The organism is Polaromonas sp. 39-63-25 (assembly GCF_002278925.1).
Taxonomy (GTDB): Bacteria; Pseudomonadota; Gammaproteobacteria; order Burkholderiales; family Burkholderiaceae_C; genus Polaromonas.
On record NZ_NCJH01000007.1, the window covers coordinates 225,565 to 279,799 of the forward strand.

Here is a 54,235-nt window from a genome sequence, read left to right on the forward strand (position 1 = left end):
ACGAGCGCGCAATCCGCACACTGATGGACTGGAACATCGAGGTTGACGAAGCCATGTTCCTCGGCGGACTGGCCAAGGGCGAGTTTTTGCGCGAGTTCGAGCCCGACTTTTTCTTCGACGACCAGACCGGCCATGTCGATTCAGCCTCGCAGCATGTGCCTTCCGGCCATGTGGTCAGCGGCGTGTCCAACCAGCTGTCGTGAGACCGCATTGCCAAAGGTTTGTCATTGCGGACTTGATCCGCAATCCATGCCTGCAGACTGACAGGCCGGTAGTTCATGCGGCATGGATCCCGGGTCACGCCCGGGATGACAGATAAAGCCTAACGCCCCACAAACTTCGCCGGCCGCTTTTCCACAAACGAACGCACACCTTCAGCCGCGTCTTCGCTGCGCGACAGGCCTTGCTGCACCGCGATGAAGTCCTGCATGGCCAGCACCGGGCCGTGTTCCACCGCCTTGAGTGCATTTTTTCGCGTGGCCACCACCGCCAGCGGCGCTTGGGCGGCAATGGCCTCGGCAATCTGCAATGCCTCGTCCAGGACCTGACCGGCGGGCACCACCTTCTGCACGAAGTTCAGCCGCAGAGCTTCGGCACTGCCAAACTCGTCGCCGGTCAACAGGTGCAGCAGCGCATTGCCCAGGCCGGCACGTTCGGCCATGCGCAGCGTGGCGCCGCCGGTGGCCATGATGCCGCGCTTGACCTCGAGCTGTGAAAACCGGCAGTCGTCTGCGGCCACCACAATGTCGGCCGCCAGCATCAGCTCGATGCCCAGGGTGTAGGTGATGCCCTGCACAGCGACCACCATGGGTTTGCTGCGGCGCCGGTACCCTTCCATGCCCAGGTCCAGCGGATCGACCAGGCCCAGCGGCACGGCTTTTTCGCCGCGCTGCATCAGCGGCGCAATCGTCGGCAGGTCCAGCCCGGCGGTGAAGTGATCGCCCAGCGCATGCAGCACGCCCACGCGCAAGGCGGGGTCGTCATCGAGGCGGGTGTATGCCTGGCCCAGCTCGCGAAACATCTTCGGCGTGAAGCCGTTGCGCTTGGCCGGGCGGTTGATGGCGATCAGCAGCAAGGGGCCGCGCACGGCGCAATCTATGCTGCCTTCGGGGGAAGGGGGCGTGGAGGTGTTCATGCCGGCATCCTAGCGAATTCCCGCGCTACGGCCATTCACTCGTGCGACAGGCGGCACTACACTGGCTTCCATTTCCGCACCCAAGGATGACTCCCATGCCCCTGACGCCCCTGGTCCCCGCCGTGCACGGCAAGTTAGCCGCCTTCAAGGATTTCTGCCGCAAGGCCTGGGCGCTGACACGGCCCTACTTCGAATCCGAGGACAAATGGAAGGCGCGCGGGCTGCTGGTCGCCATCGTGCTGCTCAACCTCGGCGCGGTGTACATGCTGGTGCTGATCAATGAGTGGAACCGGGTGTTCTACGACGCGCTGCAGGACAAGAACCAGCCGGTGTTCTGGGAGCAGCTCGGGCGCTTCACCTACCTGGCCTTTGCCTTCATCATCATCGCGGTCTATCGCTTTTACCTGACGCAGCTGCTGGAGATACGCTGGCGCGCCTGGATGACGGCCCACTACCTGCAGCGCTGGCTGGCCGACCATGCCTTCTACCGGATGGAGCTGGCCCGTTATGCGAGTCATGGCGCGAATGGCAATGGCGGCAATGGCACGGCCGCACCGGACAACCCCGACCAGCGCATCCAGGAAGACCTGAACCTGTTCACCACCTACACCATCTCCCTGAGCATGGGCCTGCTCAACGCCGTGGTGACGCTGCTGAGTTTTGTCGGCATCCTGTGGAGCCTGTCGGGGCCGTTTGGCTTCACGCTGGGCGGCACCAGCTTCAACATTCCCGGCTTCATGGTCTGGATGGCGGTGCTGTACTGCGCCGCCGGCAGCATCATCACGCACTACATCGGCCGGCCGCAGATCCGGCTCAACTTCCTGCAGCAGCGTTACGAGGCCGACTTCCGCCACCACCTGGTGCGGGTGCGCGAATACAGCGAATCGATTGCGCTCGACAAGGGCGAGGCGGTCGAGCGCGTGCACCTGGAAGGCCGTTTTTCCACCGTGCTGGGCAACTACCTGACCTTGATCAAGAAACAGAAAAACCTGATCTGGTTCACCAATTTCTTCGGCCAGGCCGCCGTGGTGTTTCCCTTTGTGGTGGCCGCCCCGCGCTTTTTCAGCGGTGCCATCCAGCTCGGCCAGTTGATGCAGATCTCGTCGGCCTTCGGCCGTGTGCAGGACTCGCTGAGCTGGTTTGTCGACAACTACAGCAGCCTGGCCGCCTGGCGCGCCACAACCGACCGTCTCACCAGTTTTGAAGAGAGTTTTACGGCCCTGGCCCAGGCGCGGCAAGCGCAGACAGCTATGAATTCAGTAGCAACCGACGAATCCGCCACCAGCCTGGACACGCAGGACCTGACCTTGGCGCTGCCCACCGGAGCGGTGTTGCTGGAAGGTGTTTCGCTGCATGCCGAAGCCGGCGAGAACGTGTTGATCAAGGGCCCGTCGGGCAGCGGCAAATCGACGCTGTTTCGCGCGCTGGCCGGCATCTGGCCCTTCAGCCGCGGCTCTACCCGTCTGCCGGCCAACACCATGTTCATTCCTCAGCGCCCCTACTTCCCGAACGGCAGCCTGCGCGACGCGCTGGCCTACCCGCAGCCGGCCGCGAGCTACAGCGACGCACAACTGCGGCAGGCGCTGGAAGACGCGCTGCTGCCGAAGTTGATGCACCGGCTGGACGATGAAGACGCCTGGAGCCAGAAACTCTCTGGCGGGGAGCAGCAGCGCCTGGCGATTGCCCGCGTGCTGCTGAAAAAGCCGGCCTGGCTGTTTGCCGACGAAGCCACCAGCGCGCTCGACGAGGACGCCGAAAAAACACTGTATGAACGGCTGCTGGCCCAAACCAGGCAAGCGGGAGGCGCTATTGTTTCCATAGCGCACCGCCCCACGGTCGCCGCGTTTCACGGCAAGCGCTGGGAACTGGAGAAACAACCCGAAGGCGCGACAGCGCTGTACCAGCTCAAGGAGACATCCGCATGATCGCCGCCACACCGCCAGCCCCCTACTACGCCGTGATCTTCACCTCCCTGCGCACCGAAGTGGACGCAGGCTACGGCGCCATGGCCGAACACATGGTCGAACTGGCCGCGCAGCAGCCGGGTTTTCTGGGCGTGGAATCGGCGCGGGAAGGTGTCGGCATCACCGTCAGTTACTGGGAGAGCCTGGAGGCCATACGGGCCTGGAAGACCAACGCCGAGCATTTGGTGGCGCAAAAGACGGGGCGCAGTGACTGGTACCGCCGGTACAAGACGCGCATCGCCCGCGTTGAACGCGACTACGGCTTCGACAGCGCGGCCGCATAGGCCGCATAACCCCGCAGGCGCAGCTCGCAGGCCGGGCACTGGCCGCAGCCATAACCCCAGGCATGGCGGTGCTCCCGGTCGCCGAGGTAGCAGGTGTGGGTGTGTTCGATGATGAGTTGCACCAGCGCCTGGCCGCCCAGCGCCTCGGCCAGCGCCCAGGTGGCCGCCTTGTCGATCCACATCAGCGGCGTCTCGATCAGGAAACGTTTGTCCATGCCCAGCGACAAGGCGAGTTGCATGGCTTTCATGGTGTCGTCGCGGCAGTCGGGGTAGCCTGAAAAATCGGTCTCGCAGACCCCGGTGACCAGTACCTGCAGGTCGCGCCGATAGGCCAGCGCCGCCGCCAGTGTCAGGAACAGCAGGTTGCGCCCCGGCACAAAGGTGTTGGGCAGGCCCGAACTCTCCATCTTGAAAGCCGTGTCGCGTGTCAGTGAGGTCTCGCTGACCTGCCCCAGCACGGCAAGGTCGAGAAAATGATCCTCGCCAAGCCTGGACGCCCACTGCGGAAACTGCGCCCTGATCTCGCGCAGCACCACCAGGCGCGCCTGCAGCTCCACGCTATGGCGCTGGCCGTAGTCGAAACCCACGGTTTCCACACGCTCGTATTTCGACAGCGCCTGTGCCAGGCAGGTGGTGGAGTCCTGCCCACCGGAGAACAGGACGAGGGCGGTGGTGTGCATGGGGAAAAGTCGGTGCGTTGTGCGGGAGCGGCTATTGTGCCGCGCCGCCTAAAACCGGTAATTCGCCGACACGCTCAACACGTGATTGCGGCCGGCGGCCGGTTCGAAATAGCGGCCATTGCCTTCATTGACGATGACGGAGCCCGCGTAGCGGCGGTCGGTCAGGTTGTCGATGCGGGCCGCAGCCGACAGGGTCCAGCGCTGGATCTCGGCCACATAGCCGACATGGGCGCTCAGCGTGACAAAAGACGCCGCTGCATCGCTGTTGACATCGTTGACGGCCACGCTGCCGAGGTAACGCGCGTCAATACCGGCACGCCAGCCGGTGGACGGCCGCCAGCCAAACTCGCCGGCCAGTGCGTGGCGAGCGGTGCCGGGGAGACGGTTGCCTGCCGCCACCACGCCTCCTGGACAGAGGCTGGCGTTGACCGGGCAGGCAAAGGCGTCGCGGTAGCTGGCGTCCAGCAAGGTGTAGGACAGCTGCGCCAGCCAGTCGCGTGCGGGCACGATGCTGCCTGCCAGCTCCAGCCCGCGCCGGCGCGTGGCACCGGCGTTGCGGAAGGTGCTGCGGCCGCCGACATTGGACTGCGTAACGATCTCGTCCTGCGTCGCCGTATGAAAGACAGCCGCCGTGGCCTCGATGCGTGGCGTTGCTCCGGCGGCGCTGCGCCACTTGGCGCCGGCTTCGAGGTTGTCGCTGCGTGACGGGCGCAGCGCAAAGTTCAGCCCGGTGCCGGCCGGCCGGTAAGCCAGCTCGTTGAAGGTCGGCGTTTCGAAACCGCGGCCGGCGGCCACGTACACACGCCACTGCGCCGACGGCGCATACGTGATACCGGCCGCCGGCAGCGTGGCGCTATAGCGCACGCTGCCGCTGTCGTCGCCATTGGTCCCGACGATGTAGCGGTCGGCGGAACTGAAACGCACCAGGCTGTGGCGCACCCCGGCATTCACGGTCCAGTGCGCAGCGGGCTTCCAGGTGGCTTGCAGGTAGGGGTCCAGGCTGGTGACGCGGTTGTCTTCCTCGCGCCGCACGGCGCCCTGCACGCCTGGTGTTGTTCCCTGGAAGTTCTGCCAGCCGCGCCGCGTTTCCTTCATCGCGTCATACGCCAGGCCGCCGACGATCTCCAGCGGGCGCTGCGCCAACAGGGTGCGGCTGGTCCAGCGCAGGTCCAGCCCGCCGTAGTCGCGCGCCAGGCCGATCACGCCGCCGGGGTGCAACGGATTGGCCTGCACGCCCGTGGGGATGGCCTGGAACTGCGTGGTGGCGCGCTCGCCGCCGTACACCATCAGCCGCAGCTGGTGGTCAGCATCGACCCGCTGCTCGTAGACCGCGCCGAGCTGGCTCTGGCGCACGGTCTTGCGGGTGTTGAAGGTGGTCGCCGAGGCATCGGCACTGTGTGGCGCGACATCGAACTGCGCGCGGCTCAGGCCCAGCGGGTCCTGCGCCTGCACCGACACCGTGTTGGCCAGCAGGGTCAGCTTGCGATCGCTGTCCAGCGCCCAGTCCAGCCGCAGGTTGGCCCCCTCGCGTTCGGCGGCGCTGTGCGCACGATAACCCCCGGTGCTCAGGCGGCTGGCGCTCAGAACGTACCCCAGGACCCCGGCGGCACCGCCGGCCTTGACGTCGAAACGCCGAAGGCCATGGGACCCCGTCGCCGCGCTGCTGCTCACCACCGGGCGGCCCTGGCCTTCTTCGGTGAAGACCTGCAAAACACCGCCCGACGAGTTACCGTACAGCGCCGAAAACGGGCCGCGCAATACTTCCAGGCGTCCGACCGAGGCCAGATCGATGTGCGAGAGCTGGCCCTGGCCGTCGGGCATGGTCGCGGGAATGCCGTCCACATACAGGCGCACGCCGCGCACGCCAAAGGTCGAACGTGCGCCAAAGCCGCGCACCGACAGCTGCAGGTCCTGCGCCTGGTTCTGCCGGTCACGCGCCAGCAGGCCGGGCACCAGCGCCAGGCTTTCCGACAGGTTGAGCTGTGCCCGCCCATCGGTGCGGATGCGCTCGCCATCGACCACATCCACCGAGGCCGGCACGTCGAAGGGCGGCAGTTCGGTGCGGGTGGCGGTGACGCTGATGGGTGCCAGTGTCTGCGCGTTGGACGGGACGGCGCCGGCCAGGGCCAGGCAGGCCAAAACAGGGGACAGGTGGGAGCGGACAGGTTTCACAACAGGACAGTGCGTTTGATGCGCTGATTCTGCCTGCCGGTGAGCCCGGCCGGCATACCTCACCCGTATAGCCCTGCTAAGTAGGGATCAAACCCCGAGAAAGCCAAACCCCAGTTCCGGCCGCTGGCCGTCGATCAGCTCGGCAATGGCCTTGCCCGACCCGGCGCCGTGGGTCCAGCCCAGCGTGCCGTGGCCGGCGTTCACCCAGAGCTTGCCGACCTTTGTCCTGCCGATGCAGGGAATGTTGGTCGGGGTGGCGGGGCGCAGGCCTGTCCAGAAGTTGGGCTGGCCGCCCTGTGCCTCATTGCGGGTGTCGCACACGCCCGGCAACACCTGCTCGATGCGGTCAGCCAGCATCTGGCAACGCGCCCGGGCCAGCGGCGTGTCCAGCGACAGGTCGTAACCCGCCACCTCGATGGTGCCGGCGACACGCAGGGTGTCGCCAAGACGGCTGATGGCGCACTTGACCTCGTCGTCGATGGTGCTGACCCAGGGCGCGAGTTCGGGCTTGAGCAGCTTGAAGGTGGCGCTGTAGCCCTTGCCGGGATAGATGGACAGATCCACGCCCGCCGTGCGCAGCAAGGGTGCCGACCAGGAACCGCAGGCCACGACGAAGGCATCGGCCTGCCAGGCCAGCAACTCCCCGGTGCTGCGTTTCCTGAGCTGGACCGCGCTGATCTCGCCAGCGGTTTTCTCCAGCTGCACAATGTCGTGTTCATAGACAAACCGCACGCCGGACGCTTCGCAGCGTTGCGCCAGCTCCTGGGTGAACACCCGCGCGTCCCCGCTTTCGTCGCTGGCGGTGTAGGTGCCGCCCACGATGGGATCGGCAAACGAGCGGTAGGCCGGTTCGATCTCGAACAGCTCGCTGCGGTTGACCACCCGGCGGTCCACGCCGAAACCCCGCATCAGCGCGGCGGCCTGCGCTGCCGCGTCAAATGACTTCTGGTCGGTGTAGTAATGCGCGATGCCGCGCTCCAGCCGGTTGTAGCTTATGCCGGTGCCCTGCACAATGTCCTTGAGGGCCACGTGGCTGTAGACGCCCAGCGCCACGATCTGCTCGACGTTGCGGCGAAAGGCCGCGTCGGTGCACTGGCTTAAAAACTGCAGGCCCCAGCGCCACTGGCGCCAGTCCAGCCGGGGCCGGAACAACAGCGGTGCGTCCTTGCGAAACATCCATTTCAGCAGCTTGGCCGGCGCCTCCGGGTTGGCCCAGGGCTCGCAGTAGCTGACGGAGATCTGCGCCGCATTGGCAAAACTGGTTTCCATGGCAGCGCCGCTCTGGCGTTCGACCACCGTCACCTCGTGCCCGCGTTGGGCCAGATGCCAGGCCGTGCTGACACCGATGATTCCCGCGCCCAAAACAATGATTTTCATGGGCTAGGGCCTGTTCACACTATTTATACAAGTGCGAACGTGGTTAAAACAGCGCCAATCTAGGCGCGCGACGACGCTCAGCCTGGGCGGCTGGGCTAGGAGTACAACGACGAGTGGTGCTGTTTTAACCATGTTCCCTTCGGGTTGCGGCCAAAAAGGCCATGCGCAGCGTTGCAAAGCCTGGCCGGGCGTCAGCCCGGCTGCGTTTTGCGCCTCGCGCATGACTTTTTTGACTCGCAACGCACCTTGCATAAATAGTGTGAGCAGGCCCAAGTCTGGATGAGCTTGCCGCAAATTAACAGCCTCGTTAAACTCTTTGGCAAATCATTAGGAAGGCTAATAAGCCTATGTACGATCCCCTTGCCCTCGAATGCCTGGCCGCCATTGTTGAAGAAGGCGGTTTCGAGCGCGCCGCCCAGCGCCTGAACGTCACGCAATCGGCCATCTCGCAGCGCCTGCGGGTGCTGGAGGGCCAGGTCGGCGCCATCCTGATCGTGCGCAGCCGGCCGCTGAAGGCCACCTCGGCCGGCAAGCTGCTGCTCAAACACACCCGGCAGCTGCGCCTGATACGCGCCGACCTGGAACGCGACCTCAAGGAGCTGGCGCCGGGCTTGTCGGGCGGCGTGCGCGAGGAAGAGCGCATCTCGATTGCGGTCAATGCGGACAGCATTGCCAGCTGGGCGCTCGACGCCCTGACCGGCCTGGTCAGGCAGGGTCTGCCGGTCGAGATCATCGTCGACGACCAGGATTTCACGCACGACTGGCTGCGCCAGGGCCATGTGCTGGGTTGCGTCACCACCCTGAAGCAGGCCCTGCGCGGCTGCAAGGTGGCCCAGCTCGGTGCCATGAACTATGTCGCCGTGGCCGAGCCGGCTTATGCAAAAAACCATCTGCCCGGCGGGCTGGACGCTTCGAATTTCCGCGCCCTCACCTATGTGGCTTTCAACCGCAAGGACGACATGCAAAGCGAGTTTGTCGCCCGGGCTGTCGGCCTCAAGCGGGTTTCGCTGAGCCAGCTGTTTGTTCCCAGCTCCGAGGGGCAACTGCGTGCCGCCCTGGCAGGATGGGGTGTCAGCGTGTTGCCGGAGCTTCTCGTACGCGGCTTGATCGACGACGGCGAGCTGGTCAATGTCGCGCCCCAGCACACGCTGCCGGTGCAGCTGTTCTGGCACTGCTGGAACCTGGAGTCGGCCGTGCTGGACTCGATTTCCGCCGCGCTGGCGTCCGAAGCCGACAAGCTGCTGCACTGAGAAGCCGAGCCCGGCCGTCTTTGCGCGAAAATGGCGGTTTGTCATCCCACCAAGACCCGCCATGAACATCGAAAAAGACACCGCCGTCACCCTGCGCTTCAAGGTCTCCGAAATCGGGGGCAAGCTGATTGAAGAAAGCAAGGAGCCCATGGTTTACCTGCACGGAGGTTATGGCAACACCTTGCCCAGGATCGAGGAAGCGCTGGAAGGAAAAACGCGCGGCTACCAAACCACGCTGGAACTGCAGCCCGAAGACGCCTTTGGCCTGCGTGATGAGGCGCTGCTGCGCACCATTCCCAAAAGCCAGTTCCCGCCCGGCGTGAAAGTCGGCGGCCAGCTCGAAGGCCGCGACAACGACGGCAAGGTGCATGCCTTCACCGTGACAAAAATCAAGGGCGACACGGTCCTGATGGACGGCAACCACCCGCTGGCCGGCAAGGCCCTGCGTTTCAGCCTGACGGTGACCGACGTGCGCAAGGCCACTGAAGAAGAAATTGCCCACCGCCATGTGCACGGCGAGCACGGGCACCATCACTGAACGAAACGGCCAGGCAGCCCGTCAGGCCTGTGGCCTCAAGCCTTCCTGAGGTAACACGCCTTGAGCATGAAGCTGCCGGCGTCCATCTTGCAATCCACCTCATGGTCGCCGCCGACCAGGCGGATGCTCTTGACCTTGGTGCCCATCTTGAGGGTGATGGACGACCCCTTGACCTTGAGGTCCTTGATCAGCACCACGGCATCGCCGTCGGCCAGCACCTTGCCGTTGCTGTCCCTGACCACGGCGCTTGTGTCGTCGTCGGCAGCCGCGCTTTCGACCATCGGCCATTCGTAGCCGCAATCGGCGCACACAAGGTTGTCGCCATCAGGGTAGGTATTTTCCTGGCCGCACTGGGGGCAGGCTGGTGTATTGGGCATGTTCACTCCACCGTCACGCTTTTGGGAAGATTGCGCGGCTTGTGGTGATCACATCACGTCGCTGCGCGACACGAGAGCTCCCCCAAACCAAAAACCTGGCGGCCGCGCCGGGCGGCATTTCATGCCGCCCCAAACCCATCATTCTACGGTGACGCTCTTCGCAAGATTGTGCGGCGGTGGTGATCACATCACATCGCTACGCGACATGAGCGCTCCCCCAAAACCCCGCAGTGCGCCTGCGCGCACCGCGACTGTCATTCGACAGTCACGCTCTTTGCGAGATTGCGGGGTTTGTCCACGTCCGTGCCGCGGGCCACGGCGGTGTGATACGCCAGCAACTGCAGCGGCACCACATGCAGCAGCGGGCTCAGGGCGCCGTAGTGCTCCGGCATGCGGATGACGTGGATGCCGTCGCTGCTCTCGATTTTGGTGTCGGCGTCGGCCAGCACGTAGAGCACGCCGCCGCGGGCGCGCACTTCCTGCATGTTGCTCTTGAGTTTTTCCAGCAAGGTGTCGTTGGGCGCGACGGTGACCACCGGCATGGCGCTGGTGACGAGCGCCAGCGGGCCGTGCTTGAGTTCACCGGCCGGGTAGGCCTCGGCGTGGATGTAGCTGATTTCCTTGAGCTTGAGCGCACCTTCGAGCGCAATCGGGTAATGCAGGCCGCGCCCCAGGAACAGGGCGTTTTCCATCTTTGCAAAATCTTCGGCCCAGCTGATGACCTGCGGCTCGAGCGCCAGCACGGCTTGCAGGGCGGCCGGCAAGTGGCGCATGGCCTTGAGGTGGCCCTCTTCCTCCTGCTCACTCAACCGGCCTTTGCTCTGGGCCAGTGCCAGCGTGAGAAGGAACAGCCCTGCCAACTGGGTCGTGAAGGCTTTTGTCGATGCCACACCGATTTCGACGCCGGCGCGCGTGATGTAGGCCAGCTTGCACTCGCGCACCATGGCGGAGGTGGACACATTGCAGATGGTCAGTGTCTGCGTCATGCCCAATGATTGCGCGTGGCGCAACGCGGCCAGCGTGTCGGCGGTTTCGCCGCTTTGCGTGATGGTGACCACCAGCGTCCTGGGGTTGGGCACCGAGGTGCGGTAACGGTATTCGCTGGCCACTTCCACCTGCGTCGGTATCCGGGCGATGGACTCCAGCCAGTACTTGGCCGCGCAGCCGCTGTAGTAGCTGGTGCCGCAGGCCAGGATGAGTACGGAGTCGATGTCCTTGAATACGCGGTAGGCGTCGTCGCCGAAGAGTTCGGGAACGATGCCCTCGACGCCTTCGAGCGTGTCGGCGATGGCGCGCGGCTGCTCGAAAATTTCCTTTTGCATGTAGTGGCGGTAAGGGCCGAGCTCGGCCGCGCCGCTGTGCGCCTGCACGGTTTTGACTTCGCGCTGGACGGCCTTGTGGTCACGGTTGATGACCCAGTATTTGCCCAGCTGGATGTCGACCATGTCGCCTTCTTCCAGGTAGAGGATCTGGTCGGTCACGCCGGCCAGGGCCATCGCGTCGCTGGCCAGAAAGGTCTCGCTGCCGTCCTTGCCGACCCCCAGGATCAGCGGCGAGCCCGAACGGGCGCCCACCACACGGTGCGGCTCGTCCTTGCAAAAAGCGGCAATCGCATAGGCGCCATGCAGGCGAGCGGTGGTGGCCTGCAGGGCCTCGAACAGATCACCGTCGTAGAGGCTGTCCATCAGGTGCACGATCACTTCGGTGTCGGTCTGGCTGGCAAACACATAACCCCTGGCCTGCAGCTCTGCACGCAATTCGTCGTGGTTTTCGATGATGCCGTTGTGCACCAGCGCCACCCGGCCCGGCTTTTGCGCAGCGTCCCCGCTGCCATGGCTGAAGTGGGGGTGGGCGTTGTGCACGGCTGGCGCGCCATGCGTGGCCCAGCGCGTGTGGGCAATGCCGGTGCCGCTTTCGAGCTTGTCAGCGCTCACCTGCTCCATCAACTCGGCCACGCGGGATGTGCTGCGCGCCCTCTTCAGGCCGTCGGCATAGACCGCCACACCGCAGGAGTCATATCCCCGGTACTCCAGCCTTTGCAGGCCCTGTACAAGGATGGGAACAATATTTCTTGTCGAAACCGACGCCACAATGCCGCACATAAACCGCTCCTGAAAAAACAATAGGCGGATGCTATGCCTTTTTAATTTTCCATGATCGTCAAAATTCAAATAATAATGAAATTAAATTTCATAAGAATACATTTATGGAATAATATTCCTTAATCATTAGATATATGGAATAAAAATGAATATTTCCATCGACGGGATTGACGTCAAACTGCTTGAAGCCTTGCAGGACGATGCCTCGCAGAGCAACCAGGCCCTGGCCGCACGCGCCCATATCTCACCGCCCACCTGCCTGCGGCGTATCAAGCGGCTGCGTGACGCCGGCCTGATCGAACGCGAAGTCGCCATCCTCCACGCCGACAAGCTGGCCGGCACCCTGGGCCACGGCCTGACGGCGCTGGTGGAAATCACCCTGGACCGGCAGGGCGCCGAGCAGCAGGAAGTATTTGAAGCCCGGGTGGTGCTCGACGGCGCCGTCCAGCAGTGTTACCGCGTCTCGCCGGGTCCGGACTTCGTCCTGGTGGTGCATGTGCGTGACATGCCGGCTTACCTGGCGCTCGCGCAGCGCCTGTTCACCAGCGACATCAATGTGCGCAATGTGAAGGCCTTTTTCAGCATCAAACGCTCGAAGTTTGAGCCAAAACTGCTTCTAGCCCAATAGATACGTGCGTAAGCAGCTATGAATTAAATAGCATACTTACAGGACCCTGCGGGCCGGTAGCCATCGCCACGTCCGCCAGATCGGCCTGCTCCGCCTAGGCGCCGGGCTTGTTTTTGACCGGCCGCTGCCAGTTGGCAATGTTGACCTGCTTGCCGCGCGCCACGCTCAGGGCGCCGGGCGGCGTGTCCTTGGTGATCGTCGAGCCGCCGCCGACGGTGCCGCCTGCGCCTATCGTGACGGGGGCCACCAGCACGCAGTTGCTGCCGATGTGCACGTCGGCTTCGATCACGGTGCGGTGTTTGTTGGCGCCGTCGTAGTTCGCGGTGATGCTGCCGGCGCCGTAGTTGACGCGTTCCCCCACCGTGGCGTCACCGAGGTAGGCCAGGTGGTTGGCCTTGGCGCCTTTGGCCAGCGTGGAGTTTTTCACTTCGACAAAATTGCCGATGTGCACCTCGGCGCCCAGCTGCGCGCCGGGGCGCAGGCGGGCAAACGGGCCAATCAGCGCGCCCGCGCCGACCTGCACGCCGAGCTTTTCACCGTCGATGTGGGTGAAGGGATGGATCACCGCGCCGGCGGCAATCGTGGCGTTGGCAATGCAGCAGTTGGCGCCAATGCGGACGTCGTCACCAAGGCTCACCCGGCCTTCGAACACGCAGTTGACATCGATTTCCACGTCCTGCCCGCAGGCCAGCGAGCCACGCACGTCAAACCGCGCCGGGTCGCTGATGCGCACGCCCTGCTCCATCAGGGCCGTGGCCTGGCGCAGCTGGTAAACACGCTCGAGTTCCGCCAGTTGCACCGGGCTGTTGACACCGGCGACCTGCGCAGCGTCCGTGATCTGGTGCGCGACCACGGCCACGCCATCGGCAACGGCAAACTTCACGATGTCGGTCAGGTAATACTCGTTCTGCGCGTTTTTGTTGTCCAGCCGGGCCAGCCAGCTGCGCAGCAGACGCGTGGGCACGGCCATGATGCCGCTGTAGATTTCGCGGATCTCGCGCTGGGCATCCGTTGCATCCTTGTGTTCGACAATGGCGCGCACCTGGGCGGAGGGTTCTGCACCGGCACGGACGATACGCCCGTAACCGGTCGGGTCAGCCATGCTGAGCGTGAGCAGGGCCAGGCGCTGGCCGTCGCACTGCGCCAGCAGAGCCTGCAGGGTGGCGGCCTGGGTCAGGGGCACGTCGCCCGACAGCACCAGCGTGACACCGTCGTCCGCCAGCAGTGGCAGCGCCTGCTGCACCGCGTGGCCGGTGCCCAGCTGGGGCTCCTGGCGCGCAAACTGCAGTTTGGGCATGGCATTCACGGCGGCGACGGCCTGCGCCATTCTGTTGCATGCGGACTCCACTTCGGCAGCACCGTGGCCGGTGATGACCACCGCCTGCCGGGCCGATAACCGCGTTGCGCAGTCAATCACATGCGCCAGCAAGGCACGGCCGCCCAATCGGTGCAACACTTTGGGCAATGCGCTTTTCATCCGCGTGCCTTTGCCCGCGGCCATGATGACGACATCAACTGGAACTGGAGTGGCCATGAAGTTTCCTGTGAATTGGGGGTCTCGAAAGTGGCGTCCGGCCAGGCCGGAACTGAAACGCAGCACCCAGATTATCGGGGTGCTGCTGCTGAGCGGGACACTGCTGGCCTGCAGTGCGGTCAAATTCGCCTACAACCAGGCGACCGAGCTGGCGTACTGGCAGCTCAACAGCTACTTCGAATTCGACGACACCCAAAAGCCCCTGGTCCGGGAAGAACTGGCACGCCTGCATCAATGGCACCGGCAAACACAGCTGCCAGCCTATGTCGAAACACTGGAGAAATGGAAGGCCTGGCTGCCCGCCGAGATCGACGAGGCGCGGGCCTGCGGCATCTTTGAGGAGGTGAAAACCCGCCTGCAAGCCATTTCGGACCGCGCCGCGCCTGCCATGGGCGGCGTGGTGGGTAGGCTGGGGCCGGAGCAGCTGGAGGCCCTGAAGCGGAAATTCTCGAAACTCAATACGGAGTACCGCGACGATTTTCTGGAGGGCAGCCCCGAAGACCTGATCAACCGGCGGCAGAAGAAAGCGGTCAGCCGTGCCGAGATGCTGTACGGTACGCTGGACGACAGGCAACTGGCGGTGCTGCGCAGCCGCATTTCGCAGTCGGTGTTTGACGCGCGGCTTTCGCTGGCCGAATACCAGCGCCGCCAGCGGGACGCCTTGCAGAGCCTGGGGCCGCTGATTGCCGGCCGCGCCACGTCCGAGCAAGCCAAGCCGCTCATGCAGGCCTACTTTGACCGAGCCGTCAATTCGCCGGACCCCGCTTACCGCAGCTACCAAGAGCGGCTGACACGCGACAGCTGCAAAACCTTTGCGGCCCTGCACAACAGCACCACGGCGGCACAACGCGCGAGGGCGGTGCAAACCCTGCAGGGCTACGCGCAGGACTTCGGCATTCTGGTCGCCGGGCGCTGACGCCCAGGCGCCCGTCAGGGCCGCCGCCCTTCGTCGCCCTTATTGGCCCCGGACTTGGCGTGCGACAGGCCTTCTTGCTCAGCCTGCTTCAGCGCTTCGGCTTCGGCGGCGTCCGCAGGACGCGCGGCCTGTGCGTCGGCCGCCACATCGGCGTCTTCCAGGTAGGTCTGGATGCTTTTCTGGTAATCACGTGTGCCCTCGTAGCTGCCTTCGCCGATGGGCGGCACCTGCCGCTGCTCCCTTGACGCTGGCTTCGCGGACGTGTCGGGCCGGGGCAATATGGATTTTTCGCTTGTCATGATAGATCCTTGATGGCAGGGCAGCGACCGTCACCGCTGCGGGGGGTTGCTGTTGGCCAAGGCTGCAGAAGAGGACTCACCCGCCTGCCTGAGCCGACGTGGCTGAAATTCACCGGAACCACTGCTTTGCTGCTGCTGCCGGTTCGCGGGGTACTGCGGCTGTTGCTGCAGACGGCGTGGCGGGGAAATGCTTTTGCTATTCAAGGCAAACTCCTGAAGCAGAACGTCCCTGTGTCACAGCAACACATCGACGACACCTTGGGGTTTAGCGTAAAAAGACGGGTGGGCGAGACCTGTCATCAAGCCCATCCGCTTGCTGTCAGACCCGGCCTACAAGGACACTAGATCAGGGGCACTTTGCGCATCGGCAGGTCGTAATAGTCTGCAATCCGGTGCAATGCCTTGGGGTTGAGCAGAGACAGCTGCCCGCCCTTGAGCTCATGCAGCCCCAGCTGGTGCAGGCGCCGCAAGGTCTTGTTGGTGTGCACCAGCGACAGGCCCAGCGCATCGGCGATGTGCTGCTGGTTGATGGGGAAAGCCATGGCCCTGTCCTGCACCAGCCCCAACTGCTCGGCCCGCCGGTAGAGATGGATCAGCAGCATCGCCACCCGCTCCGTGGCATTGCGCCGGCCCGTCGTCAACAGGCCTTCATCGACCATGCCTTCTTCGCGTGCCGACAGCCAGGTCACGTCATACCCCAGGCTGGGGAATTGCCGGAAAAGGTCCCACAGGCCGTCCCGCGGAAACACGCACAGGGCGGCGTCGGTCAGCGCCTCCACACCGTGCGAGGCCCCGTCGGCAAACTCCTGCTGCAGGCCGATGAAGTCGCCGGGCAGCAGGAAATTGAGAATCTGCCGCCGCCCGTCACTCAGGGTTTTGTAGCGGAAGGCCCAGCCGGCATACAGGGTGAACAGCTTGCCGTTGGGGTTCTGCTCCGAAATGATGGCGCTGCCGGCCGGGGCAAAGGCCGCGCCGCTGCGGAATGACTCAATAAAAGCCAGTTCCTCCGCGGAGTTCGGCTGGAACGCCTGCATCCTGCGCAACCCGCAGTCTGCACAACGCCGGGGACACAGGCTGGAACTGGAGAGCGGCGTGATGATCACCGGAAAATTTTAATACCGAAACCCTGTGTCTTTTGACGTTGTCGCGTCGCGGCACGCTGGCTACATTACACGCCACCCATGAACAAAGTAGCAGAATTGCATGAAGTGCTGTACCTCAGCACCCTCGCCCCGGGCGCGCCTCTCAAGGTCATTTCCGACATCGCCTCCAAGGCACGCAGGGCCAACCAGGCCGCAGGCATCACCGGCCTGCTGGTGTTTGACGGCATGCAGTTTTGCCAGCACATCGAGGGGCCCCGCGAGGCGGTGCTGGCGCTGACCGAACGCATCCGCCAGGATCCGCGGCATGTCGATGTCGACATCCTGCACCACGGCCCGCTCGCACAGCGCCGCTTCAGGCATTTTGGCCTCGCTTACACCGCTGTCGAGGACGTGGATGTACTGGCCCGGCTACGGGACGCCGGCGCCGAAGCAGCGCTGGCACATTTTCTGGCACTGTTATCGACCCTGGATATGGACAGCTGAAACCGCCGCCGGCCAGGCACATTGCCGCAACCACTGCAGACCGCTATATTGCATGCACCCATGCCTCATACCGATCCCACCGCCGAGTTGCACGAAGTCATCTACGTCAGCACCCTCGCCCCCGACGCGCCCACCAGCGTCATTGCGGACATTGTCGGGAAAGCCCGCCTGCACAACCCCTGGCTGGGCATCACGGGCCTGCTCATCTTTGACGGCATGCGTTTTTGCGAGCAGATGGAAGGCAGCCAGAAAGACGTTCTGGCGCAACTGGCGCGCATCCGGCAGGACACGCGTCACATCAACCTGCGGGTCGTGCACCAGGGGCCTCTTGCCGTGCGCAGGTTCCGGCGCTTCAGCCTGGGCTACACCACGCTGGACGATGACGATGCACTGGGCCGGCTGGAAGCACTGACCGGCCAGGTCGCCATCACCGCCTTCCTGGCCCTGCTTTCAAGCCTTGACCTGGACGCCTGACACCGCCGCCTGAATGGAATCAGGCTTGTTGCAGCGCCGCCCACATTTCCTTGTCACGCTCGGCCGTCCAGATGCGTGGCGAACAGTTTTTCGACCTGCGAGGGGCCCCGCTTGCGGGGATCGAAGCGAAAAACTGTGAGGTTAATCCGCGCGCCGCCGGGAAACCGGATCAGGCTTGCAGCGCGGCCCACATTTCCTTGTCACGCTCGGCCGTCCAGATGCGCGGATTCTTGATCCCGCTGGCTTCGTCGTAAGCCCGGCTCACGTCAAACGGCAGGCAGTGTTCGTAAATGAAGACCTGGCCAAAAATCGGGTCCATGCTCTTGCGGGTGTGATCCATCGCGGCCTTGAGGTCCATCTTCGCGGCAGCTGCTTCCTTGCCGCAACGAAACAGCGTTTCAACCCACTGCTTGGTGTAGTCGATGGCCTTGTTCACCTCGGCAGCCCCTTTCATCGCCTCGCCGCGGCCGGGCACGATGGCCTCGGCCCCCAGCGCACGCAACGCTTCCAGGGTGGCGGGCCACTCTTCGAGCTGGGCGTCACCGGTGTAAACGCCGGCCTGGTACTCGACCAGGTCACCGGAAAACAGCACTTTTTCCTCTTCCACCCAGGCAATCGTGTCGCCGCGCGTGTGGCCCGGGCCCGGATGCCAGACCTGCACCTTCACGCCGCCGAGGTCGATGACCAGCTTGCCGGGGACTTCGCCCTTGACCGGGTTGCCGCCGGCAATCACCATCGTCGGCCAGGTCAGGCCGGGCACACTTTCGGCATTGCGGAACAGGCGCGGGAAACGCTCCATCTCGCTTTGCATGTCCTGGGCGCCGCGCTCGACGATCAGCTCGTAGGTGCCCTGGCTGGCGATAACCTCGGTCGCGCCTTCGGCGATGTAGGCGCTGGCGCCCAGCACCCGCACTGCGTGGTAGTGCGTCAGCAGCACGTACTTGATGGGCTTGTCGCTGACGGCGCGGATGCGCGCAATCAGGTCCTGCGCCATGGCCGGGGTGGCCGTCGCATCGCTGACCATGATGAACTTGTCGCCAATGATCACGCCGGAGTTGGGGTCGCCCTCGGCGGTGTAGGCCCAGCAGTGGGCACTGAGCTGCTCGAAGGTGATTTTTTTGTCCGTGAGGTCGGACTGCGAGGCGAAAGCTTTGGACATGGGGGAAGTCTCCGTTGGGGAAGGGCCGAGAGCACGGCCTGAATCGCTGAAATTTTACTATACGTAACTTATTACGAATAGTAAAACCCCCAAAAGCCCCCAACCCTTCTGCGCCGCAGTCAGCAGTCAGGACAGTCCGCGCTCAAGCATGGCAACCACCTCCTGGGCATAGTCCCGGTAACTCATGGGCCCGTCGGGACGCATCCAGGTGAAGGTCCAGTTGATCATGCCGAACAGCATCATGGTCACAGCCGTCTGGTTGGCGGGCGTGATGCGCTGCGGGTAGGCGCGCTTGAGAAAACGCGTCATGGCCGACACCACGTCGCGCTGCCGGTCCAGGATCAGCTCGCGCTGCACGTCCCCGAGGAACTTGGTGTCGCCCAGCAAGGCGCTGTGACGCGTGGCCGAACTTTCGTACTGGTCCAGGAAGTTGCGGATCAGTTCGTGCAGGGCAGCGCGGTCGTCCAGGTTCTTGCGCTGGGCGCTGGCCTCGGTCTGACCGATGATGGCCAGCAGGTGCTGGGTGTAGCGGTCCAGCAGGTCGAACAGGATGGCTTCCTTGCTGCCGTAGTAGTGGTACAGCCTGGCCTTGGAGGTGCCGCAGGCCGCGGCGATGTCGTTCATGCTGGCGGCCATGTAGCTGCGCTGTGCAAAACACTGCGCGGCCACGTCGAGGATGGCTTCGCGCTGGAGCTCGTGGGTGGCGGATTTGGGACGGGCCATGCGCTATTGTGAAGCACGGCACCGGCGTTAGACTTTCCCCATGGCCGCCGACCTGTCCTTTGCCCACTACTGCTGCGAACTGCTCGCCAGCGTCGGGCCGTGCACGGCACGCCGCATGTTCGGCGGATTCGGCATCAGCACCGGGGGGCTCAACATCGCGCTGTTGGCCGACCTCGGCCAGGGAGACACCCTCTGGCTCAAGGCGGACGAAGAAACCCGCGGCCTTTTTGAAGCCGCGGGCTGTGCGCCTTTTGTCTACGAGGCCAAAGGCAAGGCCATGAAGCTGAATTACTACAGCGCGCCCGCAGACGCGATGGAGTCGCCTCAGCTGATGGCGCAGTGGGCCCGGCTCTCGCTGGAATGTGCATTAAAAGCACGTGCAGCCAAGGCAGTGCGGGCGCGACCAGCTATCAAATCAATAGCAAAACGCGGCACCACCGCAAGCAAGGTCGCCGTCAAGGCGCCCGCCAGGCCGGCCAGCAGGCGGCCAGACGCGGTGGCGGCCAAACCGGCAGCCAAGCGCAAATCACGCAGCGGCTGAAGCACACCGGCACGCCACTGCGGGCTGTGGGCCAGCGCCATGGCCCGCCGCTCGGCGATGGCCAGCCCCGCCGTGGCCGGCAGCGGATCCCAGCTGAAGTAGGCCGCGGTATTTTGCGCGGCTTCCCACGACTCCATCACCAGCGCCTGGCCGGGCAGCAGCTGGAGGCTGTCTCCCGCGCCCAGGACATGGTCGCCGCCACGCACGCCGTCGTCCAGTTGCGCATGGTCGAAGGTGATCCACACCCGGCCATGCGCAATGCGCAACACCCCGGGCAGTGTGGGGCGCAGCGTCAATGCCCGATGGTCGCCCAGTTTCCAGCAGCCCGACACCGCGTCTGTGCCGGCGAATGACTGCAGCTCATGGAGGTGAAGGTGGTTCATGCTGTTCTCCTGAAGGACAAAAGTCGTTGATGGGAATGAATGATCGCGCCCCGGCCCTTGGCAGTCCAATGAATTCGCGCTACGCTATTCATTCCTGAAACGCATTAATCAGCAATTTCTGCCATGCAGCATTCAAAAACCCATTTGCGCACCCGTCCCATCTCGGCGGGCCAGCTACGCGCCTTCGAGGCCGTCGCCCGGCACCTGAACTTTCGCGCCGCCTCCGAGGAACTGGCGCTGACCCAGTCGGCCGTCAGCCGGCAGATCCAGGCGCTGGAAGAGGAAGTCGGCCTGAGCCTGTTTCACCGCCACACGCGCTCCGTGGAGCTCACCGGCGCCGGCGGCGTGTTGCTGCGTGCCGTCTCGCCTTCGCTCGAACGCATCGACGGCGCGGTGCGGCAGATCCGCCAAAGCGCCGGCCGCAAAAGTGTTTCGCTCACCACGTTCGCGTCGTTCGCCTCGATGTGGCTGATCCCGCGGCTCGAAGCCTTCCAGCACGACAACCCCGACATGGACATCCGCATTGATGCGTCCGACGTCGCCATTGAGCTGGACACCTCGGACCTGGACATGGCCATGCGTTATGGTCCCGCAGCCACCATGCCGGCCGGGGCGATACGACTGTTCGGCGAACAGCTGACACCGGTGGCCAGCCCCTGGCTGCTCAAAAGCAGCCCGCGTCTGAAAAAACCCGAAGACCTGGTGCACTTCGCGCTGATCGAGGCCGGCGATTCACATTCCACCCACATGGAGTGGCTGACTTGGCGGCGCTGGCTCGAAGTTCACGGCACCCCCAAGCTGGAGGGCAAACGCTGGCTCTACTTCAACTACGCCTACCAGATGGTGCAGGCCGCCCTGACCGGCCAGGGCATCGTGCTGGCGCGCCTGCCGCTGATTGCCGAAAGCCTGGCGTCGGGCGACCTGATCGAGCCCCTGCCGCATATGCGGCTGGAGTCGCCGATGGCCTACTGGCTGATCGTGGGCACGCGCAGCGCCGTCCGCCCCGAGGTCAAGGCTTTCTGCGACTGGCTGATGGCCCAGAGTGCGCTGACGCGCCAGGCGATTGGCGACGTGCCGGACCCGGACACGGTCGACAACATCGACTGATCTCCGGCGTCACGCTGCGGTGTGCCCAGGAGGACCTTTGGCGGGAGCAGACCCGATTGTCTCCGCCGTTTGTGGGGTGCCCACGAGCCGGGTCTCGCCCCGGCGGGCGACTCACTTTCTCTTGCTTCGCCAAGAGAAAGTAAGCAAAGAGAAGGCGACCCGATGGTCTGGGTCCCCTGCGCTGCGCTCCGGGGCAGCCTGCGGTGCTCGACAAAAGCGGGGTCTCGCTCGAACTCGCCTTCGGCTCAGAAGCCCGACGGGTGGGGAAAGGAATGCGGATCAGGTCGGAGTCAAGCGGCAGTGGTGTTTGCACGTGCTTGCAGCACACGTTGCCAAATGAAGTCCCCCTCCATCGCCCAGCGGGGCGAGGGAGGGGTTAGGGGTGGGAGTGGGGAGTCCGTCCTACTGTCCAAAAAGGATCGTAGGCGCAGCGTGAAGCAAATAAAAAAACAAACTCACACCGGCCAAACCACCCCTTTGTCATTAAGGATTGCATCAAGCGCAACATCATGCGGCTCGGGCGCCAGGTCGGGCAGCCAGCCGTGGCTGTAACCCAGCCCCACGGTGAAGGGTTTGGGCTGCAGCGTTGCCAATGTGCGGTCGTAGAAACCACCGCCGTAACCGAGGCGAAAGCCACCCGGTCCGTAACCGACACAAGGCACGAACAGCAGCGTCGGCACGATGATCTCGGTGTCCTTGGGTTTGGGGATGCCGTAAGCGTCTTCCTCCATCGGGCAGCCGGGGTACCAGGCGTGAAAGGTCAGGGTTTTGTGGACCTTGTTCACCACCGGCAGGCCGATCTTGCGCGGCGACCGGTTTGCTATGTTTTCAGTAGCAGCTTCCGCCCGTCCCTCAAGGGCCAGACCTTGATTTCCTTCGGACTCCTGACTTAAAATAGCGTCTTCCTGCCAGCGGTACAGCGCGGGCAGCGGATCAAACTCCCCCTTGATCGGCCAGTAGGCCCCAATCACTGCGTCCTCGCGGCCCACCAGCCATATCCGCATGACCCGTTGCAACAGATCGGCGCGCTGTAGCCGATCGGGCAGGCTCAGGCGTTGTTCAATCAAGTCTCTTCGCGCAGTTAATTTGTCCATAATGACCCGATGCTATCCAAATTTATTCTGAAGGCCCTGATTTCCGGCCTGTCGTCCTGTCTGCTGCTTGCGCCCGCCTGGGCACAAACCAACCATACCAGCAGCACCGCCCGCGGCGACGACGTGCTGCTGGAGATGAACAAGGCTTTCAAGCGCGGCGATAAAGCCAGACTGGCCCAGTTGCTGCAGCTGGCCCAGGGCCATGCGCTGGAGCCCTGGGCCGCCTACTGGGAACTGCGGGCGCGGCTGGACGAAGCCGGCGCGCGTGAGGTGCAGGATTTTCTGGCGCGTTACGCCGGCAGCTACCAGGAAGACCGGCTGCGCAACGACTGGCTGCTGCTGCTGGGCCAACGCCGCGACTGGGGCGCCTTTGCCGCCGAATACCCGAACTACCGCATGGGCGACGACAAGGACGTGCGTTGCTACGCGTTGCTGGTCGACGGCCTGACGAACCCGGCCGCAGTTCCGCGCGACGCCGACCAGGTCCGCAAGAACTGGTACGCCCAGCGCGAGGCCAGCGACGGCTGCACATCGGCGGCCTCGCGGCTGGTCGGCAACAAGAGTCTGACCACGCACGACGTGTGGATCAAGGCCAGGCTGGCGATGGAGGCCAATCGCCCGCGCGCCGCCCGCGATGCGGTCGAGATCATCGCGCCCGAAGCCCTCGGGCTGGTGACCGAACTCAACAGCAGCCCGACGAAATTCCTCGCCACCAAGGTAATTGCCATCCGGCAGGTGCGCAAGGAAATCATCGTGCTGGCCCTGGTCAAGCTCGCCGCCAGCGACCCAGATGGTGCCGCCCGCTTCGTCGAAGACAAATGGGGACTGCAACTCACGGCTGAGGAACGCAACTGGGTCTGGGGCGCCATCGGCAAGCAGGCGGCGACCCGGCTCAGCAGCGACGCGCTCGGGTACTTCGCCAAGGTCAGCAAGGACACCGACCTGAGCGACGACATGCTGGGCTGGAAGGTCCGCGCCGCCCTGCGCGCCGGCAGCACGCCGCGCTGGCCGCTGGTGCTGGGCGCCATCAACGCCATGAGCGACGACGCACGCAAGGACCCGACCTGGGTCTACTGGAAAGCGCGCGCCCTGCTCAGCAACGCGCCGGCCGCCGTCGCCAGCGCGCCGATACCGCCACAGCGCGCAGAAGCCCTGGCGCTGCTGCAATCGATTGCCTCGGTGCGCGGGTTTTACGAACAGCTGGCGCTCGAAGAGCTGGGCCAGAAAATCACCGTCCCACCGCGGCCGGCCCCCCTCACGCCGGAGGAAAAGGAAGCGGCACGCCTGCACCCCGGACTGAACCGCGCCGCGTATGCCATCGCCCTCGGCCTGCGCAGCGAGGGTGTGCGCGAATGGAACTACAGCACCAACCTGCACCAGCGCGGCGGCATGGGTGAGCGCGAGCTGCTGGCTGCCGCACAGTTCGCCTGCGACCGCGCCATCTGGGACCGCTGCATCAACACCAGCGAACGCACCCAGACGGTGATGGACTTCGAGCAGCGTTTCCCCATGCCGTTTCGTGAAGCGGTGGCCCAGCGCAGCCGCGACATCAACCTGGACCCGGCCTATGTGTATGGCCTGATCCGCCAGGAATCGCGTTTCATCATGGATGCGCGCTCCGGCGTCGGCGCGTCGGGCCTGATGCAGGTCATGCCCGCCACCGCGCGCGAGACCGCCCGTTATATCGGCCTGACGGGTTTCACCGCGGGCCAGATCAACGACCGCGACACCAACATCGTGATCGGCACGGCTTACCTCAAGCGCGCGCTCGACGACTTCGGCGGCTCGATGGCGCTGGCCGCCGCAGCCTACAACGCCGGCCCCGGCCGGCCGCGCAGCTGGCGCAACGGCCCGGTGATCGAAGCGGCCATCTGGGCGGAAAACGTGCCTTTTGGCGAGACGCGCGACTATGTGAAAAAAGTGCTGTCCAACACCACCAACTACGCAGCGCTGCTGACCGGACAACCGCAGTCCCTCAAGGCCAGGCTGGGCAGCGTGGGGCCGCGTGACGCTTCGGCACCACCGCCCGACGAGAAGATGCCCTGAAGCGCCTGTCCCAGCCGCTCAAGGGGTGGGACAGGTTTTGTAGGTTTTGGCCTATGTTCCGGCCCGTGCTCCCCGGCTAAAGTGACATCTCCTTTCCAGGCTGGAGTGCACAGATGAACCCGTGGTGGCAACAAGTCGGCAACACCATCGTTGCCGAATTCTCGGACCTGACCGACCCGACCCAGGTGACACGCGCCGTCCTGCGCCTGCTGGTGGCGGCCCTGCTGGGCGGCCTGCTCGGCTGGGAGCGCGAGCACCAGGGCAAGGCAGCGGGCGTGCGCACCCACATGCTGGTGGCCATGGGCGCCGCCCTGTTTGTGCTGGTGGCACAACAGGCCGGCATGGCGGCCGACGACCTGAGCCGGGTCATCCAGGGCATCACCGCGGGCGTGGGTTTTCTCTGCGCGGGCACCATCCTCAAAGGTGACCGGCTCGATGACGTGAAAGGGCTGACCACGGCAGCCGGGCTGTGGCTGACGGCGGCAGTCGGCGTGGCCGCCGGCATGGGACGCGAGTCCACCGCCGTGCTCGGCACCGTGCTGGCCCTGGGTGTGCTGGCGGTGGTGCCCCTGGTGGTCAGGTCCAGCGAAAAGCCTGCACCCTTGCTGGCTGCGGATGAGCCGCCATCCCCCAAGAGGCGTTGAATTGCCGGGTCAGGCTTTCAGGCGCTGCGAGACGAACTCGCCTTCATAGCCCCTGGCCAGCGACAGTTTCTCGGCTTCGCTGAGCACCTTGCCGGCAAGCTGGAAAATGCCCTGCTCTTCGTCCTTCAGGTGATGAAAAACCTTGTGGTGCAGCTCTTTGGCAACCGCCAGCCAGGCCGGGGAACTGAAATCGGTCTTCTCCAGTTTTTCTACCAGCTCGTCCATTTCATGGTGCTCGGCTATGCCGTGGCGCGAAGGCTCCTGCGTGATGTCGTGGGCAATCAGCGGCACGTAAAAAAACCGCTCTTCCGCCGCCGCGTGGGCCGCCAGTTCGGTTTTCAGCTCCTTGAACAGCAGGTCGCGCTCCTTGCTGTCTCCCGAGGTCTTGATGAGGTTGTCCGCCAGCTCGCGTTGGGTGTCGTGGCTGGTGCGCAAGGCTTCAAAAATATTCATTCGTCAATTATGTAAAGCCCGCCGTCAAGAAAGTGTAGGCCGACAAGCCGGGATTTGTTCAGGCCGGGGCCTACAACAACGCCCGGTTTTGCTGGCCTGTTTTGCATCGGCCGACCTGAAGGCGTCTAATATTGGCTATGAAAAAAATACTGATTCTGGGCGGCACCGGTTTTGTGGGCCGCCATGTCTGCGAGAAACTCACGCAACTGCAGTGGCGGGTGACCGTGCCGACCCGGCATGAAGCAAACGCCAGGGACATCCAGATGCTGCCCGCCCTGGATGTGGTGCCGGCCGATGTGCATGACGAGGCGGCGCTGACCCGGCTGGTGGCCGGACATGATGCGGTGGTCAACCTGATTGCCATCCTGCACGGCACGCAGGAGGCCTTCCAGCGGACCCATGTGCAGTTGCCCGAAAAACTGGCGCGCGCCTGCACCGCAATCGGTGTGCGGCGCCTGGTCCATGTCAGTGCGCTGGGCGCCGACATGCGCAATCCGGACGTGGCGCCGTCCCTGTACCTGCGCAGCAAGGGGCACGGCGAGGTGGCGCTGCACGCGGCGGCCCTCGAGCTCACGGTGTTGCGGCCCAGCGTGATGTTCGGCGCCGACGACAAATTCCTCAACACCTTCGCGCGGCTGCAGAAAATATTTCCGGTCATTCCGCTGGCAGCCAGCCACGCCTTGTTCCAGCCGGTGTGGGTCGAGGACGTGGCCAGCGCCATCGTGTATTGCCTGCAGGACGCCCACACCCATGCCACGGTTGACCAGACCTTCGAGGCCTGCGGTCCGGGCGTCTTCACGCTCAGGCAACTCGTCGAACTGGCAGGGCGGATGAGCGGCATCAACGAGGGCCGCGGCCGCCCGGTGATCCCGCTGCCGGCGGCACTCGGCCGCCTGCAGGCGCGCCTGATGGAACTGGCGCCCGGCGAGCCCCTGATGAGCCGCGACAACCTGGACTCCATGAGTCTGCCCAACATTGCCAGCGGCAACCTGCCGGGGCTAGAAGCCCTGGGCATCACGCCGGCAGCGCTGGAAGCGATAGCGCCCACGTACCTCGGCCCGCTCAGCGACGGCTGGGGCCTGCGCAGCCACCTGACGCTCAAGCGCAAGACCGCGGGACGGTTTTAGGTTTAGAACTTGTTCCTGGTCCCGGGCCGCATCAATGAGGCGGTCTTTTGGCATCAATGAAACCGCGTCCACCCGGTAGCATGGTGCTTTTTCATCCTGGGTGACTCCATGCTCAAACTCTACATCGGCAACAAGAATTACTCGTCCTGGTCCATGCGCCCCTGGGTGCTGCTCAAGCAGGCCGGCATTGCGTTTGAGGAAGTCAAGGTCCGCTTCGACTCGTTCGAGGCCGTGTCCACCTTCAAGCAGGCCATCCGTACCATCACCCCCGTCGGCAAGGTGCCGGTGCTGCTGGACGGTGACCTGGCGGTCTGGGACACGCTGGCAATCGCCGAGTACCTGGCCGAGCAGTACCCGGACAAACAGCTCTGGCCCGCCGACGTCAAGGCGCGCGCACGCGCACGCAGCATCTGCGCCGAAATGCACAGCGGCTTTGGCGCCCTGCGCAGCGCCTGCCCCATGAACATCGAGGCCGACCTGAGCGACACCGGCCGGCTGATCTGGCGCGACAAACCCGCGGTGCGCGCCGATGTCGCGCGCATCGTGGCCATGTGGGAAGAATTGCTGGCAAGCTACAAGGGCCCGCTGCTGTTCGGGCAATTCAGCATTGCCGACGCCTACTTCGCGCCGGTTGCCATGCGCCTGAGCAGGTATGCCCTGCCGGTGCCGCAGGAAATCAATGCCTACATCGAGCGCCTGAGCGCGTTGCCCGGGGTCAAGGCCTGGGTGGACGACGCCCTCGCGGAAAACGACTTTCGGGAATTCGAGGAACCGTACCGGTTCTCACGCTGATCATGGCAAGAAGCACCATGGTCACGATTTACCTGCGTTACGTCCTCGACACCCACCGGCTCAAGGAATTCGAGCATTACGGCAAGCTGTGGATTCCACTGGTGGAAAAGTTTGGCGGAAAACACCACGGCTACTTCATGCCCGGCGAAGGCGCCAGCAACATTGCGTTGGCGCTGTTCACGTTCGACAGCCTGGCTTCCTACGAAAGTTACCGGCAGCGGTCTTTTGAAGACCCCGATTGCCAGGCTGCCTTCAGGTACGCCGAAGAAACGGGCTGCATTCTGAGCTACGAGCGCAGTTTTTTCCGCCCTGTCTTTTCCTGATCCGCATGCGGGGTGGCGCCAACCCAACCGCTAAACTGCCACCATGGAAATTTTCATGGTCGGTGGTGCGGTGCGCGATGCCTTGCTGGGCCTGCCGGTGCAGGACCATGACTGGGTGGTGGTCGGCGCAACGCCCGACGAACTGACCGCCCTGGGCTATCTGCCGGTGGGCAAGGACTTCCCGGTGTTCCTGCATCCGCAGACGCGCGAGGAGTATGCGCTGGCCCGCACCGAACGCAACACGGCGCGCGGCTACCGCGGCTTTGCCATCCACGCCGCACCGGACGTGACGCTGGAGGAAGACCTTGCACGCCGCGACCTTACTATCAATTCAATAGCAGCTCCCGCACATCCTCAAAGAGATGGAGCCGGATTTGAGGCTGATCTTGAAGCGCTCATCGATCCCTACGGCGGACAGGGGGACATCCGGGACAAGGTTCTGCGCCACGTCACCGACGCCTTTCGCGAGGACCCGGTGCGCATCCTGCGGCTGGCACGTTTTGCCGCGCGCTTCGCCGACTTCACGGTGGCGCCTGAAACCCTGGCGCTGATGCGCGAGATGGTGGCGCACGGCGAGGTCGATGCCCTGGTGGCCGAACGCGTCTGGCAGGAACTGGCGCGCGGCCTCATGGAGGACACGCCGTCCCGCATGTTCGCGGTGCTGCGCGACTGCGGCGCACTGCAGCACCTGCTGCCCGAGGTCGAGAAACTCTGGGGCGTGCCGCAACGCCCCGAGTACCACCCCGAAGTGGACACCGGCGTGCACCTGATGATGGTGCTGGACATGGCAGCGCAACTGCAGGCCAGCCTGGCCGTGCGTTTCGCCTGCCTGGGCCACGACCTCGGCAAGGGCACCACAGCGGTCGAACTGCTGCCCAGACACATCGGCCACGAGGAGCGCAGCGCACGCCTGCTCAAGGGCCTGTGTGCGCGGCTGCGTGTGCCCACCGAATGCCGGGAGCTGGCCGAAGTGGTGGCACGCGAACACGGCAACATCCACCGCAGCGCCGGATTCGGTGCGGCCGCTCTGGTGCGCTTGCTGGAGCGTTGCGACGCATTTCGCAAGCCGCAACGTTTTGACGACATCCTGCTGGCTTGCGAATGTGATGCGCGCGGCCGCCTGGGGCTGGCGAACGCTGCCTATCCGCAGCGGCAGCATCTGGCGCAGGCCTTGCAGGCGGCGCAAGCGGTGGTGACGGCGTCGATCGCAGAAGCAGCGCAGGCGGCAGGCCTGAGCGGCCCCAAAATCGGCGACAAGATCCATGCCGCCCGGGTGCAGGCCCTCCAGACGTGGATCGACGGTACAGCGGCGCCTGCCGCTACAGCCCCGTCCGCCTGACGAGCACAGGGCGTCCTGCAGCGCCGCCTGTGCCAGCAGGGAATCCGGCCTACAGGCGTCGCAGAAAAATTCTGCTAAGGTAGGAAGCGATGCACATGCCCTACGACACGCTCCCCCGTATCGCGCAGGATACGGCGCTTTTTCTGGACTTTGACGGAACCCTGGTTGAGCTGGCCGCCCGGCCCGAAGCCGTAGTCATTCCGCCCACCCTGACAAGCACGCTGGCTGCGCTGTATGGACAACTCGGCGGCGCGCTGGCGCTGGTATCGGGTCGCCGCCTGAGCGACCTCGACAGTTTTCTGGCGCCGCTGCAGTTGCCGGCAGCGGTCGAACATGGCGGGCAGCGCCGCAACGCCGACGGTCTCCTGATCAGTGCACCGGCCACGGATCTGCGCGATGCGCTGCAGGCGGCCGAAGGGCTGCTGCAGCGCCATCCCGCTCTCCAGCTCGAGCGGAAAAATCTGGCCCTGAGCCTGCACTACCGGCACGCCCCCGACCTGGAAGACCTGTGCCTGCAGGTGATGGGCGAGGCCGCGGCACGCAGCCCGGGGCTGCAGCTTATACATGGCAAATGTGTGGTCGACCTGAAGCCCACTGGGGTCAGCAAGGGCACGGCGATTGCGGCCTTCATGGACGAAGCGCCGTTTGCCGGCCGTGTTCCGGTGTTTGCCGGCGACGACGTCACCGACGAGGACGGCTTCGAACAGGTGCTGCGCATGGGCGGCCACGCGATCAAGGTCGGCCCCGGACCCACGCTGGCGAAACATCGCTGCGACAACGTGGCGCAACTGGCCCAATGGCTGCTGTCGGCACGGGCGCCCGCGCGCGCGAACGGACCGGAACGGCGGCACGCATGAGCACCCCAGTCCATCCCTCCAGCTTCGCTGCACCCGCGCCGCCCTCACTGTCGCTGGGCGTGATCGGCAACTGCGCCTTCAGCGCGCTGGTGGATGCCCGGGGCCGCATTGTCTGGTGCTGCCTGCCGCGTTTCGACGGCGACCCGGTGTTCAACGCCCTGCTGGACCCAAGCGAGAACGGCAGCGCCTTTGCCATCGAGATCGAGAACTTCTCGCACAGCAAGCAGTGGTACGAACCGAACACCGCCGTGCTGCGCACGCAGCTTTTCGACACCAGCGGCCAGGCAGTGGAGATCACCGACTTCGCGCCGCGTTTTTACCGGCGCTCGCGCTTTTTCAAGCCCATGACGCTGGTGCGGCGCGTGCGGCCAATTCAGGGCGCGCCGCGCATCCGGGTCTCGCTGGACCTGCGTTACGACTGGGGCCGGAGCCGGCCGGTGGTGACCCAGGGCAGCAACCACCTGCGTTATGTCGGCGATGCGCTGACACTGAGGCTCAACACCGACGCGCCGCTGGCGCACCTGCTGTCCCGGCAAGCCTTTGTGCTGACACGCGAACACAACTTCCTGCTGGGCGCCGACGAGTCGCTGGCCGACGGCATTGCCGACACCGCGCGCCTGTTCGAGGAAGAAACCCTCTCCTACTGGCGCAAGTGGAGCCAGCGCCTGCACATTCCGCTGCAGTGGCAGGAGGCCGTGATACGCGCGGCCATCACGCTCAAGCTCTCGCTGTTTGAAGACACCGGCGCGATTGTGGCGGCCATGACCACCAGCATTCCCGAGGCGCCCAACAGCGGACGCAACTGGGACTACCGCTTCTGCTGGTTGCGCGACGCTTTTTTTGTGGTGCGCGCACTCAACAGCCTGTCCGAAGTCGGCACCATGGAAGACTACCTGCGCTGGCTCAGCAACGTGGTGGTGCAGGCTGGCGGCGGCCATATCCAGCCGCTGTACGGCATCGGCCTGGAACGCGAGTTGCCCGAGGCGGTGCACGGCCACCTGAGCGGCTACCGCGGCATGGGGCCGGTGCGCGTGGGCAACCAGGCGCAGGAGCATTTCCAGCACGACGTCTACGGCAACGTGGTGCTGGGCGCGGCCCAGGCCTTCCACGACCACCGGCTGCTGCACCGCGCCGGCGAGGCCGAATTTTCGCGGCTGGAAGCGGTTGGTGAGCAGGCCGTGCGCAACTACGACCAGCCCGACGCCGGCATGTGGGAGCTGCGCACGCGCGCCCGGGTGCACACCTCCTCGGCCCTGATGTGCTGGGCGGCCTGCGACCGTCTTGGCAAGATCGCCGTCACCCTGAAACAGCCGGACCGCGCCATCTACTGGCACGGCCATGCCAACACCATGCGCGAGCGCATCCTGCGCGAATCATGGAGCGAGGAACGCCAGGCCTTTGCCGAGAGTTTCGGCGGGCGCGACCTCGACGCCAGCGTGCTCCTGATGATCGAGGTCGGTTTCATCGACCCGAAAGACCCGCGTTTTGTCGCGACCGTGGACGCGCTGGAAAAACACCTGTGCGACGGCCCCTACATGCGGCGTTACGAAGCGCCCGACGACTTCGGCAAACCCGAGACCGCCTTCAACATCTGCACCTTCTGGCGCATCGATGCGCTGGCGCGCATTGGCCGCAAGGAACAGGCGCGCGAGATCTTCGAGACCATGCTGGCTGCGCGCAACCACCTCGGCCTGCTGTCGGAAGACACGCATCCCGTGACCGGCGAGATGTGGGGCAACTTCCCGCAAACCTACTCCATGGTCGGCCTCATCAACGCCGCCGTGCGCCTCTCTGCGCCCTGGGATAGCCAGGTATGAAGGGATGGCTCACCCCCGTCGGCGGCTCACTGCGTGTAGCCCCTTCCCCCCTTGAGTCATCGGCACACCCCCGTCGGAGACTCACTGCGTGTAGTCCCTTCCCCCCTTGCCGGGGGCGATACCTACGGCCCGGCAAAGCCGGTTCCGTGGTATCCGCGGCTGGTGAAAGTTGTGCCATATGAGCAGACTTGTGGTGGTCTCCAACCGCGTCGCGGATCCGCGCAAGACGGCCGCCGGCGGCCTGGCGGTGGCCCTGGGCGATGCGCTGTCCGCCAACGGCGGTCTGTGGTTCGGCTGGAGCGGGACGATTGTCGAAGGCGGCACGCCCGGTGAAGGCGAGATGCACACCCAGCAGGCCGGCAATGTGACGCTGACCACGGTGGACCTGTGCCGCGAAGACCACGACAGTTATTACCTGGGTTACACCAACGGCGTGCTCTGGCCGGTGTTTCATTACCGGCTGGATCTGGCCGACTTCGATGCCGGCTTCATCGGTGGCTACCGCCGTGTCAACCAGATGCTGGCGCACAAGCTGATGCCGCTGCTGCGGCCCGACGACACCATCTGGGTGCACGACTACCACCTGATCCCGCTGGCGGCCGAACTGCGCGCGATGGGCTGCAAGAACCGCATCGGCTTCTTCCTGCACATCCCGCTGCCGCCACCGCTGATCCTCGCGGCCGTGCCCCAACATGAATGGCTGATCCGCTCGCTGTTTTCCTATGACCTGGTGGGCTTCCAGAGCCAGGCGGATGTGGACCACTTCTCGCGTTATGTCGGCCAGGAGGCGGGCGCCGAAGCCCTGGACAAACACCAGTTCCGCGCCTTCGGGCGCACGGTGCACGCGCAGGCCTTTCCGATTGGCATCGATGTCGATGAATTTGCGGCCCTCACGCATGGCAAGGAAGCGCGCGAGATGTACGAGCGCATGAAGGAAGAATACTCGCGGCGCCGTCTGTTGCTGGGCGTGGAGCGGCTGGATTACTCCAAGGGCCTGCCGCAGCGCCTGCGTGCCTTCAGGCAGTTGCTGAAGATGTACCCGGAGAACCTCAACAGCGCAACGCTGATCCAGATCGCCTCACCCAGCCGCGAGGCCCTCGACACCTACAGCGGCCTGCGCCAGGAACTGGAGAGCCTGTGCGGCGCCATCAATGGCGACTATGGCGAGCTGGACTGGATGCCGGTGCGCTACATCCACCGCAACGTGGCGCGCAAGCGCCTGCCCGGCCTGTACCGCGTGGCCAGTGTGGCCCTGGTCACGCCGCTGCGCGACGGCATGAACCTGGTCGCCAAGGAGTTCATTGCGGCGCAGGACCCGGCCGACCCCGGCGTGCTGGTGCTGTCACGTTTTGCGGGCGCGGCCGAACAGCTCAAGGAAGCGCTGCTGGTCAACCCCTACGACACCCACGGCACGGCCGAGAGCATCCAGCTGGCACTGCAGATGCCGCTGCACGAGCGCCAGCGGCGGCACCAGGCGCTGCTCGAGCGCATCCGTAGCCAGGATGTGCACTGGTGGCGCCAGACCTTTCTGCAAACCCTGGCCGGCACCACCCCCGAATAGAACAAGCGCCTTCTGGCGCACTGCTGGCAGACAAGCCGGAAATGTGCAACCATTCAGTCATGAATTGAACTGACATGGTCAAACGCAATTACCTCAACCGCTCCTTGGCCGACGGCATACGCAAGGTGGGCTTTCGCAAATGGTATGAACACGAGCTGATGTCCAGCCATGCCCACATGCTGCTGGCCCTGCTGTGCACGATTGCCCTGATGGCCACGCTGGAGCTTTTTCAGGGCGGCACCCTCACCGAAAAGCTGGTGGACGTGGTCCTGTTCATCATCAGCGGCGCGGTGGGACTGTGGGCCCTGCGTCGCTACCTGTACCTGCTGCTGCATGCCGAAACCGTGGCCGACCAGGCCAATTGCCCGAAATGCGCCGAATACGGCCGGCTCGATGTTGTCGAGGAAGACCACCGCAGCGGTCAGGTTCTCGTCAAGTGCCGCAAATGCGGCGAGCCCTGGACGCTGATTCCCTGAAACCCGGGCGGCTTCTTCAGACCACCAGCGCCAGCGCCGCGTAGTCGCCGACCCGGTCCTGCAGGCCGGCCGGCACCAGCACAAACCCGTCCGTCAGCGCCGGCAGCCTGCCCCTGATGTGGGCCTGCAGACGCGGCAGCAGGTAATCGCGGTGGTGCCAGAACACGCTGCCGCCGATGCTGATGCGCTGCAGGTCCAGCGTCACGACCAGGTTGTACAGGGCCCGGCCCATCACCCGGCATAGATCATTAACAATGGCCACAGCGCCCGTCTCTCCTGCGCGAGCAGCTATCAAAATAGAAGCAGCATCGGCATACCCGAGCGCGCCAAAACGCCGCGGCATGGCATTGCCCGCCACCAGCGCCTCGACATCGCCGATGTTGCCGCAGCCGCACAGCGCATCGTTGTTGTCGCTGACGAACATGTGGCCGGCATGGCCGGCGTTGCCGTTTTTCCCGCGCAGCATCTGCCCGTCGACACACAGGCCGACACCGATGCCGGTGCTCCAGGTCACGTAAGCGCAATGCGCCATGCCCTGCAGCGCGCCCCAGCGGCGCTCAGCCTTGAGCGCAGCCAGGCCGTCATTTTCAACACGCACCTGGGCGAATACCTCGCGCAGCGGCGCTTCGAGCAAGGCCGTGGTCCAGTCGTTGGGCAGCCCGCGCGCCGCCCCGGCCAAGCCGCCGCAGATGTTGGGCGCCGCGAGTTCGACCTGGCCATCGTTCAGCACAAAGGGCCCGCAGGACGCCACGCCGACGGCCGCCAGGTCCTCGCAGCGGATCTGCGCCGCCACGCTGCTTTCCCCGATCATGCGCAGCACCTGCCGCGCCAGCGCATCGCTGACGCCCTCCTTGGCGGTCGGCTCCACCCGCCGGCCCAGAATGCCGCGCTGATCGACCACGGCAACCGACACCTTGGTGCCGCCTATGTCCACGCAGGCCACCGGGGCGGCGCCGGCAGGCAGGCGAATGTCGGGCCCGGCGAAGGGCGGAGCGGTCGGTAGAGGGCTGTTCATGGCAGGCGGTTCAAATCATCTGGCTGATGAGGCTGGCCACCAGGCTCAGGACAATGGTGGTCGTCAGCGGAATGAACCATTCGCGCCCAAACAGTTTGAAGCGCAAGTCGCCCGGCAGTTTGCCAAAGCCCAGCTTGTGCAGCAGGGGCGTGAACCAGCTGATGAAGATCAGCGCCAGGAAAATCACCAGCATCCAGCGAATCATGGGGCTAGTTTAGAGGCAAGCGCCTTGCGCCGCGTTGCCGGGTTGTTGCGAGCTGCAGTTGCTTGCCTGCAAGCCGGGTCTCGCCCCGGCGGGCGAGGCACTTTGTCTTTGCTTCGCCAAAGAAAAGTACCCAAAAGAAAGGCGACCCGATGGTCTGGGTCCCTCCGCTTCGCTACGGGCAACCTCCGGTGCTCGGTAAAAGCGGGGGCTCGCTCGAACTCGCCTTCGGCTCAGACAATCGCGAGCCCTGATCCGCTTTTGCCTGCGCTCCTCGGCCCAGCCCGACGGGTGGAGGAAACGAATACAAATGCGGATGCGGGGAGGCGAGGACGCGCTTTGCGCGTCCTCGCCGGAGTCCGATTCCGTATCCGTATCCGTATCCGTATCCGTATCCGGCTCCGCTTCCGATCCCGTCCCCACCACCCTTCTGGCTGCGCCGAGGAGCGGAGGTCCAGCCGGATCAGGGCGAGCGATTGTCTGAGCGTAGCGAGTTCGAGCTCGACCCCGGCTGGACCGAGCACCGCAGGTTGCCCCCGTAGCGTCAGCGAAGGGGGACGCAGACAGCAGGGTCGCCTTTTTCTTTGCTTACTTTCTTTTTGGCGACGCAAAAAGAAAGTAAGTTGCCGCCGGGCAACCCCCGGCTTGCTGGCAAACCTCCAACAGCAGAAGCAAAGAAGACTTCAACAAGCTCAGCCCAAACAGCTCGAAACGGCAACCCGCTACAAGGTATGGCTCCTGTCCCCTAGCGCAAACCCCAGCGCCTGCCACCCATTCCACGGACAGTCCTTCGAGTCCACGGCAAAACCGATGACCTTGAACAACTCACCCATTTCATGTTCATTGATTAGTTTCTGCACCATGACGCGTTCGGCCAGCGGCGCATCGTCCATGCCGTCCAGCACACCGCAATTGAGCAGAAAACGCGCCTGGCTGGTGTAACCCAGCACCTGGAAACCGGCGTCCTGCCCGGCCAGCGCGATGCCACTGAAGTTGACGTGCGCGGTGATGTCTTTCTCGCCAACGTCCTGCAGCGCATCGGCGTCAGCCAGGTGAGCGCGGTGGCACATGACCGTGCCCATGCTGCGCTGCGGGTGGTAATACTCGTGTTCGGGGAAACCGTAGTCCAGCAGAAACACCGCGCCGGCCTGCAGCCGGTCGGCCAGGGTGCGCACAAACGCCTCGGCCTGCGGGTGGATCTCGGTCAGGTAGTCGTGGCTGCCCGCCACGTCGAGCGGCGGCCGCAGGGCGGTCGGCTGGTCGGCCGGCACAAACATGCCGTTATCAACGGCGACGCCGCGCTCCTGCCAGGCGCCGTCCACGCGGGCCAGCAACTGCACCGGCATGGCGTCCAGCACCTCGTTGCCGACCACCACACCCTGCATCTGCGCCGGCAATTCGCTGACCCACTGCACGGTGTCGCCCCAGGCGGCCAGGCGCTCGCGCTGTCGCGCCTGCAGGCTGCCGGAGAGATCCACAATCGTGTAACGCCGAATTTGCGTGCCCAAGGCCTCGAGCAGCTGCTGCGCCAGCGCGCCGGAACCCGCGCCGAACTCCCAGACCTCCGTGGTCCCGGTGGCCGCCAAGGCCTGCGCCAGTTGCCGTGCCAGCGCCTGGCCAAAACGCGGGGAAAGCTCGGGCGCGGTGACAAAATCGCTGCCGCCGCCCTTCACGCCGGCGGGCATGAGGCCGAACTGGCGCGCGTCGCGGGCGTAATAGCCCAGACCCGGGGTGTACAGGGCCATGGCCATGAAACGGTCAAAACCGATCCAGCCACCGGCGGCGCTTATGGCCCCGCGGATGTGGGCGGCCAGGGGGCTCGTTAAACTAGGGGGTATCGTCATGGGGGAGGTGCTCACCCCCGGATTGTCGGCGATTGCCCTGTCCCCAGCACCCCCAGCCTTCACCAGATGAACCCAGCGTCTCCCGCTCCTGTTGTTCTCGTTACCGGCGCCGCCAGGCGACTGGGCCGCGAGATCGCGCTTGCGCTGGCAGCCAGCGGCTGGCGCGTGGCCGTGCACTACCGGAGCTCGGAAGAGGATGCTATTAAAACAGTAGCAGACTGCGCACAACTGGCGGGGGATGCAGCCTCTTTTTGCTGTGAACTGGAGGACGAGGCCGCGGTCCGCAGCCTGCTGCCGCAGGTGATCAACCACTTCGGCCAGGTCGATGCGGTGGTCAACAACGCCTCCACCTTCGAACATGACAGCGCCGCCAGCTTCGGTTTTGCGTCGCTTGAAAAACACATGCGCAGCAACACCGGCGCGGCGATTGTGCTGGCGCAGGCCCTGCACGCCCACGTGCTGGCGCGGCAGGCCGCCGGGGCGGCGCCTGAGCCAATCGGCCGGTTTGCAGTGATCAACCTGCTGGACCAGAAGCTCTGGAACCAGAATCCGGACTTTTTCAGCTACACCCTGTCCAAGGCGGCGCTCGAAGCCGCCAACACCATGCTGGCCATCGCGCTGGCGCCGCAGCTGCGCGTGGTGGGGGTGGCCCCCGGGCTGACACTGACCAGCCACCTGCTGAGTGACGAAAAATTCCAGGCCCTGCACAAACTCTCGCCGCTGGGCCGTTCGTCCAGCGCGGCCGACGTGGTGGCCACCGTCAAGTTCGCGCTGGACAATGCCTCCATCACCGGCACCACGCTGCTGGTGGACGGCGGACAGCACCTGCTGAAATTCGAGCGCGATTTCTCACTGATGTGAGCGCACCCTCCTACACCGCCACCTCTTGCCCTCCATGCAGACTGACTTCACCATGTTCAACACCCGTGGCACCCAGATCCTGACGCTGACCGGCCTGCGCTTCGACGCCAACCTCGGCATCCTGGAGCAGGAAAAAAACGCGCCGCAACCGATCCAGGTGGACGCCGAACTCAACCTCGGCACGCAGCCGCTGCTGCCCAGCGACGACGACATCCACCATGTGCTGGACTACCGCAAGGTGCGCCAGATCATCATCAACGAATGCACGGCCGAACATGTGAACCTGCTGGAAAGCCTGATCGGCAAGCTGGCGCACCGGCTGATGCTGCTGCCCGGCGTGCTGGGTGTGCGCGTGAAAATTGCCAAACTTGAAATTTTTGACGACTGCGAAGTGGCCATTCGCGTCGAGACCGGCCAGTGGTGAAGCACCACACCGACAACCTGAGGTAAATCCATGAGTGCCGTATTGAATGAAATGACGAATGACGCAGCCGGTGAAGAAGCGGCGGCCACGGCCAAAGCGGGCCTGAAGATAGAACGCGAGGAACACAAGCTCGAAAAACGCCTGTGCCGCGAGGTCGGCCGCGCGATTGTGGACTTCAACATGATCGAGGAAGGCGACAAGGTCATGGTTTGCGTCTCGGGCGGCAAGGACAGCTACGCGATGCTGGACATCCTGCTCAAGCTGCAAAAACGCGCACCCATCAACTTCGAGCTGATCGCCGTCAACCTCGACCAGAAGCAACCCGGCTTTCCCGACCACATCCTGCCGCAATACCTGGAAAAACTCGGCGTGCCTTTCCACATCGAGACGCAGGACACCTACAGCATCGTCAAGCGCGTGATCCCCGAGGGCAAGACCATGTGTTCGCTGTGTTCGCGCCTGCGCCGCGGCATTCTGTACCGGGTCGCCGAAGAGCTGGGCGCCACCAAGATCGCGCTGGGCCACCACCGCGACGACATGCTGCAGACCTTCTTTCTGAACATGTTTTTTGCCTCCCGCCTCAAGGGCATGCCGCCCAAGCTGGTCAGCGACACCGGCAAACACGTGGTGATCCGGCCCATGGCCTATGTGCCTGAGAAGGACCTCATCAAGTGGGCGCAGGTGCGCGACTTTCCGATCATTCCGTGCACGCTGTGCGGCAGCCAGCAGAACCTGCAGCGCGTGCAGGTCGGCAACATGCTGCGCGAATGGGACAAGAAGTTTCCGGGCCGCCTGGAGAACATGTTCACCTCGCTGCAAAACGTCGTGCCCTCGCACCTGATGGACGGCAAGCAGCACGACTTCAAGGGCATACGCAGCACCGGCATGCCGGACCCGGAAGGTGACAAGGCCTTTGACATGGAAGAGTTTTTTGAACCCGTCCGGCCCGGGCTGGGCGTCGTGACGCTGTAAGTTTTACAAGTCATTCAGACCTGGAGGCCTTATGTACAGAGCGCTGAAAGCTATCATTTTTGCAGCAACCGTGGCGGGACTCCTGGGCGGTTGCGCCAGCACCCGCATGGTCGGCAGCGAGGTCAACAGCTTCGCCCGCTGGGCGCCGGCACCGCCCGCACCGGGCAGCAGCTACCGCTTCGAGCGTTTGCCCTCGCAGCAGGCGGACATATCCCAAGCCCGGCTGGAAGGACTGACCCAGGCCGCGCTGGCCAGAGTGGGCCTGCAGCACAACCCGCAGGCGGCCAGCCTGAGCGTGCAGGTCAGCGCCAGCTCCCAGCCCATGCTGCGCTCGCGCTGGGACGGCGGCTATTACCCTTATGGCGGTGGTCCCAACATCTTCATCGGCGGCGGCAGCGGCGTGGGTGTCAGCAATGTTGGTGTGGGTTTCGGCTTCGGTTTTCCGCTGGGCGGCATGGACACGCCGATTTACCGGCGCGAAGTCAGCATCGTGATGCGCGAGCTGCGCAGCAACGTGGCCGTGTATGAAACACGCGCGGTCAGCGAGGAACCCTGGCTGGACACCGACCCGGTGCTGTCGGCCATGCTGGACGCCGCCCTGCGCGGCTTCCCGGTGCCGCCGGCCGGCCCGCGCCGAATCAATGTCGAGGTCAAGCCTTGACCCACGGGGCACGCGTGCTGGCCATCCGCCACGGCGAAACCACCTGGAATGTGGATACCCGCATCCAGGGCCAGCTCGATGTCGGGCTCAACGACACCGGGCGCTGGCAGGCCGAGCGCCTGGCCCGCGCGCTGGCCGAAGAACCCATACGCGCGATTTACGCCAGCGACCTCGGGCGCGCCCATGACACGGCGATGGCGATCAGCCGCGTCTCCGGTGTGGCGGTCACCGCCGAACAAGGCCTGCGCGAGCGGCATTTCGGCGAATTCCAGGGCAAGACCTTTGCCGAGATCGAAGCCGTTCTGCCCGAGCAGGCCAGGCTCTGGCGCACCCGCGACCCGGCTTTTGCCCCGACCGGCGGCGAGTCGCTGCTGCAGTTGCGCGAACGGGTGGTTGCCACCGCCGAAAAACTCGCAGCGCGCCATGCCGGCGAGCTGATCGTGCTGGTCGGCCACGGCGGCGTGATGGACGTGTTGTACCGGGCCGCAACGCGGCTGGACATCCAGGCGCCGCGCACCTGGGCACTGGGCAATGCGGCCATCAACCGCCTGCTCTGGACGCCGGACGGTTTCACGCTGGTTGGCTGGGCCGACACCCAGCACCTGGACAACGACAACAACTCCCTCGATGAAACGACCACCTGATGCACCTGCTGTCTGACCTGCTGGGCCGCCCTGCCGCGGCCATCGACACCCCCGCGCTGGTGATCGACCTCGACGCGATGGAGCGCAACCTGGACCGCATGGCGGCGTTCGCGGCGCAGCACGGCGTCATGCTGCGGCCACACGCCAAGATGCACAAAAGCGCCACCCTGGCCAAACTGCAGATGGCCCATGGCGCGGTCGGTGTCTGCGTCCAGAAAACCTCGGAAACCGAAGCGCTGGCGGCGCTGGGCGTCAACAACATCTACATCAGCAACGAGGTGGTCTCGCCCTTCAAGCTCAAGCGCGTCATGGCGGTTGCCAGGGAGCTGCAGGCGCTGGGCGGCCAGCTGGCCATCGCGGTCGACAGCCTCGAGGGCCTGCGCCGGCTGGCCCAGGCTGCGCACGGCCAGCATGCGGCCATCCGCGTGTTCATCGAAATCGATGTCGGCCATGGGCGCTGCGGCCTGGCGCCCGGCGCGTCCGCCGTCGCACTGGCCAATGAAATGGCGCTCCACCCGGCGCTGCAATTTGGCGGCCTGCAGGCCTACCACGGACGCGCCCAGCATCTGCGCACCGTGGCCGAGCGGCAAAAGGCGATAACGCAGGTGATCACCCATGTGCAGGCCACCCGCGCCGCGCTGCAGGCGGCCGGCCACGCAGTGCCGCTGGTGACCGGCGCAGGCACCGGCACCTTTGCGCTGGAAACCGCCAGCGGCGTGTACGGCGAATTGCAGGCGGGCTCCTACCTGTTCATGGACCGCGACTACGCCGACAACGAACGCGACCCGGCGCAGCCGGTTTTTGAGCACGCACTGTTCGTCAAAAGCCAGGTGATGAGCGTCTGCGCCAGCCATGCCGTGGTGGACGCCGGGCACAAAAGCCATGCGATTGATTCGGGCCTGCCGACGGTGCACGGCCTGGCGCTGGACTACGCCAACGGCGGCGACGAACACGGCATCCTGCGCGGCGCGGTGCTGCCGGCGCTGGGCGACACCGTGTGGCTGATCCCCGGCCACTGCGACCCGACCGTCAACCTGCACGAGCACCTGCTGGGCGTGCGCGGCGGCCTGGAACATGGCACGGTCGAGCAGATCATCAAGGTGGATGCCAGAGGCGCCCTGACCTGAACTGACGCAGGCGTCAGATGGCGATACTCGCCCCGGTGCAAGCGAGCCGGTCCAGCGTTTCCTCCCAGCGGCTCAGGTGTTCACCGTGCAGAGCAGTGCCTTCCTCCAGCACGGGCCAGAATGCCCAACCGCGAAGACCACTCACCACAAACCACTGGCGCACACTTTGCCGCACGACCCACTGCGGCGTGCGCCAGGGTCCCCAGGGCTCGGCACTTCTTGCAAAGTCAGGTGTCTGCGCCAAAGCACTCGCCGCATAGGACAGCAGTCCGTAACGACGCGGCTGGCTGGGCTGGCTTGGGCCGTCGTCATAAGTGGCGATTCGCGTCCGGTCGGCCAGCGCCGCAGGCAGCAGTTCGCTGGTCGTGAGGTGAAAGCCTGTTTCATGGGGCGTGCCTTTGACGGGATGCAGAACCGGCGCCAGGGCCCAGCCGGTCAACCCGCTGCATCGCAAGGCCTGGGCCGCATCGATTCCGCAGGCGTATTCACCGGTCCATTGGTCAACGAGCGCGATCGTCGACGGCGGCACCGGCTTGCTCAGATAAATTTTCGGTGGCAGGCGCACGCGCCACTCGCTTGCGGTCGGGTGCAGGCTGTCCGCGCTCCAGGCCGCGCGGGTCGCCGTTACATCGGAGCGCGATTGGGCGATGGTGCTGCGGCACACCACTTCAAGATGCGATGCGGCATCGATCTCACCACCGGAAAACTGCATGTCACGCAGCAGCGACAGCGATTCGCCATGGTCCTGGGCACATCGCAGCACACGTGCGAGCACCGGACCAGTCGCATCGAAGAACCTGGTGAACACATGTCCCACTGCCGCGTTGGGCCGCGCACCAAGCGCCTTGGCCAACACGGCGTCGGCGGCCAGCTCCCGGGACAGCGCGGGGGAGCAAAGGGTCAGGCGCAGCAGGATCTTCATTCTTGTCGCGAGGTCGCCATGACCCCAAAGTGGCAAATGGCGTTTTTTACCACGCCCGCTGTATGCCGGCGCCGGTCTCAGGGTTGGCGCTAAGGCGGCGCCAATCAACGCAGGCGACAATTCCGGACCATGACCCCAAGCCAGATCATCGTTCTCGCCACACCCGTCTTCTTTCTGCTGATCGCGATCGAGTTCGCCTGGGGCTACGCGAAGGGCCGCAACACCTACCGCCTCAACGACGCGATCAACAGCATCAGCCTGGGCATGCTCAGCCAGGTCAGCGCGGTGTTCACGCGGCTGTTTCGCATCGGCATCTACACCGCCATCTATTCGTCGATGGCGCTGTTTCCTGACGAAGCCTTCTGGACCACCTGGTACGGCTGGCTGATCGCCCTGGTTTTCTACGACTTCTGCTACTACTGGCTGCACCGCGCCGGCCACGAAAGCGCCGTCTTCTGGGCCGCGCATGTGGTGCATCACCAGAGCCAGGACTACAACCTGTCCACCGCACTTCGCCAGACCAGCAGCGGCGCGCTGCTCGGCTGGATTTTTTATGTGCCGATGGCGATTGCCGGTGTGCCGCCGCTGGTCTTCGGCGTGGTGGTGCTGATCGACCTGCTTTACCAGTTCTGGGTGCATACCGAACACGTGCCCAAGCTCGGCTGGTTCGACCGCTGGTTCTGCTCGCCCTCCAACCACCGCGTGCACCACGCAGTCAACGACAACTATGTCGACAGGAACTACGGCGGCATCCTGATCATCTGGGACCGGCTCTTCGGCAGCTTCCGCGAGGAAGACGAGAAATGTATTTACGGCACACGCAGCCCGCTCAACAGCTGGGACCCGCTGTGGTCCAACACCGAGGTGTACTGGGCCCTGGCCAAAGACTCCTGGCATGCCAGGAACTGGGGTGACAAGCTGCGTATCTGGTTCAAGCCGCCTGGTTGGCGCCCTGCTGACGTGACGGCACGTTTTCCGAAACCGCCTTTTGACATCACGCGGCTGGAGCGTTACCACCCACCCATGACCCGCACCCTGATGTGGTTCGGCGCCGTGCAGTTTGCCCTTCTGTTGCAGGGCGTCGCCCTGTTCCTCTGGTACGCCGACGGCCTGCCGGCCTTGCAGTCGGCCGTCTGGCTGGGGGCGCTGGCGACAGGGCTCTGGGCCGTGGGCGGCGCGCTGCAGGGCCGCCTGACGATGACCGAGGTGCTGCTGATCGAGGCCGCCGCGCTGGCGACGGCGACCAGCGTCCTTGGGCTGGTGGAGCTGCACCGCGTGTTCAAGCCGCTGGCGCTTTGTTTTGCTCTTGTTTTTGTAGCTGCTCGCGCATACCCCATAAGGGCTGTTGGCCGATTTGATCTGCTTTTGGGGGCAGGTCTGGTCTTTTCCCTCGCCGGCGATGTTCTCCTGATGTTTCCCGGTTTCTTCATCCCCGGCCTGCTGTCTTTCCTGGTCGCCCACCTGTTCTACATTGCCCTGTTCAAGCAGGGCCAGGCCTGGTTTCCCAGCCGGCGCGCGCTGGCGGTGACGCTGGGCGTGGGTGCGCTGATGTACGCCTTCCTGTTTGCCGGGCTCAACCCGGTGCTGCGTTTTGCCGTGGCCGCCTACGTGATCGTGATTGCACTGATGGCCGCGCAGGCGATCGGCCGGGCCACGGTGCTGCGTGACAAGGCTTCACTGGGCGTGGCCGTCGGTGCCGGCTTTTTCATGCTCAGTGACGCGCTGCTGGCCACCAACAAGTTCGCCCAGCCCCTGCCCATGGCCCAGCTGTGGGTGCTGGGCACCTACTACCTCGCGCAAGTCCTGATCGTGCACAACGCGCGGCCTGCCACTGCAGGGGAGCGGGCGGGCTGAACGCAAAGCCGCAAGGCCGCTCAGCACGCGACGTGCATCTCGCGGCGATAGGGAAGCGCATCCGTCGGTGCCGGCCTACAGATGGCGGGCTCATGGGTTCCTATGCTTTTGCATTTAAACAGGAGTTTTCATGCAAGAGCCATCCACCGACCGCCACCCCATCAGCAACCTGGAATATGACTGGATCACGCTGATCCAGAACAAGGCACAAGCGCTCATGGCCTACGACCAATACATCAAGGATGCCGAGCAGGCCGGCTCCGCCGAATGCGCCGCATTTTTCCGAAAGGTGCACGACAGCGACAAGGCACAGCTGGCCGAGGCCAAGGGACACTTGGTCGCCGTGCTTCAGGGAAAAATGGGCAAGTAGGCGCACCACGCCCGGCGAACGCCGCCAGGCGGAGTTCGCCGGGACAGTCAGTCTGCTTGGCACCAGCGACCGGACGCCGTGCACACACTGACCGGCGTACCGTTCAGCCAGACCTGCTCTTTGTCCAGCAGCAAGGCGGTCGAAGGGTCGATGTCGAAGCTGATCCCCAGGGCCTGCCCGACAGCGGCATTCTCAATGGGCAGTTCCCAGGTCAGGAACACCAGGCTGCAGTCCTGCCCGGCTGGAAAATCGGCCGCATCAAAGCCAGGGCCGCGGCGCTTGATCACGGCATGCGGCTGACCGGTATCGAAGACCACCACCGTGCCCCGGCGCAGGGGAATGCGATGACCTGTTGCCGGGAAATGCAGGTCCAGGCCCTTGTCCTCGCCTAGGAAGAGATTGCAGAAGGCCGCACCGCCATACTGCGCGCCATCGTGGTGGTAACGCGCGCCGCGGCAGGCCATCAGGGCGACGTCACAGGCAGCAAGCTCCACTTGCAGGCTCAGCGTGTGTGTCCAGTCCGACACCGCCTGCACGCAGCGCCGGTAGTCCGGCCAGCGCGCACGCGCTCGCACCAAAGGCAAGGCCTCGACATCTCCGGGTTCCAGTTCCAGGCGCAGCGAGATCTCCCGTTCCCAGTCGGCCACCAGCCTGGCCGGTGGCGCTGGCACGTCGACCGTGGCCGACAGCACGATATCACTCACGCTGCGGCTGCGCATGACATCGCCACTGCGGAAATAGGAAACCAGACGGTCTCCCACGCGGGGTGATGGTGGAAGGGGAGCGCTCATTTGCCCCAGTGTAGTCAGGGGGGCGTGAGCCCCTTGGCGAGGGCGCGGCCGCAGAGCTGGCCCAAACACCGTCGTTGCCTGAGAATGGCACACCTTGAACTGAAATCGTGACGGCGACTTTGTCAAATTCAATATACCTGTATAAACACGCAGTCAATCAAACTAACGTCAATGACTACAAACATCTTTTCAGGTTCTTCCGCGCCATATTGTCTGGCGAGGTGCCATGTTGTTCCGCACCTTTTCGGGACATACCAAAGTTAAACGGCAAGAATGCCCCGGCTTCCAATCCGTACTCACTTTGTCGTAGCGATTGAACTCGCCGCGTTGATTGCGTCTGTCGTTCTCGCCGTATTGTGGATGTCAAAGCCCATAGGAGCTTTCGAGCCCTACCTGGTTGCTACAGGTCTCGTCTTTGTCGTTACTGAGGCGTATCGGCGCTATGAGGGCAGGCTGTTCCGAACTGAGGGAGTCGAAAGAACGGCAGCTGAACGCGTTCGCCACCATGACGCGCTTCGCGACCAGTTCAAGGAGGAGATCGACCGGTGCAGGGCAGAGAATCTGCGAAAAGATGTGATCATCCGCCACGTAAATCGGTTGGATGACTATCCGAACAACAAAGAAGGCCCGGGAATCTCACCGTGGTTCAAGGCAGGTTTGCTTGACACCTATCACATGGGCATCAAAGTTGGCCTTGGGTGGTATGGCCTCGTTCAAAGTGACCGTGGATTGCGACGTGCGGACTACCAAAATGCGGAGGAAGGCGAGCTGACAGCAATGCTACTGGGCGAGATTCCTTATGACTTTATAGAGTCAATGAATGTCCGAGGTGACGAGTACTACTACCTTCCCCACATCTTTTGCCATTTTGCTAATCACGGCGAACCGTACCAGCGGTTGTTCTATGCACAGGAAATTAGCATGGGCCACGGGCATTCGTACTGGAAGGAGATTGCAAGTTATGAAGAGGTCAAACGGAATGGCAAGGCGAGCGCCACGTGAAGTTGCTGTTTAACATGTCAATCGACACGGACCCACAACAGCAAGAGGCGGCTGCGCCGCGCGTGTTGGTGGTTCGGTCATTTTCACGGTAAGCGGCAAATGGAGCGGTCAGCGGCTGACGACGATCTCGTAACCTGCCCAAGCTGCGGCCAACGCGACTCGCTCGTCATTCGATGGATGCCCGAGATCGACTATCGCGTCCACGCTCGGACAGAGGTCGGCTGTGAACGTTGTCAATTGTGGCAGTCTGCGAAGGAGGATCGGTGGGCCTTCGCCGATTGGAACCACTGGGCCTGCGCAGAGTGGGCTCGGAAAGGTCAACAGCACCCGCATGCAACGCTGTATGCACTGCTGGTTAAAGAGGGGCAGTTGGAACGCGCGCAAATGGCCGCGGCTGCCAACGTAAGCGAGTACCTTAAGAACGAAGTTGCTAGTCGGTGCGTATGGAAGACTGGCGACCGCTTCGAGTCGCTCGATTGGCCAAGGGGGCGCTGGTCAGTGCGTTCTGTCGAGGCCGTCTACGGAACAAACACCGGGCCTTTCTCGATAGTCAAAGCAATCGAGATACTGCCCAGCGGCATTCTTGGCGAGGAGAAACACGAGTTTTGGGATCATCAAGCCAGATTAAGGAGGCTATCGCCATACGCTCGGCCCAGGGAATGGTCTCAAGTCCACACTGGAGACCGATGCCTCCTCGATGGATTTCCCGGATTGGTCCTCTCCGCGGACACCACCAAGAGGTTGGCCGTCATCAGAATCGACGCCGGCAATGAGGAGGTTCACATTGCACGCCTCAGCAGCCTTCAAGTTCCTGTTCACCGCCTGGAGCGCGATGACGCCTAGCCCGCCGTATGCGGACTCCCGTACAAGAGGCATGGCCACGCCGTTGCGGTCCGCTCAATTTCACGTTAAACCCCGTTTTTGCTAGCGACCCTTCTCGCATTTTTCTTCAACAATTTTTCCGAGTCCACTCTCTGGTGACCGTTCCTTAAGCACGCTCCGGAATAGCCACATTTCCGCTGTTCCCCGCTGATTCTCCGGGATCAACCGGCCGGCGCGTGGGTCACAGCTTCGTCCCGCGCAATGCGCCCGTCGATCAGCTCGACCAGCCGGTCGCAGCGGGCGGCCAGGCGCGGATCGTGGGTGACCACCACAAAGGTGGTGCCGAGTTCGACGTGCATGCGCCGCAGCTGCACAAACACCTCGTCGGACGAGGCGGTGTCGAGGTTGCCGGTGGGCTCGTCGGCCAGCACCAGCGCCGGCTCCATGACCAGGGCGCGGGCAATCGCCACGCGCTGCTGCATGCCGCCCGAGAGTTCGGCCGGCCGCTTGTCCATGGCGTTGGCCAGGCCCACCGAGGCCAGCAGCGCGCGGGCATGCTCGCGTTGCTTCGTGCTGATGCGGCCGCCGCGCATCAGCGCTGGCAGCGTGACGTTTTCCAGCGCCGTGAAGGCCGGCAGCAGGTGATGGAACTGGAACACAAAGCCCAGGGTGCTGCGCCGCAGCAGGGTCAGGGCTGCGTCGTCCAGGCCGTGCACCTCCTCGCCCTGCAGCCGGTAGCTGCCAGCCGTCATGCCCTCGAGCAGGCCGACGATGTTGAGCAGCGTGCTTTTGCCGGAGCCGGAGGGGCCGATCAGCGCGATGAATTCGCCGCGTTGCACCTGCAGCGACACGCCGTGCAACACCTCGGCCTCGCTGGGCAGGCCGAGGTTGTAGCTCTTGCGCACCTCGCCCATGTCGATCAGCGCGCGGGAATCGGTGGGGGCCGTCATGGGGTCACATCCGTATCGCCTGCGCCGGGTCCAGCGCCGCAGCGCGGCGCGCCGGTGCCACCGCGGCCAGCACACCACACACGGTGGCGATCAGCGCCACCTGCAGGGCCGTGGCCAATGGCAGGCCGATCACAAACAGCGGCAGCCCGTCGGAGCCGCGCACAAATTTCGTGAACAGCCAGATCATCAGCACGGCCAGCGCAATGCCGAGTGCCGAGCCGAGCGCGCCCACCACCGCGCCCTGCACCAGGAAAAGCCGCAGGATCTGCCCGCGCGTGGCGCCCATGGCGCGCAAAATTCCGATCTCGCGGCGCTTTTGCACCACCGACACGACCAGCACGCTGGCGATGCCCAGCACCACCACCACCAGCACCACCCCGCGTATCAGCGCGGTGCTGACCGACTGGGCGTTGAGGGCTGACACCAGCTGCGCGTTGCTCTCCTGCCAGCTTTCAATCTTGTAGGGAAACTGCCGGCGCAGGTCACTGGCAAGCTCCTGCGCCGACCACACGTCCTTCACGGTCAGGTCCAGACTGGTGGCGCCGCCGGGCAGACCCAGCAGGTTTTGCGCCGCGCGCAGCGGCACGATGACGGTGCGCCGGTTCAGGTCCTTGACGCCCAGGTCCACCAGCGCGGTGACACGCACCGAGTCGCTGACCAGGCCGGTCTGCACGGTCAGGCGGTCACCGGCGCGCACGCCCAGATCGGCCGCCAGCTCACGGCCGACGATGGCCTCGCCCGGCGCCAGCCGCGCGGTGCCGCTGATCACCTTGCTGCGCAGCCCGACGACGCGGTCGTAGCGGTCCAGATCCACGCCCAGCAGCGCTATCGCCTGGGTGGCTTCACCGCGCAGGGCCAGGCCGGCACCCGACACCATGGGGGATACGCCGGCAATGCCGGGCAGGGCTTCGAGCAGCGGCATCAGGGCCTGCCAGTTGGCGACCGAACGCAGGCGCTGCGCGCGCGGCTGGGTGTCGGTCAGCGCGGTGGTGCCCGGCACGGCCGGCCAAGCGGGCGTGACCACGTCGTCCGGCGCACGCACGCTGATGTGCGCCTGCGCGCCCAGGGTCTTGGTCAGGGTGCTGCCCTGCAGGCCGCTGATCAGCGCCGAAATGTAGGCGATGACCGCCACACCGGCCGCCACACCGACGATGATGAGCACCGTCTGCATGCGCCCCTCGCGCAGGAAACGCAGCGCCACGCGCCATTCGAAACCAAGCCCGGGAAACATTCAGCGCCCGATAGCGTTGGACATGGCCGAGCCGGCTTCGGACGTGGCCGCAGCCCTGGCGACCGGCTGCCCCGGCGTCCAGGCCACGGCGCGCGCGCGAATGCGGGCGCCGGCCGGCACGCTGCTTCCCAGCAGCACGGCGTCTCCTTCAGCCAGGCCCTCGAGCACCTCGGCCGCGTCCAGTGTGCGCAGGCCCAGGCGCAGCTTGCGCTCCTGCGCGCGACCCGCGTCGGCAACCAGCACCGTCGCCGTGGTGGGCGAGGCCTGGCTGCGCAGGGCGCTCAGCGGCAGCACCAGGGCGCGTTCACGCCGGCCGGTTTCGACCTCGACCGAGAGCGTCATGTCTTCCCGCAGAAAGACCGGGGCCTGCTGCTCGAGCGCAAACTTGACTTCGATGGCGCCGCGCTGGGCATCGACCGCGGGGGCAATCGACAACACGCGGGCGGCAAAACGCTGGTCGGCAAACGCGTCGGCCACCACGGCCGCCTTCTGCCCCGGCTGCAGCTGGTCGAGGAAACGCTCGTCCACCTGCGCCGTGAGTTGCGTGGGGCCGGCCAGCGCCAGGCTCATCAGGGCCTTGCCGGGCTGCACGATTTGCCCCGGCTCGACATCGCGTGTCAACACGCGCGCATCGGTCGGTGCCAGCACGGCCGCCTGCGCCAGGCGGGCGCGGGCCGCTGCCGTGGCGGCGCTGGCCAGGGCCAGCTGCGCCTGGGCCTGGGCCACATCGGTCCCGGCATCGGCGTTGGCCTGGGTCTGTGCGCGGGCGCCGGCCTGCTGCGCACTGGCCACCTCGACGGCGCGCCGGACTTCATCGAGCCGCGCTTCGCTGAGAAAACCCTGGGCCACCAGTTGTTGGGTACGTGCGAGTTCGGCCTCGGCCGCCTTCAGCGTCGAATCGGCCTGCGCGAGGCCGGCCTGGGCGGCCGTCCGCCCGGTGCTGCGCAGGCCTGCCATGCGCGCCTGGGCCTGGCGCTCCGAAGCCAGCGCCTGCGTCACGGCGGCGCGCAGCTCCTCGGTCTCCAGCTGGACCAGCACATCGCCCTGTCGCACCTGCGCGCCTTCTGCCACCCGCACCTGCGCGACGCGCCCGGTCACGGTGCTACCCACGTCCACGCGCGACAAGGTCGCCACGCGGGCAGAAAACTGCAGGGTCCGCAGCAGCGGCGCGTAACGCAGTTCCAGCACATCAACCCGGGGACTTTTCTGGACAAACCAGGCCGCGCCGGCCGCCACCACAACCATGGCCACGACCCCTATCCAGATCCAGCCGCGTTTCAGGGAAAGGGTGTGGGCCAGGCTCATGGGGAGTTCAGGTTCCGGGTTCAAACAGGCCGGCACCGGTTCCGGGCGGTGTCACGCCCAGATGCCGGTAGGCCGCCAGTGTCGCGATACGGCCGCGCGGCGTGCGCTGCAGATAACCCTGCTGGATCAGATAGGGCTCGATCACGTCTTCAATCGTGTCGCGCTCCTCGCCGATGCTGGCGGCGATGTTGTCCAGGCCGACCGGGCCGCCGTCGAATCTGTGAATGACAGCCTCAAGCAGTTTCCTGTCCATCACGTCGAATCCCTGGGGGTCCACATCGAGCATGGCCAGCGCCTTGTTGGCGATGTCCAGGGTGATGTGGCCTGCGCCCTTGACCTCGGCATAGTCGCGCACGCGGCGCAGCAGGCGGTTGGCAATACGCGGCGTGCCGCGCGAACGGCGTGCAATTTCAAAACCACCGTCTTCGTCCATGGGCACGTTGAGCAGGCCAGCACTGCGCCGCACGATGCGCGCCAGCTCGTCAGCGCTGTAGAACTCCAGCCGCGCGACAATGCCGAAACGGTCGCGCAGCGGGTTGGTCAACATGCCGGCGCGGGTGGTGGCGCCGACCAAGGTGAAAGGCTGCAGGTCGAGCTTGATGCTGCGCGCCGCCGGGCCCTCGCCGATCATGATGTCGATCTGGTAGTCCTCCAGCGCGGGGTATAGGATTTCCTCAACGACCGGGCTCAGGCGGTGGATCTCGTCGATGAAGAGCACATCGTTTTTTTCGAGGTTGGTCAGCAGCGCCGCCAGGTCTTTGGGTTTTTCCAGCACCGGCCCCGAGGTCTGGCGCAGGTTCACGCCGAGTTCGTGCGCAATGATGTGGGAGAGCGTGGTTTTGCCCAGGCCGGGCGGGCCGAACAGCAGCACATGGTCCATGGCCTCGCTGCGTTTGCGGGCAGCACCGATAAAAATCTCGAGCTGCTCGCGTACCTTGGCCTGACCAACGTACTCGTCGAACAGCTTGGGTCGCAAGGCGCGTTCGATCGCTTCCTCGTTGGGCGAGGCCGGCGCAGCAGACATGACCCGCTTCACAGGCGGAACGCCGGACATGTCGAAGTCGTCGGTCTGGATGCTCATTTAGCGAGGGCTTTCAAAGCCAGCTTGATGCCGTCACTCACACCGATGTCTTTTGGCAGCGCCTTGAGCGCCAGGGCTGCATCACGGTCGCTGTAGCCCAGCGCCACCAGGGCCTGCAGGATGTCGGATTGGGCGTCGTCGGCCACGCTGACCGTGATGCCCATGTCGGCGCCAAGTTTGCCCTTGAGTTCGAGCAGCAGGCGTTCGGCGGTTTTTTTGCCGATGCCGGGCACCTTGATGATGCGGCCGGCTTCCTGCTGGGTCACGGCCTGGGCCAGCTCGTCCACACTCATGCCGCTGAGCACGCTGAGCGCGGTGCGCGGGCCGACCCCGGAAATCTTGATCAGCTGGCGAAAGGCGGCACGTTCGCTGGCGCTGCCGAAGCCGTAAAGGATTTGCGCGTCCTCGCGCACCACGAAGTGCGTCAGCAGCGAGACTTTTTCGCCCAGACCGGGGAGGTTGTAGAAAGTGCTCATGGGCACCTGCACCTCGTAACCCACGCCGTTGCAGTCCACCAGCAGTTCCGGGGGGTTCTTTTCAGCCAGCAGGCCACTTATTCGTCCGATCATGGGCAAATCTTAGCAGTCGTGCCCACGTGCCCGCTGACTTGAATATCGGGGGACAATCACCCATCTGTCTGTGTCCCGCCGGTTCTGACCGGTCCAACCGCCCGGAAAGCCTGCATTTGATTCTTCGCCACACTTTCACCCCGCCGAACAACACCCGCATGGGCCACCTGTGCGGCCCCATGGACTCGCACATCCGCACCGTCGAGGCGGCGCTGCAGGTCACGATTGCGCACCGCTTCGAGCAGTTCAAGATCGACGGACCCAAGGCCAAAGCGCAGCAGGCACTGGAAGTGCTGCAGGCGCTGTATGAAATGGCGCAACGCCCGATTCCCGAGGAAACCGTGCAGCTGATGCTGGCCGGCGACACCGCGCTGAGCATCGCCCCCGACGGCGCGATGGCGCTGTCCACCCGCCGCGCCGACCTGCGTGCGCGCACCACCAACCAGGGCGCCTACCTGGAAAACATCGCCACCCACGACATCACCTTCGGCATCGGCCCGGCCGGCACCGGCAAAACCTACCTGGCCGTGGCTTGCGCGGTCGATGCGCTGGAGCGCAGCGCGGTGCAGCGCATCGTGCTGACGCGCCCGGCGGTCGAGGCCGGTGAGCGTCTGGGCTTTCTTCCGGGCGACCTGAACCAGAAGGTGGACCCCTACCTGCGCCCGCTGTATGACGCGTTGTACGAACTGATGGGTTTTGAACGTGTGCAGAAAGCCTTCGAGCGCCAGCAGATCGAAATCGCGCCGCTGGCCTTCATGCGCGGGCGCACGCTGAACCACGCCTTTGTGATCCTCGACGAGGCGCAGAACACCACCCCCGAGCAGATGAAGATGTTTTTGACGCGCATCGGCTTTGGCGCCAAGGCGGTGATCACCGGCGACGTCAGCCAGGTCGATTTGCCGCGCACCCAGCTCAGTGGCTTGATTGATGCCGAACGTGTCCTCAAGCGCGTCAAGGGCATTGCCATCACCCGCCTGACCAGCGCCGACGTGGTGCGGCACCCGCTGGTGGCGCGCATCGTGGACGCCTATGACGGCTACAAGGGCAAAACCCCGGGCATAGCCGACGCTATCGATTCGATAGTGCCTGTCGCCCGCCCCACAAGGACAAAAAGCCGAAATGGCTCTTAAACAGCTGAGCCTGTCGCTGCAGTTCGGCGACATCAAGGACGCCAAACGCCACCGCGCCGCCCTGCCGCGCCACAGCGTGGCGCGCTGGATACGCCATGCGCTGGACAGCGATGCCGAGATCACCGTGCGTATCGTGGACGCCGAAGAAGGCCAGGCGCTGAACCGCGGCTACCGGCAAAAAGACTACGCCACCAACGTGCTGACCTTCGACTACACCCTGGCACCGCTGGTCACGGCCGACCTGGTGCTGTGTGCGCCGGTGATAGCCAAAGAGGCGCGCGAGAACAGGAAAACATTACAGGCGCACTATGCGCACCTGCTGGTGCACGGCGTGCTGCATGCGCAGGGCTGGGACCATGAGACGGGTGAGGCTGATGCGCAGGCCATGGAAGCGCGCGAGATTGAAATCCTCGCCGGCCTGGGCGTCAAAAACCCTTACCGCTGAGTTTTCATGTATCAAATTGGCCATCAGCCCTTATCGGGCGGTCGCCAACAGCTATTAAATCGATAGCGGATCCATGCGCAAGGGAATCGTCACCGGCCCGTCATTGACCAGGTGGACCTGCATGTCCGCGGCAAACTGGCCGGTCTCTACCTGCGGATGCGCCAGCCGTGCCTGAGCTACAAAGTAGTTATACAGCCGGCGCCCCTCATCCGGCGCCGCTGCACCGGTGAAGCTGGGCCGGTTGCCGCCCGACAC

Annotated in this window: 56 protein-coding genes and 1 pseudogene (2 of these 57 running past the window's edge); 32 read left to right on the forward strand and 25 right to left on the reverse strand. The window is 64.7% G+C overall.

Annotated elements, in window-relative coordinates:
- Nucleotides 1-203, forward strand: the 3' portion of a protein-coding gene (locus tag B7X65_RS10840; RefSeq protein WP_293594309.1) for a 5'-nucleotidase. The gene continues 766 nt to the left of window position 1, outside the view; only the last 203 of its 969 coding nucleotides appear in the window; its start codon lies off the left edge, out of view; the stop codon is at nt 201-203.
- Between the two features lie 119 nt (nt 204-322).
- Here B7X65_RS10840 and B7X65_RS10845 read toward each other — a convergent pair whose 3' ends face one another.
- Nucleotides 323-1,135, reverse strand: coding sequence for a crotonase/enoyl-CoA hydratase family protein (locus B7X65_RS10845; protein WP_293594310.1), 813 nt, complete (start codon nt 1,133-1,135; stop codon nt 323-325).
- Between the two features lie 95 nt (nt 1,136-1,230).
- Here B7X65_RS10845 and B7X65_RS10850 point away from each other — a divergent pair, with 95 nt between their 5' ends.
- Nucleotides 1,231-3,060, forward strand: coding sequence for an ABC transporter ATP-binding protein/permease (locus tag B7X65_RS10850; protein WP_293594311.1), 1,830 nt, complete (start codon nt 1,231-1,233; stop codon nt 3,058-3,060).
- Nucleotides 3,057-3,383, forward strand: a complete 327-nt coding sequence (locus B7X65_RS10855) for an antibiotic biosynthesis monooxygenase (protein WP_293594312.1) — start codon at nt 3,057-3,059, stop codon at nt 3,381-3,383. The genes B7X65_RS10850 and B7X65_RS10855 overlap by 4 nt, the downstream gene beginning before the upstream one ends.
- Here the strand turns inward: B7X65_RS10855 and queC are convergent.
- The 3 genes from queC to B7X65_RS10870 form a co-directional block, all read right to left on the reverse strand.
- Nucleotides 3,356-4,063 (reverse strand): 7-cyano-7-deazaguanine synthase QueC, encoded by a 708-nt coding sequence (gene queC / locus B7X65_RS10860; protein WP_293594313.1) that lies wholly within the window; start codon nt 4,061-4,063, stop codon nt 3,356-3,358. The two genes, B7X65_RS10855 and queC, sit on opposite strands and share 28 nt — an antisense overlap.
- A 48-nt stretch (nt 4,064-4,111) precedes the next feature.
- Entirely contained in the window at nt 4,112-6,235 is a 2,124-nt protein-coding gene (locus tag B7X65_RS10865; protein WP_293594314.1) for a TonB-dependent receptor, read from the reverse strand.
- 87 nt (nt 6,236-6,322) lie between these two features.
- Complete coding sequence (locus tag B7X65_RS10870) at nt 6,323-7,612, reverse strand: D-amino acid dehydrogenase (RefSeq protein ID WP_293594315.1); 1,290 nt, start codon at nt 7,610-7,612, stop codon at nt 6,323-6,325.
- A gap of 347 nt (nt 7,613-7,959) precedes the next feature.
- Here B7X65_RS10870 and B7X65_RS10875 point away from each other — a divergent pair, with 347 nt between their 5' ends.
- Entirely contained in the window at nt 7,960-8,862 is a 903-nt protein-coding gene (locus B7X65_RS10875) for a LysR family transcriptional regulator ArgP (protein ID WP_293594316.1), read from the forward strand.
- Nucleotides 8,863-8,923: 61 nt separating this feature from the next.
- Nucleotides 8,924-9,400, forward strand: coding sequence for a peptidylprolyl isomerase (locus B7X65_RS10880; RefSeq protein WP_293594317.1), 477 nt, complete (start codon nt 8,924-8,926; stop codon nt 9,398-9,400).
- A gap of 35 nt (nt 9,401-9,435) precedes the next feature.
- Here the strand turns inward: B7X65_RS10880 and B7X65_RS10885 are convergent, their stop codons facing one another.
- Both B7X65_RS10885 and glmS read right to left on the reverse strand, forming a co-directional pair.
- On the reverse strand, nt 9,436-9,777 hold the full coding sequence (locus B7X65_RS10885; RefSeq protein ID WP_293594318.1) for a zinc ribbon domain-containing protein YjdM: 342 nt from the start codon (nt 9,775-9,777) through the stop codon (nt 9,436-9,438).
- A gap of 254 nt (nt 9,778-10,031) precedes the next feature.
- Nucleotides 10,032-11,879 carry a glutamine--fructose-6-phosphate transaminase (isomerizing) gene (gene glmS, locus B7X65_RS10890; protein ID WP_293594319.1) on the reverse strand — a complete coding sequence of 616 codons (1,848 nt, stop codon included), beginning with the start codon at nt 11,877-11,879 and terminating at the stop codon, nt 10,032-10,034.
- 145 nt (nt 11,880-12,024) lie between these two features.
- Here glmS and B7X65_RS10895 point away from each other — a divergent pair, with 145 nt between their 5' ends.
- Nucleotides 12,025-12,507: an Lrp/AsnC family transcriptional regulator gene (locus tag B7X65_RS10895; RefSeq protein ID WP_293594320.1), complete on the forward strand. Its 483-nt coding sequence runs from the start codon at nt 12,025-12,027 to the stop codon at nt 12,505-12,507.
- A 94-nt stretch (nt 12,508-12,601) separates the two neighbouring features.
- On the opposite strand, the gene glmU is transcribed toward B7X65_RS10895, so the two are convergent.
- On the reverse strand, nt 12,602-14,041 hold the full coding sequence (gene glmU, locus B7X65_RS10900) for a bifunctional UDP-N-acetylglucosamine diphosphorylase/glucosamine-1-phosphate N-acetyltransferase GlmU (RefSeq protein WP_293594321.1): 1,440 nt from the start codon (nt 14,039-14,041) through the stop codon (nt 12,602-12,604).
- Here glmU and B7X65_RS10905 point away from each other — a divergent pair.
- Entirely contained in the window at nt 14,040-14,957 is a 918-nt protein-coding gene (locus tag B7X65_RS10905; RefSeq protein ID WP_293594322.1) for a DUF6279 family lipoprotein, read from the forward strand. The genes glmU and B7X65_RS10905 overlap by 2 nt on opposite strands.
- Nucleotides 14,958-14,971: 14 nt before the next feature.
- Here B7X65_RS10905 and B7X65_RS10910 read toward each other — a convergent pair whose 3' ends face one another.
- Together B7X65_RS10910 and B7X65_RS10915 are read right to left on the reverse strand one after the other, a co-directional pair.
- Nucleotides 14,972-15,256: a hypothetical protein gene (locus B7X65_RS10910; protein WP_293594323.1), complete on the reverse strand. Its 285-nt coding sequence runs from the start codon at nt 15,254-15,256 to the stop codon at nt 14,972-14,974.
- Between the two features lie 341 nt (nt 15,257-15,597).
- Nucleotides 15,598-16,290 carry a Crp/Fnr family transcriptional regulator gene (locus tag B7X65_RS10915; RefSeq protein ID WP_324488455.1) on the reverse strand — a complete coding sequence of 231 codons (693 nt, stop codon included), beginning with the start codon at nt 16,288-16,290 and terminating at the stop codon, nt 15,598-15,600.
- A gap of 147 nt (nt 16,291-16,437) precedes the next feature.
- On the opposite strand from B7X65_RS10915, the gene B7X65_RS10920 reads away from it, so the two are divergent.
- Both B7X65_RS10920 and B7X65_RS10925 read left to right on the forward strand, forming a co-directional pair.
- Entirely contained in the window at nt 16,438-16,842 is a 405-nt protein-coding gene (locus B7X65_RS10920; RefSeq protein ID WP_293594324.1) for a BLUF domain-containing protein, read from the forward strand.
- Between the two features lie 60 nt (nt 16,843-16,902).
- Nucleotides 16,903-17,316: a BLUF domain-containing protein gene (locus tag B7X65_RS10925; RefSeq protein WP_293594325.1), complete on the forward strand. Its 414-nt coding sequence runs from the start codon at nt 16,903-16,905 to the stop codon at nt 17,314-17,316.
- 169 nt (nt 17,317-17,485) lie between these two features.
- On the opposite strand, the gene B7X65_RS10930 is transcribed toward B7X65_RS10925, so the two are convergent.
- The gene (locus tag B7X65_RS10930) at nt 17,486-18,475 is read right to left on the reverse strand and encodes an MBL fold metallo-hydrolase (protein ID WP_293594326.1); all 990 of its coding nucleotides are present in this window, start codon (nt 18,473-18,475) and stop codon (nt 17,486-17,488) included.
- A gap of 126 nt (nt 18,476-18,601) precedes the next feature.
- Nucleotides 18,602-19,198 (reverse strand): TetR/AcrR family transcriptional regulator, encoded by a 597-nt coding sequence (locus B7X65_RS10935; protein WP_293594327.1) that lies wholly within the window; start codon nt 19,196-19,198, stop codon nt 18,602-18,604.
- 115 nt (nt 19,199-19,313) lie between these two features.
- On the opposite strand from B7X65_RS10935, the pseudogene B7X65_RS10940 reads away from it, so the two are divergent.
- Nucleotides 19,314-19,505, forward strand: a pseudogene (locus tag B7X65_RS10940) (TfoX/Sxy family protein); the annotation flags it as partial.
- A 17-nt stretch (nt 19,506-19,522) separates the two neighbouring features.
- On the opposite strand, the gene B7X65_RS10945 reads toward B7X65_RS10940, so the two are convergent.
- Nucleotides 19,523-20,122, reverse strand: a complete 600-nt coding sequence (locus tag B7X65_RS10945) for a DUF2917 domain-containing protein (protein WP_293594328.1) — start codon at nt 20,120-20,122, stop codon at nt 19,523-19,525.
- Nucleotides 20,123-20,245: 123 nt separating this feature from the next.
- On the opposite strand from B7X65_RS10945, the gene B7X65_RS10950 reads away from it, so the two are divergent.
- Nucleotides 20,246-21,229 carry a LysR substrate-binding domain-containing protein gene (locus B7X65_RS10950; RefSeq protein ID WP_293594329.1) on the forward strand — a complete coding sequence of 328 codons (984 nt, stop codon included), beginning with the start codon at nt 20,246-20,248 and terminating at the stop codon, nt 21,227-21,229.
- Nucleotides 21,230-21,684: 455 nt separating this feature from the next.
- Here the strand turns inward: B7X65_RS10950 and B7X65_RS10955 are convergent, their stop codons facing one another.
- Nucleotides 21,685-22,323: a 5-formyltetrahydrofolate cyclo-ligase gene (locus B7X65_RS10955; protein ID WP_293594330.1), complete on the reverse strand. Its 639-nt coding sequence runs from the start codon at nt 22,321-22,323 to the stop codon at nt 21,685-21,687.
- A 9-nt stretch (nt 22,324-22,332) separates the two neighbouring features.
- On the opposite strand from B7X65_RS10955, the gene B7X65_RS10960 reads away from it, so the two are divergent.
- A complete protein-coding gene (locus B7X65_RS10960; RefSeq protein WP_293594331.1) occupies nt 22,333-24,369 on the forward strand; it encodes a lytic transglycosylase domain-containing protein in 2,037 nt (678 codons plus the stop codon).
- A 113-nt stretch (nt 24,370-24,482) separates the two neighbouring features.
- Complete coding sequence (locus tag B7X65_RS10965) at nt 24,483-25,013, forward strand: MgtC/SapB family protein (RefSeq protein ID WP_293594332.1); 531 nt, start codon at nt 24,483-24,485, stop codon at nt 25,011-25,013.
- 9 nt (nt 25,014-25,022) lie between these two features.
- On the opposite strand, the gene B7X65_RS10970 is transcribed toward B7X65_RS10965, so the two are convergent.
- Nucleotides 25,023-25,466, reverse strand: a complete 444-nt coding sequence (locus B7X65_RS10970) for a hemerythrin domain-containing protein (RefSeq protein WP_293594333.1) — start codon at nt 25,464-25,466, stop codon at nt 25,023-25,025.
- A gap of 137 nt (nt 25,467-25,603) precedes the next feature.
- Between B7X65_RS10970 and B7X65_RS10975 the strand changes: the two genes are divergently transcribed.
- The 8 genes from B7X65_RS10975 (at nt 25,604) to B7X65_RS11010 (ending at nt 33,758) form a co-directional block, all read left to right on the forward strand.
- Nucleotides 25,604-26,593 (forward strand): complex I NDUFA9 subunit family protein, encoded by a 990-nt coding sequence (locus B7X65_RS10975; RefSeq protein ID WP_293594334.1) that lies wholly within the window; start codon nt 25,604-25,606, stop codon nt 26,591-26,593.
- 108 nt (nt 26,594-26,701) lie between these two features.
- Nucleotides 26,702-27,385, forward strand: a complete 684-nt coding sequence (locus B7X65_RS10980; protein WP_293594335.1) for a glutathione S-transferase family protein — start codon at nt 26,702-26,704, stop codon at nt 27,383-27,385.
- 17 nt (nt 27,386-27,402) lie between these two features.
- A complete protein-coding gene (locus B7X65_RS10985) occupies nt 27,403-27,708 on the forward strand; it encodes an NIPSNAP family protein (protein WP_293594464.1) in 306 nt (101 codons plus the stop codon).
- Nucleotides 27,709-27,751: 43 nt separating this feature from the next.
- Nucleotides 27,752-29,047 carry a multifunctional CCA addition/repair protein gene (locus tag B7X65_RS10990; protein ID WP_293594336.1) on the forward strand — a complete coding sequence of 432 codons (1,296 nt, stop codon included), beginning with the start codon at nt 27,752-27,754 and terminating at the stop codon, nt 29,045-29,047.
- A 95-nt stretch (nt 29,048-29,142) separates the two neighbouring features.
- Entirely contained in the window at nt 29,143-29,904 is a 762-nt protein-coding gene (gene otsB, locus B7X65_RS10995) for a trehalose-phosphatase (RefSeq protein ID WP_293594337.1), read from the forward strand.
- Nucleotides 29,901-31,721 (forward strand): glycoside hydrolase family 15 protein, encoded by a 1,821-nt coding sequence (locus B7X65_RS11000; protein ID WP_293594338.1) that lies wholly within the window; start codon nt 29,901-29,903, stop codon nt 31,719-31,721. Before otsB ends, B7X65_RS11000 begins: the two co-directional genes overlap by 4 nt.
- A 178-nt stretch (nt 31,722-31,899) precedes the next feature.
- Nucleotides 31,900-33,282: an alpha,alpha-trehalose-phosphate synthase (UDP-forming) gene (gene otsA, locus B7X65_RS11005; protein WP_293594339.1), complete on the forward strand. Its 1,383-nt coding sequence runs from the start codon at nt 31,900-31,902 to the stop codon at nt 33,280-33,282.
- Between the two features lie 74 nt (nt 33,283-33,356).
- Complete coding sequence (locus B7X65_RS11010) at nt 33,357-33,758, forward strand: hypothetical protein (protein ID WP_293594340.1); 402 nt, start codon at nt 33,357-33,359, stop codon at nt 33,756-33,758.
- Nucleotides 33,759-33,774: 16 nt separating this feature from the next.
- Here B7X65_RS11010 and B7X65_RS11015 read toward each other — a convergent pair whose 3' ends face one another.
- From B7X65_RS11015 to B7X65_RS11025, 3 genes are all read right to left on the reverse strand, one after another.
- On the reverse strand, nt 33,775-34,773 hold the full coding sequence (locus tag B7X65_RS11015) for an ROK family protein (RefSeq protein WP_293594341.1): 999 nt from the start codon (nt 34,771-34,773) through the stop codon (nt 33,775-33,777).
- Between the two features lie 10 nt (nt 34,774-34,783).
- The gene (locus B7X65_RS11020; protein WP_293594342.1) at nt 34,784-34,978 is read right to left on the reverse strand and encodes a DUF2905 domain-containing protein; all 195 of its coding nucleotides are present in this window, start codon (nt 34,976-34,978) and stop codon (nt 34,784-34,786) included.
- A gap of 719 nt (nt 34,979-35,697) precedes the next feature.
- A complete protein-coding gene (locus tag B7X65_RS11025) occupies nt 35,698-36,819 on the reverse strand; it encodes an SAM-dependent methyltransferase (RefSeq protein WP_293594343.1) in 1,122 nt (373 codons plus the stop codon).
- 66 nt (nt 36,820-36,885) lie between these two features.
- Between B7X65_RS11025 and B7X65_RS11030 the strand changes: the two genes are divergently transcribed.
- The 6 genes from B7X65_RS11030 to B7X65_RS11055 are packed head-to-tail and all read left to right on the forward strand — an operon-like array spanning nt 36,886 to nt 41,508.
- Complete coding sequence (locus B7X65_RS11030; protein WP_293594344.1) at nt 36,886-37,680, forward strand: SDR family oxidoreductase; 795 nt, start codon at nt 36,886-36,888, stop codon at nt 37,678-37,680.
- A gap of 52 nt (nt 37,681-37,732) precedes the next feature.
- Nucleotides 37,733-38,104, forward strand: a complete 372-nt coding sequence (locus tag B7X65_RS11035) for a dihydroneopterin aldolase (protein WP_293594465.1) — start codon at nt 37,733-37,735, stop codon at nt 38,102-38,104.
- 51 nt (nt 38,105-38,155) lie between these two features.
- Nucleotides 38,156-39,076, forward strand: a complete 921-nt coding sequence (gene ttcA / locus B7X65_RS11040) for a tRNA 2-thiocytidine(32) synthetase TtcA (RefSeq protein WP_293594466.1) — start codon at nt 38,156-38,158, stop codon at nt 39,074-39,076.
- Nucleotides 39,077-39,107: 31 nt separating this feature from the next.
- Nucleotides 39,108-39,737: a DUF4136 domain-containing protein gene (locus B7X65_RS11045; protein WP_293594345.1), complete on the forward strand. Its 630-nt coding sequence runs from the start codon at nt 39,108-39,110 to the stop codon at nt 39,735-39,737.
- On the forward strand, nt 39,734-40,381 hold the full coding sequence (locus tag B7X65_RS11050; protein WP_293594346.1) for a histidine phosphatase family protein: 648 nt from the start codon (nt 39,734-39,736) through the stop codon (nt 40,379-40,381). Before B7X65_RS11045 ends, B7X65_RS11050 begins: the two co-directional genes overlap by 4 nt.
- Nucleotides 40,381-41,508 (forward strand): DSD1 family PLP-dependent enzyme, encoded by a 1,128-nt coding sequence (locus B7X65_RS11055; protein ID WP_293594347.1) that lies wholly within the window; start codon nt 40,381-40,383, stop codon nt 41,506-41,508. Before B7X65_RS11050 ends, B7X65_RS11055 begins: the two co-directional genes overlap by 1 nt.
- A gap of 13 nt (nt 41,509-41,521) precedes the next feature.
- On the opposite strand, the gene B7X65_RS11060 is transcribed toward B7X65_RS11055, so the two are convergent.
- On the reverse strand, nt 41,522-42,430 hold the full coding sequence (locus tag B7X65_RS11060; RefSeq protein ID WP_293594348.1) for a hypothetical protein: 909 nt from the start codon (nt 42,428-42,430) through the stop codon (nt 41,522-41,524).
- 129 nt (nt 42,431-42,559) lie between these two features.
- On the opposite strand from B7X65_RS11060, the gene B7X65_RS11065 reads away from it, so the two are divergent.
- Nucleotides 42,560-44,284, forward strand: a complete 1,725-nt coding sequence (locus B7X65_RS11065; protein WP_293594349.1) for a lysoplasmalogenase family protein — start codon at nt 42,560-42,562, stop codon at nt 44,282-44,284.
- Between the two features lie 130 nt (nt 44,285-44,414).
- Nucleotides 44,415-44,654, forward strand: coding sequence for a hypothetical protein (locus tag B7X65_RS11070; RefSeq protein WP_293594350.1), 240 nt, complete (start codon nt 44,415-44,417; stop codon nt 44,652-44,654).
- A gap of 47 nt (nt 44,655-44,701) precedes the next feature.
- On the opposite strand, the gene B7X65_RS11075 is transcribed toward B7X65_RS11070, so the two are convergent.
- Complete coding sequence (locus B7X65_RS11075) at nt 44,702-45,445, reverse strand: hypothetical protein (protein WP_293594351.1); 744 nt, start codon at nt 45,443-45,445, stop codon at nt 44,702-44,704.
- Between the two features lie 273 nt (nt 45,446-45,718).
- On the opposite strand from B7X65_RS11075, the gene B7X65_RS11080 reads away from it, so the two are divergent.
- On the forward strand, nt 45,719-46,447 hold the full coding sequence (locus B7X65_RS11080; RefSeq protein ID WP_293594352.1) for a hypothetical protein: 729 nt from the start codon (nt 45,719-45,721) through the stop codon (nt 46,445-46,447).
- A gap of 1,043 nt (nt 46,448-47,490) precedes the next feature.
- Here B7X65_RS11080 and B7X65_RS11085 read toward each other — a convergent pair.
- The 5 genes from B7X65_RS11085 to ruvA are packed head-to-tail and all read right to left on the reverse strand — an operon-like array spanning nt 47,491 to nt 52,405.
- Nucleotides 47,491-48,219: an ABC transporter ATP-binding protein gene (locus B7X65_RS11085; RefSeq protein ID WP_293594353.1), complete on the reverse strand. Its 729-nt coding sequence runs from the start codon at nt 48,217-48,219 to the stop codon at nt 47,491-47,493.
- Between the two features lie 4 nt (nt 48,220-48,223).
- Nucleotides 48,224-49,450: an FtsX-like permease family protein gene (locus tag B7X65_RS11090; RefSeq protein ID WP_293594354.1), complete on the reverse strand. Its 1,227-nt coding sequence runs from the start codon at nt 49,448-49,450 to the stop codon at nt 48,224-48,226.
- Nucleotides 49,451-50,755, reverse strand: coding sequence for an efflux RND transporter periplasmic adaptor subunit (locus tag B7X65_RS11095; RefSeq protein WP_293594355.1), 1,305 nt, complete (start codon nt 50,753-50,755; stop codon nt 49,451-49,453).
- A gap of 7 nt (nt 50,756-50,762) precedes the next feature.
- Nucleotides 50,763-51,836 carry a Holliday junction branch migration DNA helicase RuvB gene (gene ruvB, locus B7X65_RS11100; RefSeq protein WP_293594356.1) on the reverse strand — a complete coding sequence of 358 codons (1,074 nt, stop codon included), beginning with the start codon at nt 51,834-51,836 and terminating at the stop codon, nt 50,763-50,765.
- A complete protein-coding gene (gene ruvA, locus B7X65_RS11105; protein WP_293594357.1) occupies nt 51,833-52,405 on the reverse strand; it encodes a Holliday junction branch migration protein RuvA in 573 nt (190 codons plus the stop codon). The genes ruvB and ruvA overlap by 4 nt, the downstream gene beginning before the upstream one ends.
- Before the next feature lie 116 nt (nt 52,406-52,521).
- Here ruvA and B7X65_RS11110 point away from each other — a divergent pair, with 116 nt between their 5' ends.
- Both B7X65_RS11110 and ybeY read left to right on the forward strand, forming a co-directional pair.
- Nucleotides 52,522-53,535, forward strand: coding sequence for a PhoH family protein (locus B7X65_RS11110; protein ID WP_293594358.1), 1,014 nt, complete (start codon nt 52,522-52,524; stop codon nt 53,533-53,535).
- Complete coding sequence (ybeY, locus tag B7X65_RS11115) at nt 53,525-53,980, forward strand: rRNA maturation RNase YbeY (RefSeq protein ID WP_293594359.1); 456 nt, start codon at nt 53,525-53,527, stop codon at nt 53,978-53,980. The genes B7X65_RS11110 and ybeY overlap by 11 nt, the downstream gene beginning before the upstream one ends.
- Nucleotides 53,981-54,034: 54 nt before the next feature.
- On the opposite strand, the gene dtd is transcribed toward ybeY, so the two are convergent.
- On the reverse strand, nt 54,035-54,235 hold the final stretch of the coding sequence (gene dtd, locus B7X65_RS11120; RefSeq protein WP_293594360.1) for a D-aminoacyl-tRNA deacylase. Its footprint extends 252 nt past the window's final position; 201 of the gene's 453 nt are visible here — the last part of the coding sequence; its start codon lies off the right edge, out of view — the gene reads right to left on this strand; the stop codon is at nt 54,035-54,037.

Excerpts from the sequence above, each read along its gene's own strand:
- B7X65_RS11080 (WP_293594352.1), top strand. The coding sequence starts at position 45,719 with ATGCCCCGGCTTCCAATCCGTACTCACTTTGTCGTAGCGATTGAACTC.
- B7X65_RS10925 (WP_293594325.1), top strand. The coding sequence starts at position 16,903 with ATGCCTCATACCGATCCCACCGCCGAGTTGCACGAAGTCATCTACGTC.
- otsB (WP_293594337.1), top strand. The coding sequence starts at position 29,143 with ATGCCCTACGACACGCTCCCCCGTATCGCGCAGGATACGGCGCTTTTT.
- B7X65_RS10975 (WP_293594334.1), top strand. The coding sequence starts at position 25,604 with ATGAAAAAAATACTGATTCTGGGCGGCACCGGTTTTGTGGGCCGCCAT.
- B7X65_RS10905 (WP_293594322.1), top strand. The coding sequence starts at position 14,040 with ATGAAGTTTCCTGTGAATTGGGGGTCTCGAAAGTGGCGTCCGGCCAGG.
- B7X65_RS10885 (WP_293594318.1), bottom strand. The coding sequence starts at position 9,777 with ATGCCCAATACACCAGCCTGCCCCCAGTGCGGCCAGGAAAATACCTAC.
- B7X65_RS11070 (WP_293594350.1), top strand. The coding sequence starts at position 44,415 with ATGCAAGAGCCATCCACCGACCGCCACCCCATCAGCAACCTGGAATAT.
- B7X65_RS11090 (WP_293594354.1), bottom strand. The coding sequence starts at position 49,450 with ATGTTTCCCGGGCTTGGTTTCGAATGGCGCGTGGCGCTGCGTTTCCTG.
- B7X65_RS10850 (WP_293594311.1), top strand. The coding sequence starts at position 1,231 with ATGCCCCTGACGCCCCTGGTCCCCGCCGTGCACGGCAAGTTAGCCGCC.
- B7X65_RS10990 (WP_293594336.1), top strand. The coding sequence starts at position 27,752 with ATGGAAATTTTCATGGTCGGTGGTGCGGTGCGCGATGCCTTGCTGGGC.
- B7X65_RS11010 (WP_293594340.1), top strand. The coding sequence starts at position 33,357 with ATGGTCAAACGCAATTACCTCAACCGCTCCTTGGCCGACGGCATACGC.
- glmU (WP_293594321.1), bottom strand. The coding sequence starts at position 14,041 with ATGGCCACTCCAGTTCCAGTTGATGTCGTCATCATGGCCGCGGGCAAA.
- B7X65_RS11035 (WP_293594465.1), top strand. The coding sequence starts at position 37,733 with ATGTTCAACACCCGTGGCACCCAGATCCTGACGCTGACCGGCCTGCGC.
- B7X65_RS10895 (WP_293594320.1), top strand. The coding sequence starts at position 12,025 with ATGAATATTTCCATCGACGGGATTGACGTCAAACTGCTTGAAGCCTTG.
- B7X65_RS11055 (WP_293594347.1), top strand. The coding sequence starts at position 40,381 with ATGCACCTGCTGTCTGACCTGCTGGGCCGCCCTGCCGCGGCCATCGAC.
- B7X65_RS10930 (WP_293594326.1), bottom strand. The coding sequence starts at position 18,475 with ATGTCCAAAGCTTTCGCCTCGCAGTCCGACCTCACGGACAAAAAAATC.
- B7X65_RS11060 (WP_293594348.1), bottom strand. The coding sequence starts at position 42,430 with ATGAAGATCCTGCTGCGCCTGACCCTTTGCTCCCCCGCGCTGTCCCGG.
- glmS (WP_293594319.1), bottom strand. The coding sequence starts at position 11,879 with ATGTGCGGCATTGTGGCGTCGGTTTCGACAAGAAATATTGTTCCCATC.
- B7X65_RS10970 (WP_293594333.1), bottom strand. The coding sequence starts at position 25,466 with ATGAATATTTTTGAAGCCTTGCGCACCAGCCACGACACCCAACGCGAG.
- queC (WP_293594313.1), bottom strand. The coding sequence starts at position 4,063 with ATGCACACCACCGCCCTCGTCCTGTTCTCCGGTGGGCAGGACTCCACC.
- B7X65_RS10955 (WP_293594330.1), bottom strand. The coding sequence starts at position 22,323 with ATGGACAAATTAACTGCGCGAAGAGACTTGATTGAACAACGCCTGAGC.
- B7X65_RS11015 (WP_293594341.1), bottom strand. The coding sequence starts at position 34,773 with ATGAACAGCCCTCTACCGACCGCTCCGCCCTTCGCCGGGCCCGACATT.
- B7X65_RS10935 (WP_293594327.1), bottom strand. The coding sequence starts at position 19,198 with ATGGCCCGTCCCAAATCCGCCACCCACGAGCTCCAGCGCGAAGCCATC.
- B7X65_RS11020 (WP_293594342.1), bottom strand. The coding sequence starts at position 34,978 with ATGATTCGCTGGATGCTGGTGATTTTCCTGGCGCTGATCTTCATCAGC.
- B7X65_RS10950 (WP_293594329.1), top strand. The coding sequence starts at position 20,246 with ATGCAGCATTCAAAAACCCATTTGCGCACCCGTCCCATCTCGGCGGGC.
- B7X65_RS10910 (WP_293594323.1), bottom strand. The coding sequence starts at position 15,256 with ATGACAAGCGAAAAATCCATATTGCCCCGGCCCGACACGTCCGCGAAG.
- B7X65_RS10875 (WP_293594316.1), top strand. The coding sequence starts at position 7,960 with ATGTACGATCCCCTTGCCCTCGAATGCCTGGCCGCCATTGTTGAAGAA.
- B7X65_RS11075 (WP_293594351.1), bottom strand. The coding sequence starts at position 45,445 with ATGAGCGCTCCCCTTCCACCATCACCCCGCGTGGGAGACCGTCTGGTT.
- ruvB (WP_293594356.1), bottom strand. The coding sequence starts at position 51,836 with ATGAGCATCCAGACCGACGACTTCGACATGTCCGGCGTTCCGCCTGTG.
- B7X65_RS11065 (WP_293594349.1), top strand. The coding sequence starts at position 42,560 with ATGACCCCAAGCCAGATCATCGTTCTCGCCACACCCGTCTTCTTTCTG.
- B7X65_RS11000 (WP_293594338.1), top strand. The coding sequence starts at position 29,901 with ATGAGCACCCCAGTCCATCCCTCCAGCTTCGCTGCACCCGCGCCGCCC.
- ybeY (WP_293594359.1), top strand. The coding sequence starts at position 53,525 with ATGGCTCTTAAACAGCTGAGCCTGTCGCTGCAGTTCGGCGACATCAAG.
- B7X65_RS10965 (WP_293594332.1), top strand. The coding sequence starts at position 24,483 with ATGAACCCGTGGTGGCAACAAGTCGGCAACACCATCGTTGCCGAATTC.
- ttcA (WP_293594466.1), top strand. The coding sequence starts at position 38,156 with ATGACGAATGACGCAGCCGGTGAAGAAGCGGCGGCCACGGCCAAAGCG.
- ruvA (WP_293594357.1), bottom strand. The coding sequence starts at position 52,405 with ATGATCGGACGAATAAGTGGCCTGCTGGCTGAAAAGAACCCCCCGGAA.
- B7X65_RS11025 (WP_293594343.1), bottom strand. The coding sequence starts at position 36,819 with ATGACGATACCCCCTAGTTTAACGAGCCCCCTGGCCGCCCACATCCGC.
- B7X65_RS11045 (WP_293594345.1), top strand. The coding sequence starts at position 39,108 with ATGTACAGAGCGCTGAAAGCTATCATTTTTGCAGCAACCGTGGCGGGA.
- B7X65_RS10945 (WP_293594328.1), bottom strand. The coding sequence starts at position 20,122 with ATGAACCACCTTCACCTCCATGAGCTGCAGTCATTCGCCGGCACAGAC.
- B7X65_RS10980 (WP_293594335.1), top strand. The coding sequence starts at position 26,702 with ATGCTCAAACTCTACATCGGCAACAAGAATTACTCGTCCTGGTCCATG.
- B7X65_RS10880 (WP_293594317.1), top strand. The coding sequence starts at position 8,924 with ATGAACATCGAAAAAGACACCGCCGTCACCCTGCGCTTCAAGGTCTCC.
- B7X65_RS10855 (WP_293594312.1), top strand. The coding sequence starts at position 3,057 with ATGATCGCCGCCACACCGCCAGCCCCCTACTACGCCGTGATCTTCACC.
- B7X65_RS10920 (WP_293594324.1), top strand. The coding sequence starts at position 16,438 with ATGAACAAAGTAGCAGAATTGCATGAAGTGCTGTACCTCAGCACCCTC.
- B7X65_RS11095 (WP_293594355.1), bottom strand. The coding sequence starts at position 50,755 with ATGAGCCTGGCCCACACCCTTTCCCTGAAACGCGGCTGGATCTGGATA.
- B7X65_RS10985 (WP_293594464.1), top strand. The coding sequence starts at position 27,403 with ATGGTCACGATTTACCTGCGTTACGTCCTCGACACCCACCGGCTCAAG.
- B7X65_RS10870 (WP_293594315.1), bottom strand. The coding sequence starts at position 7,612 with ATGAAAATCATTGTTTTGGGCGCGGGAATCATCGGTGTCAGCACGGCC.
- otsA (WP_293594339.1), top strand. The coding sequence starts at position 31,900 with ATGAGCAGACTTGTGGTGGTCTCCAACCGCGTCGCGGATCCGCGCAAG.
- B7X65_RS10915 (WP_324488455.1), bottom strand. The coding sequence starts at position 16,290 with ATGCAGGCGTTCCAGCCGAACTCCGCGGAGGAACTGGCTTTTATTGAG.
- B7X65_RS10845 (WP_293594310.1), bottom strand. The coding sequence starts at position 1,135 with ATGAACACCTCCACGCCCCCTTCCCCCGAAGGCAGCATAGATTGCGCC.
- B7X65_RS11030 (WP_293594344.1), top strand. The coding sequence starts at position 36,886 with ATGAACCCAGCGTCTCCCGCTCCTGTTGTTCTCGTTACCGGCGCCGCC.
- B7X65_RS10960 (WP_293594331.1), top strand. The coding sequence starts at position 22,333 with ATGCTATCCAAATTTATTCTGAAGGCCCTGATTTCCGGCCTGTCGTCC.
- B7X65_RS11085 (WP_293594353.1), bottom strand. The coding sequence starts at position 48,219 with ATGACGGCCCCCACCGATTCCCGCGCGCTGATCGACATGGGCGAGGTG.